This is a genomic window from Achromobacter sp. K91, assembly GCF_003576205.1.
GTDB classification, from domain to species: domain Bacteria; phylum Pseudomonadota; class Gammaproteobacteria; order Burkholderiales; family Burkholderiaceae_B; genus Achromobacter; species Achromobacter aegrifaciens.
Window position 1 is genome coordinate 1 of the sequence record NZ_QWFB01000053.1, and the last position, 55,650, is coordinate 55,650.

At 66.7% G+C, this 55,650-nt stretch carries 52 protein-coding genes; 28 read left to right on the forward strand and 24 right to left on the reverse strand.

All coding sequences use genetic code 11. From position 1 onward, the window contains the following. Window positions 1-785 (forward strand): DUF4139 domain-containing protein (locus DXK93_RS25515; RefSeq protein WP_119451549.1); only part of this gene is annotated, 785 nt, incomplete at its 5' end. A 5-nt stretch (window positions 786-790) separates the two neighbouring features. Here the strand turns inward: DXK93_RS25515 and DXK93_RS25520 are convergent. Continuing rightward, the gene (locus DXK93_RS25520; RefSeq protein ID WP_119451550.1) at window positions 791-2,101 is read right to left on the reverse strand and encodes a ferric reductase-like transmembrane domain-containing protein; all 1,311 of its coding nucleotides are present in this window, start codon (window positions 2,099-2,101) and stop codon (window positions 791-793) included. 189 nt (window positions 2,102-2,290) lie between these two features. Further along, window positions 2,291-3,517, reverse strand: a complete 1,227-nt coding sequence (locus DXK93_RS25525) for an EAL domain-containing protein (protein ID WP_119451551.1) — start codon at window positions 3,515-3,517, stop codon at window positions 2,291-2,293. Window positions 3,518-3,758: 241 nt separating this feature from the next. On the opposite strand from DXK93_RS25525, the gene DXK93_RS25530 reads away from it, so the two are divergent. Further along, window positions 3,759-4,892 carry a 3-deoxy-7-phosphoheptulonate synthase gene (locus tag DXK93_RS25530; RefSeq protein ID WP_054454226.1) on the forward strand — a complete coding sequence of 378 codons (1,134 nt, stop codon included), beginning with the start codon at window positions 3,759-3,761 and terminating at the stop codon, window positions 4,890-4,892. Window positions 4,893-4,928: 36 nt separating this feature from the next. On the opposite strand, the gene DXK93_RS25535 is transcribed toward DXK93_RS25530, so the two are convergent. Then, a complete protein-coding gene (locus DXK93_RS25535) occupies window positions 4,929-6,161 on the reverse strand; it encodes an FAD-binding oxidoreductase (RefSeq protein WP_119451603.1) in 1,233 nt (410 codons plus the stop codon). A 108-nt stretch (window positions 6,162-6,269) separates the two neighbouring features. Between DXK93_RS25535 and DXK93_RS25540 the strand changes: the two genes are divergently transcribed. The 6 genes from DXK93_RS25540 to DXK93_RS25565 all read left to right on the forward strand — a co-directional run bounded on the left by DXK93_RS25540 (window position 6,270) and on the right by DXK93_RS25565 (window position 12,213). Then, window positions 6,270-6,869 carry a GNAT family N-acetyltransferase gene (locus tag DXK93_RS25540; protein WP_119451552.1) on the forward strand — a complete coding sequence of 200 codons (600 nt, stop codon included), beginning with the start codon at window positions 6,270-6,272 and terminating at the stop codon, window positions 6,867-6,869. Window positions 6,870-6,938: 69 nt separating this feature from the next. Continuing rightward, window positions 6,939-7,409: a hypothetical protein gene (locus DXK93_RS25545; protein ID WP_054454221.1), complete on the forward strand. Its 471-nt coding sequence runs from the start codon at window positions 6,939-6,941 to the stop codon at window positions 7,407-7,409. Window positions 7,410-7,729: 320 nt separating this feature from the next. After that, a complete protein-coding gene (locus tag DXK93_RS25550; protein WP_054454219.1) occupies window positions 7,730-8,449 on the forward strand; it encodes a response regulator transcription factor in 720 nt (239 codons plus the stop codon). 10 nt (window positions 8,450-8,459) lie between these two features. Then, window positions 8,460-9,332 carry a CoA ester lyase gene (locus DXK93_RS25555; protein WP_054454218.1) on the forward strand — a complete coding sequence of 291 codons (873 nt, stop codon included), beginning with the start codon at window positions 8,460-8,462 and terminating at the stop codon, window positions 9,330-9,332. 91 nt (window positions 9,333-9,423) lie between these two features. Next, complete coding sequence (locus DXK93_RS25560; protein ID WP_119451553.1) at window positions 9,424-10,419, forward strand: serine hydrolase; 996 nt, start codon at window positions 9,424-9,426, stop codon at window positions 10,417-10,419. A 162-nt stretch (window positions 10,420-10,581) separates the two neighbouring features. Beyond that, window positions 10,582-12,213, forward strand: coding sequence for an ATP-binding cassette domain-containing protein (locus DXK93_RS25565; RefSeq protein ID WP_119451554.1), 1,632 nt, complete (start codon window positions 10,582-10,584; stop codon window positions 12,211-12,213). Between the two features lie 31 nt (window positions 12,214-12,244). Here the strand turns inward: DXK93_RS25565 and DXK93_RS25570 are convergent, their stop codons facing one another. After that, window positions 12,245-13,837 (reverse strand): sulfatase, encoded by a 1,593-nt coding sequence (locus DXK93_RS25570; RefSeq protein ID WP_119451555.1) that lies wholly within the window; start codon window positions 13,835-13,837, stop codon window positions 12,245-12,247. Continuing rightward, on the reverse strand, window positions 13,834-14,796 hold the full coding sequence (locus DXK93_RS25575; protein ID WP_119451556.1) for a tripartite tricarboxylate transporter substrate binding protein: 963 nt from the start codon (window positions 14,794-14,796) through the stop codon (window positions 13,834-13,836). Before DXK93_RS25575 ends, DXK93_RS25570 begins: the two co-directional genes overlap by 4 nt. Window positions 14,797-14,939: 143 nt before the next feature. Between DXK93_RS25575 and DXK93_RS25580 the strand changes: the two genes are divergently transcribed. Beyond that, complete coding sequence (locus DXK93_RS25580) at window positions 14,940-15,890, forward strand: LysR substrate-binding domain-containing protein (RefSeq protein WP_119451557.1); 951 nt, start codon at window positions 14,940-14,942, stop codon at window positions 15,888-15,890. On the opposite strand, the gene DXK93_RS25585 is transcribed toward DXK93_RS25580, so the two are convergent. Continuing rightward, window positions 15,863-16,714: an IclR family transcriptional regulator gene (locus tag DXK93_RS25585; RefSeq protein ID WP_119451558.1), complete on the reverse strand. Its 852-nt coding sequence runs from the start codon at window positions 16,712-16,714 to the stop codon at window positions 15,863-15,865. The genes DXK93_RS25580 and DXK93_RS25585 overlap by 28 nt on opposite strands. A gap of 112 nt (window positions 16,715-16,826) precedes the next feature. Between DXK93_RS25585 and DXK93_RS25590 the strand changes: the two genes are divergently transcribed. From DXK93_RS25590 to DXK93_RS25605, 4 genes are all read left to right on the forward strand, one after another. After that, entirely contained in the window at window positions 16,827-19,181 is a 2,355-nt protein-coding gene (locus DXK93_RS25590; protein ID WP_119451559.1) for a cytochrome P450/oxidoreductase, read from the forward strand. Between the two features lie 233 nt (window positions 19,182-19,414). Next, entirely contained in the window at window positions 19,415-20,278 is an 864-nt protein-coding gene (gene asd / locus DXK93_RS25595; RefSeq protein WP_054454205.1) for an archaetidylserine decarboxylase, read from the forward strand. Window positions 20,279-20,381: 103 nt separating this feature from the next. Next, window positions 20,382-21,608 (forward strand): alpha-hydroxy acid oxidase, encoded by a 1,227-nt coding sequence (locus DXK93_RS25600; protein WP_119451560.1) that lies wholly within the window; start codon window positions 20,382-20,384, stop codon window positions 21,606-21,608. Window positions 21,609-21,668: 60 nt separating this feature from the next. Beyond that, entirely contained in the window at window positions 21,669-22,829 is a 1,161-nt protein-coding gene (locus DXK93_RS25605; protein WP_119451561.1) for a metallophosphoesterase, read from the forward strand. 10 nt (window positions 22,830-22,839) lie between these two features. On the opposite strand, the gene DXK93_RS25610 is transcribed toward DXK93_RS25605, so the two are convergent. Beyond that, complete coding sequence (locus DXK93_RS25610; protein ID WP_054454198.1) at window positions 22,840-23,295, reverse strand: Lrp/AsnC family transcriptional regulator; 456 nt, start codon at window positions 23,293-23,295, stop codon at window positions 22,840-22,842. A 91-nt stretch (window positions 23,296-23,386) separates the two neighbouring features. On the opposite strand from DXK93_RS25610, the gene DXK93_RS25615 reads away from it, so the two are divergent. Continuing rightward, complete coding sequence (locus tag DXK93_RS25615) at window positions 23,387-24,583, forward strand: MFS transporter (protein ID WP_119451562.1); 1,197 nt, start codon at window positions 23,387-23,389, stop codon at window positions 24,581-24,583. A 29-nt stretch (window positions 24,584-24,612) separates the two neighbouring features. Here DXK93_RS25615 and DXK93_RS32405 read toward each other — a convergent pair whose 3' ends face one another. Next, on the reverse strand, window positions 24,613-26,016 hold the full coding sequence (locus DXK93_RS32405; RefSeq protein WP_233564615.1) for a sensor domain-containing diguanylate cyclase: 1,404 nt from the start codon (window positions 26,014-26,016) through the stop codon (window positions 24,613-24,615). Window positions 26,017-26,163: 147 nt separating this feature from the next. Next, window positions 26,164-26,985, reverse strand: a complete 822-nt coding sequence (locus tag DXK93_RS25625; RefSeq protein WP_119451563.1) for a MetQ/NlpA family ABC transporter substrate-binding protein — start codon at window positions 26,983-26,985, stop codon at window positions 26,164-26,166. 158 nt (window positions 26,986-27,143) lie between these two features. Here DXK93_RS25625 and rocD point away from each other — a divergent pair, with 158 nt between their 5' ends. Beyond that, window positions 27,144-28,379 (forward strand): ornithine--oxo-acid transaminase, encoded by a 1,236-nt coding sequence (gene rocD, locus DXK93_RS25630; RefSeq protein WP_119451564.1) that lies wholly within the window; start codon window positions 27,144-27,146, stop codon window positions 28,377-28,379. Beyond that, window positions 28,379-29,341 (forward strand): arginase, encoded by a 963-nt coding sequence (rocF, locus tag DXK93_RS25635; protein ID WP_054454192.1) that lies wholly within the window; start codon window positions 28,379-28,381, stop codon window positions 29,339-29,341. The genes rocD and rocF overlap by 1 nt, the downstream gene beginning before the upstream one ends. A gap of 16 nt (window positions 29,342-29,357) precedes the next feature. On the opposite strand, the gene DXK93_RS25640 is transcribed toward rocF, so the two are convergent. After that, window positions 29,358-30,098, reverse strand: a complete 741-nt coding sequence (locus DXK93_RS25640) for an IclR family transcriptional regulator (RefSeq protein ID WP_054454190.1) — start codon at window positions 30,096-30,098, stop codon at window positions 29,358-29,360. A 231-nt stretch (window positions 30,099-30,329) separates the two neighbouring features. Between DXK93_RS25640 and DXK93_RS25645 the strand changes: the two genes are divergently transcribed. Together DXK93_RS25645 and DXK93_RS25650 are read left to right on the forward strand one after the other, a co-directional pair. Then, window positions 30,330-31,538: an ABC transporter substrate-binding protein gene (locus tag DXK93_RS25645; protein ID WP_119451565.1), complete on the forward strand. Its 1,209-nt coding sequence runs from the start codon at window positions 30,330-30,332 to the stop codon at window positions 31,536-31,538. Between the two features lie 61 nt (window positions 31,539-31,599). After that, a complete protein-coding gene (locus DXK93_RS25650) occupies window positions 31,600-32,658 on the forward strand; it encodes an alcohol dehydrogenase (protein WP_054454185.1) in 1,059 nt (352 codons plus the stop codon). 1 nt (window position 32,659) lies between these two features. Here the strand turns inward: DXK93_RS25650 and DXK93_RS25655 are convergent, their stop codons facing one another. After that, complete coding sequence (locus tag DXK93_RS25655) at window positions 32,660-33,175, reverse strand: RES family NAD+ phosphorylase (protein ID WP_054454184.1); 516 nt, start codon at window positions 33,173-33,175, stop codon at window positions 32,660-32,662. Next, window positions 33,172-33,639, reverse strand: coding sequence for an antitoxin Xre/MbcA/ParS toxin-binding domain-containing protein (locus tag DXK93_RS25660; RefSeq protein ID WP_054454182.1), 468 nt, complete (start codon window positions 33,637-33,639; stop codon window positions 33,172-33,174). The genes DXK93_RS25655 and DXK93_RS25660 overlap by 4 nt, the downstream gene beginning before the upstream one ends. Window positions 33,640-33,833: 194 nt before the next feature. Between DXK93_RS25660 and DXK93_RS25665 the strand changes: the two genes are divergently transcribed. Further along, window positions 33,834-34,211, forward strand: coding sequence for a DUF423 domain-containing protein (locus DXK93_RS25665; RefSeq protein WP_054454180.1), 378 nt, complete (start codon window positions 33,834-33,836; stop codon window positions 34,209-34,211). Between the two features lie 58 nt (window positions 34,212-34,269). Continuing rightward, window positions 34,270-35,184, forward strand: coding sequence for a DMT family transporter (locus DXK93_RS25670; RefSeq protein ID WP_119451566.1), 915 nt, complete (start codon window positions 34,270-34,272; stop codon window positions 35,182-35,184). Window positions 35,185-35,191: 7 nt separating this feature from the next. Here the strand turns inward: DXK93_RS25670 and DXK93_RS25675 are convergent, their stop codons facing one another. After that, on the reverse strand, window positions 35,192-35,830 hold the full coding sequence (locus DXK93_RS25675; protein ID WP_054454840.1) for a glutathione S-transferase family protein: 639 nt from the start codon (window positions 35,828-35,830) through the stop codon (window positions 35,192-35,194). Window positions 35,831-35,835: 5 nt separating this feature from the next. Further along, complete coding sequence (locus DXK93_RS25680) at window positions 35,836-36,990, reverse strand: PQQ-dependent sugar dehydrogenase (protein WP_119451567.1); 1,155 nt, start codon at window positions 36,988-36,990, stop codon at window positions 35,836-35,838. Between the two features lie 80 nt (window positions 36,991-37,070). Between DXK93_RS25680 and DXK93_RS25685 the strand changes: the two genes are divergently transcribed. Continuing rightward, window positions 37,071-37,682 carry a glutathione S-transferase family protein gene (locus tag DXK93_RS25685; protein WP_054454174.1) on the forward strand — a complete coding sequence of 204 codons (612 nt, stop codon included), beginning with the start codon at window positions 37,071-37,073 and terminating at the stop codon, window positions 37,680-37,682. A gap of 34 nt (window positions 37,683-37,716) precedes the next feature. Here the strand turns inward: DXK93_RS25685 and DXK93_RS25690 are convergent, their stop codons facing one another. Next, complete coding sequence (locus tag DXK93_RS25690) at window positions 37,717-38,682, reverse strand: LysR family transcriptional regulator (RefSeq protein ID WP_119451568.1); 966 nt, start codon at window positions 38,680-38,682, stop codon at window positions 37,717-37,719. 133 nt (window positions 38,683-38,815) lie between these two features. On the opposite strand from DXK93_RS25690, the gene DXK93_RS25695 reads away from it, so the two are divergent. Genes DXK93_RS25695 through DXK93_RS25705 form a run of 3 tightly spaced genes read left to right on the forward strand, consistent with a single transcriptional unit; the run spans window position 38,816 to window position 41,995 of the window. Then, window positions 38,816-39,793, forward strand: coding sequence for a tripartite tricarboxylate transporter substrate binding protein (locus tag DXK93_RS25695; RefSeq protein ID WP_119451569.1), 978 nt, complete (start codon window positions 38,816-38,818; stop codon window positions 39,791-39,793). Next, window positions 39,793-41,259 (forward strand): amidohydrolase family protein, encoded by a 1,467-nt coding sequence (locus DXK93_RS25700; RefSeq protein WP_119451570.1) that lies wholly within the window; start codon window positions 39,793-39,795, stop codon window positions 41,257-41,259. The genes DXK93_RS25695 and DXK93_RS25700 overlap by 1 nt, the downstream gene beginning before the upstream one ends. Window position 41,260: 1 nt before the next feature. Next, window positions 41,261-41,995 carry an aspartate/glutamate racemase family protein gene (locus DXK93_RS25705; RefSeq protein ID WP_119451571.1) on the forward strand — a complete coding sequence of 245 codons (735 nt, stop codon included), beginning with the start codon at window positions 41,261-41,263 and terminating at the stop codon, window positions 41,993-41,995. Window positions 41,996-42,082: 87 nt separating this feature from the next. On the opposite strand, the gene DXK93_RS25710 is transcribed toward DXK93_RS25705, so the two are convergent. From DXK93_RS25710 to proC, 7 genes are all read right to left on the reverse strand, one after another. Then, complete coding sequence (locus DXK93_RS25710) at window positions 42,083-42,784, reverse strand: ABC transporter ATP-binding protein (protein ID WP_054454165.1); 702 nt, start codon at window positions 42,782-42,784, stop codon at window positions 42,083-42,085. Continuing rightward, the gene (livG, locus tag DXK93_RS25715; protein WP_119451572.1) at window positions 42,784-43,551 is read right to left on the reverse strand and encodes a high-affinity branched-chain amino acid ABC transporter ATP-binding protein LivG; all 768 of its coding nucleotides are present in this window, start codon (window positions 43,549-43,551) and stop codon (window positions 42,784-42,786) included. Before livG ends, DXK93_RS25710 begins: the two co-directional genes overlap by 1 nt. Beyond that, complete coding sequence (locus tag DXK93_RS25720; RefSeq protein WP_054454162.1) at window positions 43,548-44,783, reverse strand: high-affinity branched-chain amino acid ABC transporter permease LivM; 1,236 nt, start codon at window positions 44,781-44,783, stop codon at window positions 43,548-43,550. The genes livG and DXK93_RS25720 overlap by 4 nt, the downstream gene beginning before the upstream one ends. Beyond that, window positions 44,783-45,709 carry a high-affinity branched-chain amino acid ABC transporter permease LivH gene (livH, locus tag DXK93_RS25725; protein ID WP_054454161.1) on the reverse strand — a complete coding sequence of 309 codons (927 nt, stop codon included), beginning with the start codon at window positions 45,707-45,709 and terminating at the stop codon, window positions 44,783-44,785. Before livH ends, DXK93_RS25720 begins: the two co-directional genes overlap by 1 nt. 189 nt (window positions 45,710-45,898) lie before the next feature. Beyond that, window positions 45,899-47,014 carry a high-affinity branched-chain amino acid ABC transporter substrate-binding protein gene (locus tag DXK93_RS25730; RefSeq protein ID WP_054454159.1) on the reverse strand — a complete coding sequence of 372 codons (1,116 nt, stop codon included), beginning with the start codon at window positions 47,012-47,014 and terminating at the stop codon, window positions 45,899-45,901. Between the two features lie 431 nt (window positions 47,015-47,445). Beyond that, on the reverse strand, window positions 47,446-48,015 hold the full coding sequence (locus DXK93_RS25735; protein ID WP_370127624.1) for a queuosine precursor transporter: 570 nt from the start codon (window positions 48,013-48,015) through the stop codon (window positions 47,446-47,448). After that, window positions 48,012-48,845 carry a pyrroline-5-carboxylate reductase gene (gene proC, locus DXK93_RS25740; protein ID WP_054454155.1) on the reverse strand — a complete coding sequence of 278 codons (834 nt, stop codon included), beginning with the start codon at window positions 48,843-48,845 and terminating at the stop codon, window positions 48,012-48,014. The genes DXK93_RS25735 and proC overlap by 4 nt, the downstream gene beginning before the upstream one ends. A 193-nt stretch (window positions 48,846-49,038) precedes the next feature. On the opposite strand from proC, the gene ugpB reads away from it, so the two are divergent. The 4 genes from ugpB (at window position 49,039) to DXK93_RS25760 (ending at window position 53,444) form a co-directional block, all read left to right on the forward strand. Further along, a complete protein-coding gene (ugpB, locus tag DXK93_RS25745) occupies window positions 49,039-50,352 on the forward strand; it encodes a sn-glycerol-3-phosphate ABC transporter substrate-binding protein UgpB (protein WP_054454152.1) in 1,314 nt (437 codons plus the stop codon). A 198-nt stretch (window positions 50,353-50,550) separates the two neighbouring features. After that, window positions 50,551-51,432: a sn-glycerol-3-phosphate ABC transporter permease UgpA gene (ugpA, locus tag DXK93_RS25750; RefSeq protein WP_054454150.1), complete on the forward strand. Its 882-nt coding sequence runs from the start codon at window positions 50,551-50,553 to the stop codon at window positions 51,430-51,432. A gap of 21 nt (window positions 51,433-51,453) precedes the next feature. Then, the gene (ugpE, locus tag DXK93_RS25755; RefSeq protein ID WP_013393954.1) at window positions 51,454-52,305 is read left to right on the forward strand and encodes a sn-glycerol-3-phosphate ABC transporter permease UgpE; all 852 of its coding nucleotides are present in this window, start codon (window positions 51,454-51,456) and stop codon (window positions 52,303-52,305) included. A 50-nt stretch (window positions 52,306-52,355) separates the two neighbouring features. Then, the gene (locus DXK93_RS25760; RefSeq protein ID WP_054454148.1) at window positions 52,356-53,444 is read left to right on the forward strand and encodes a sn-glycerol-3-phosphate import ATP-binding protein UgpC; all 1,089 of its coding nucleotides are present in this window, start codon (window positions 52,356-52,358) and stop codon (window positions 53,442-53,444) included. Between the two features lie 82 nt (window positions 53,445-53,526). Here the strand turns inward: DXK93_RS25760 and DXK93_RS25765 are convergent, their stop codons facing one another. Beyond that, the gene (locus DXK93_RS25765; RefSeq protein WP_119451574.1) at window positions 53,527-54,414 is read right to left on the reverse strand and encodes a MipA/OmpV family protein; all 888 of its coding nucleotides are present in this window, start codon (window positions 54,412-54,414) and stop codon (window positions 53,527-53,529) included. 61 nt (window positions 54,415-54,475) lie between these two features. Further along, on the reverse strand, window positions 54,476-55,570 hold the full coding sequence (locus DXK93_RS25770) for a serine hydrolase (RefSeq protein ID WP_199728332.1): 1,095 nt from the start codon (window positions 55,568-55,570) through the stop codon (window positions 54,476-54,478). Window positions 55,571-55,650: the final 80 nt, after the last annotated feature.

The window sequence follows — 55,650 nt, forward strand, 5'->3', positions numbered from 1 at the left end:
AGATGTGTATAAGAGACAGCCCCAGCCCCGCGCCGGTCGCGGCAGCCAGGCAAGAAGCCGAAGCCAAGATGTCGCGCCAGCGCGTCCAGTCCTTCGAGGACGCCGGCGCGCCGGTCGCCGAGATGATTCCCGAGCCGCTGGAGCAGGCGACCGCCCAGGTGCAGGCCGAAGCGACCAGCGCATCGTTCCAGATCAAGAGTCCGGCCACCCTGCCGTCCGACAATTCCTCGCAGCGCGTGGCCATCGCCACGGCCAAGCTGCCCGCCACGCTGCAATACCAGTCCACGCCGGCGCTGCGCGAAGCCATGTTCCTGACCGCGCACGCCAGCAACAACACGGAATTCCCCTTCCTGGCCGGTTCGCTGAACACCTTCCTGGACGACGCCTTCGTCGCGGCCAGCTCCATGAAGGCGGTGATGCCCGGCGAGAAGCTCGAATTGGCGCTGGGCGCCGACGAAGGCATCTCGATCAAGCGCCAGCTGGTCAACCGCTATACCGAAAGCACCGGCTTTTCGGGCAGCGGCAAGCGCGTGACCTACGAGTACAAGATCACGGTCAAGAACAACAAGGCCACCAAGGAGCAAGTGTCGTTCAAGGACCGCCTGCCCATCTCGCGCAACGAGAAGATCGTGGTCAAGCTGTTGTCGCCGGCAGACCGCGAGATCAAGCGCGAGGAAGACGGCAAGCTGGTATGGGACTGGGAAATGGAGCCCGGCAAGTCGCGCGAGACGGTGCTGAAGTTCTCGGTCGACTATCCGGGCGACATCGAGGTGTCCGGCATCTGACGCGCTCAGCGCATCTGGAACGCCTCTTGGTGAAACAGCTCGCTCACCGGCATGCCGCGCCGGTGCAGCCCGTCCTTCAAGGCATCGGCGAATCCCGCCGGGCCGCAGAACCACACGCTGGGCCATGCCGCGCCCGGCTTGTGGTCCGCGGCCAGCTCGGCGGCCGTCAGCGGCCGCTGGGTATCGCTGTAGCGCACATGCAGGGTCACGTTCGGCACGCGCGCGCATAGCGCTTTCAGGTGATCCGCGAACGGCGCGTCGTCGGCGTTGTGGGCGCAGTAGTACAGGGTCGCGACCGGTGCGGTATCCGGGTCCGTCTGCAAGGATTCCATCCATGAAATGAACGGCGTGACGCCGATGCCCGCGGCCACCCAGATCTGCGGCCGCCCATCGTCGCGCTGGAAGTCGAAGCAGCCGTAAGGGCCTTCGATGATGACGTCCTGCCCCACTTGCAGGCTGCGCTGCAGACGCCGCGTGTAATCGCCCAGCGCCTTGATCGAGAACTGCACCCGGCCGGTGCCGTCGTCCGCGCCGGACACCGTAAAGGGATGCGCGCCCTCGCGCCGGTCCGCGGTCAGGAAAGCGAACTGCCCGGCGCGATGGTGCCAGTTGCCCTCCACCCTACAGGTCAGCGCCAGGATGTCGTCCGAAAGATGGTCGATGGCCAGCACCTGCCCCCTGTAGCGGCGCCCGCGTCCGATATTGCCGGTCAGCGCCATGACGGCGCAAACCGTCCCCACCGCCGTGCACAGCGCCACCAGCCAGCCGGCGGGCTGCCACCACCAGGCGGCCGGCGTCAGGACCACGCCATGGAAGGCGACCACCAGGAAGATCACCGCGGCGATGCGGTGGACCTGGCGCCAGATGTGATACGGAAAGCGCCGCCACAAGGTGAGCAACACCATCGCGGCCAGGATCCACACGGCCCATTCGCCGATGTCCTTGGCGGATCCGCGGAACACGTCCAGCAAAGCGGCCGCGCGCGGCGTCTTGGGCACGGGGTCGAACAACGCCAGCAGCAGCGGCTTGCCCAGCTTGATCAGGTAATGCGCCGCCGCCAGCGCGGCAGCCAGGATGCCGCTCCATTTGTGCAGCCGGTACATCTTGTCCAGCCCGCCCATCCGCGTTTCCAGCCACATGGGGCGCACCGCCAGCAGCATGATCAGGGCCATGACCGCGTAGGCGCCCAGGCCCGTCAGCAGGATGAGCTGATCGCGCGCGGTCCAGACGTTGAGTTCGGCCGGCGGTTGCGCCCAATAGGCGCCGGCCCAGGCCAGCAGGGAAATCAGCAGAACAGCGGCCAGTATGCGTCGCATCGGTTCATCGCTCCATCTTGGGGACCGCGCCACCGTGCGCAGCCCGCATGAAGCCATGGTAAATCCGCCCGTGGGGGCAATTTTCCATGCGCGGGCGCAGTCTTGATCGGGGTCAAGTCCGCCGACAATCGGGAGGGCCCGCAGGAGCCCGGCCTGCGCCAGGATACCCCATTGCGCCGCGCGGATGACTCAATGGCTGCGGCAGAATTCGAAGAAGGCGTCGGGTTCCAGCGGCACGGAAATGCCGTAGCCTTGCGCCACGTCGCAGCCCAGTTCGCGCAGCAGCTCCACGTCGCGCTCGTGCTCCACCCCTTCGGCGATCACGCGCCGGCCCAGCACGCGGCCCATCTCGATGGCGGCGGCGACCACCGCGCGCGACGCGGGCTCGCGATGCATATGGACGATGAAGTCGCGGTCTATCTTCAGTTCGGTGAAGGGCATGGCCGAGAACAGGCGCATGGACGCGATGCCCGCGCCGAAGTCATCCATCGCCAATTCAAAGCCGCGCACGCGCAGCAGGTTCAGCGCCGAAGACAAGGCCAGCCAATCGGTCACCGGCTCGTCCTCGGTCAGCTCGACCTTGATCAGCCGGGCCGGCAGGCCGGCCTGCGCCACGCGCTGCTCCAGCAGGCCCGGCAGGTCGCGCGAACACAATGTGGAGGCCGAGGCGTTGATCGCGATGGGCACGGCGATGTCCTCGGCATGCATGCGCTGCTGCAGCTCCAGCACCGTGTCGGTCACCCGGCAGAACAAGGTCCGGTCCAGTCCCAGCCGATGCGCCGCAGGCACGAAGTCCGCCGCCGGAATCGCGCCCAGTTCGGGGTGGTCCCAGCGCGACAGCGCCTCGGCGGCCAGCACGCGCCCTGTCGACAAGCTCATCTGCGGCTGCAGCACCACGCTCATGCCCTGCCCCGTGATCAGCGCATGGCCCAGCGCCGCCTCGATGACGTCGCGCCGAAGCGAGCGCGGCCGGGGCGAGGCGGCATCGTCCTCATCGATGCTGCGCAGCGCCGTCTTGATGGCCTGCTGCATGGCCGTGCGGGACACCGGCTTGGACAGCGCCTGCGCGGACGGACAGCCGGCCTGCAAGGCCAGCCGCACATGCGACTGCAACAGTTCATCGCTGAGGCTGCTGATCCAGATGATGGGCGGCATGCTCTTGAGCCGCCCGGCGTCCACCAGGCGCCGCAGTTCGTTCGGCAGCCGCGTGCCGTCGCCCTCGCCCGTGACGATATCGCTGATGACCACGTCGTAGAACTGGCGCGCCAGCGCGCTGACCGCTTCTATGCTGCTGCCCAGGCCGGCGACCCGGCGGAAACCCAGCGCCAGCAATACGTTCTGCAGATAGGCGCGTTCAACCGGATGGTCTTCGACGAGAAGTATCCGTCGGGTCCCGCCGGGTTCCGTTTTAGGCATGGTCTACCGTCCTACTCATATAGGGCGGGCCCCCGCAGGCGGCCGCTGGAAAACTGTGTACACCATGCTAAGGCATCTGCGCGCGCCCTGTCGTTATCGCTAACGGGTTAATGCAGCCCCATCGCCGATAGTCGTAGTATTCGCGGCATCAGCCAGACGGAGGCAGCCTTCCGTCGCCCCACGGCGCGGCCGGTGCCATAATAGATGTCTTTCTTTCCGCATCTACGGCACGGAGCTACCCTTGACCCGCATTGACGACCCCCTGCACGACCGCGAGGTCGGCGCGGCCGACTCCACCCAGGACAACACGCGCACCGACGACACCCGCATCAGCGCGGTGCGCCCCTTGATCTCGCCCGCCCTGCTGCAGGATGAACTGCCGGTGTCGGCCGAGATCCAGACGCTGGTCGAGCAAAGCCGCGTCCAGATCGCCGACGTGCTGCACGGCCGCGACGACCGCCTGGTGCTGGTGGTGGGCCCCTGTTCCATCCACGACCATGGCCAGGCCATGGAATACGCGCGCCTGCTGCGCACCGCCGCCGAACAGCACCAGAAAGACTTGCTCATCGTCATGCGCGTGTACTTCGAGAAGCCGCGCACCACCGTGGGCTGGAAGGGCTATATCAACGACCCGCGCCTGGACGGCAGCTTCCGCATCAATGAAGGCCTGCGCCGCGCGCGCGAACTGCTGCTGGACATCAGCGGCCTGGGCCTGCCGATCGCCACCGAATTCCTGGACCTGCTCAGCCCGCAATACATTGCCGACCTGATCGCCTGGGGCGCCATTGGCGCGCGCACCACCGAAAGCCCCAGCCACCGACAGCTGAGTTCCGGCCTGAGCTGTCCGCTGGGCTTCAAGAACGGCACCGACGGCGGCGTGCAGATCGCCGCCGACGCCATGGTCGCGGCCAGCGCCAAGCACGCTTTCATGGGCATGACCAAGATGGGCATGGCCGCCATCTTCGAGACCCGCGGCAACCAGGACACCCACGTCATCCTGCGCGGCGGCAAGCAAGGCCCGAACTACGACGCGGCCAGCGTCGACGCCTGCTGCGCCGCCCTGCGCGCCGCCGGCCAGCGCGAACAGGTCATGATCGACTGCTCGCACGCCAACTCCAACAAGTCGCATCTGCGCCAGGTCGACGTGGCCAACGATATCGCCGCCCAGATCGCCCAGGGCGACGGCCGCATCACCGGCGTGATGATCGAAAGCCATCTCGAAGAAGGCCGCCAGGACCTGAAGCCCGGCCTGCCGCTGCGCCGCGGCGTGTCCATCACGGACGCCTGCCTGGGCTGGTCGCAGACCGCGCCGGTGCTGGAAACGCTGGCCCTGGCCGTGCGCCAGCGCCGCGAAAAGGCCGCAAAACCGGCCTGAGAACCGCGGCTCTCGGGTCTCTTGCCGCGTACGGCCTCAGCGGCCGACGCGGTAAGGCGCCGGATCCATGTCCGGCGCCTGGCCGGTGATCATGCTTGCCAGCAGCTTGCCCGTCACCGGACCCAGCGTGAAGCCATGATGCGCATGGCCGAACGCCAGCCACAAGCCGGGATGGCGCGGCGCCGGTCCGATGACCGGCCGCATGTCCGGCATGCAAGGCCGGCAACCCATCCACGGTTCGCGCTCCACGGCCTCGCCCAGCGGCAGCAGTTGCCGCGCCAGCGTCCGCGTGCGCTCGATCTGGATCGGTGAAGGCGGCGCATCGCGCGCCGCGAATTCCGCGCCCGTGGTCAGGCGCACGCCCAGGGTCATGGGCGTCACGACGAAACCGCTTTCGATATCCGCCACCGGGTGCGACAAGGTCGCCCCCTCTTCCAACGCGTAATGCTGGTGATAGCCGCGCTTGACCGCCATGGGGATGCGATAGCCCAGCGGGCGCAGGACGTCCGGCGACCACGGGCCCAGCGCCACCACCACGTCGCGGGCCTCGATCGGCCCTTGTTCTCCCTGCACCTGCCAACCCTTGCCTGACGGCTTGAGGCTGCGCGCGTCGCCGCGCGCCAGCACGCCGCCGCGCCGCTCGAACAAGGCCGCGTAGCCGCGCGTCACCGCGCCCGGGTCCGACACATTGACCGGATCCAGCCAGTGCACCGCGCCCGCCATGCGCGACAGCGAAGGTTCCAGCGCCGCCAGCGCCTTGCGGTCCAGCACGCGGTGGTTCAGCCCGTAAGGCGCGAGCGCTTGGGCCTCGGCCACGGCCCGGGCCAGGCCGGCCTCGCTGCGCATGCCATCGATCCAGCCGCTGCGCCGGAACAGGTGGGAGATGCCGGCCTCGTCCTTGAGCGCGTCATGTTCGGCGACGCAGCGCTCGATCAACGGCAGCATGGCCTCGGCCGCGCGCGCCAGCCGCGACGGCGCCGAATGCCACCAGTAACGCAGCAGCCATGGCGCGATGCGCGGCAAAAAGCGCGGGTGATAGCTCACGTCAGGCGTGTTGTTCCTGGCATAGCGCCACAGGCTGCGCCAGTCGCGCGGGAAGGCATAGGGAATCACTCTGGCCCGTTCGATCAGGCCCGCGTTGCCGTAGCTGGTTTCCTCGCCAGGGCCGCGCCGGTCCAGCAGCACCACTGAACGGCCGCGCGCCGCCAGATGCAGGGCGGTGCTCACCCCGACGATGCCCGCACCCAGGACCAAGGCGTCTGTTTTCATGCGGCGCATTCTGCGCTTGCGTGCGGTGTTCGGCAAGGGCGCGCGCGCGTAGAATCCCCGGCTGCACGCCCTGCCCTCCGCGCCCACGCTCCAATCGAGGAATACGTCATGACCAGCCCCCGCCTGCAACCCGTCACGCTCGCCGGCGAGGTCGTACGCCTGGAACCGCTGACCGCCAGCCATGCCGCGCCGCTTGCGCAGGTGGGCCTGCACCCCGAACTGTGGCGTCTGCAACCCGAGCCCGTGCAGACGCTGGACGATATGCAGCGCTATGTCGACCGTGCGCTGGCTGGCCAACGCGACGGCAACTGCCTGCCATTCGTCATCGTGCGGCAGGACAACGATCAGATCATCGGCGCGACCCGCTACATGGACATCGCGCTGGCGCACAAACGCCTGGAGATCGGCGGCACATGGCTCACGCCAGCAAGCCAGCGTTCCGGCGCCAATACCGAGGCCAAGTTCTTGTTGTTGCAGCACGCCTTTGAAACAATTGGTATCATGCGGGTTGTATTCAAGACTGAACTGAGCAATATGCAATCGCGCCAGGCCATCCTGCGGATCGGCGGCGTGGAGGAAGGCGTGTTCCGCAAGCACCTGATCGCGCAATCGGGGCGCGTGCGCGACATGGTCTACTTCGCGATCCTCGACGAGGACTGGCCGGCCGTCAAAGCGCGCTTGCTGATGCGCATGCGCCGCGCCGGTTAGCGCGCGCCTCCCGCTCATTTCGCAGCTTGTCCGGGCCGCGAGGCCTGCCCCGCACTATTGAAGCCAGTTATGCAACAGACCTACGCCGCGCCCGCGCGCCACACGATATACATCTACACCGAGGAACAGCGCGGCAACCAGCTGGTCGAGTCGCTGGTGCTCGGCATGCTCTCCGACATATCGGGGTCCGACAAACTCGTGGTGGTGCAGGATCCGCACAGCAGCCTGAAGTTCGTCTATCGCATCGATCACGACAGCAGCAATCTGGACGCCGCGGCAATCACCGAACAGGACGCGTCCCTTTTCAATGGCAAGACCTCGGTCCAGATCAACTCGATGACCTATCGCCTCGGCACGGCCGAGAACGCGATGAAATTGCTGCGTGGCAAAAACCAGTGGATACAGGACAAGGGCGCGGTGCTGTCCGTGCTGCTGCAGAACGCCGCTGCCCGCAAGACCCGCTTCGCCCCGCCCCGCATCGAGCGCGACCGCATGCGCAAGGTACCGCCGGGCGTTGCCGTCGAACACCTGCCTACATAAAAAGCACAGTATCCACAGGGCCGGCCTTATCCACAATTTCTGTGGATAAAAAAGCCTCGAACCCACGGCTGATGGCCGTTCGACCGATGCGCAACGGGCTGCTCATTTTTTGACCACTAAAAGAATGGGCGGCGCGCGGCTGCCATCCTTGATTCTTGACGCGGCGCCGCAGGGGCGATGATGATATTCTCCGCAAGCGCGCGATACGAAAAATATCGCGCTCGCGGACTCCCCCTATACAAGAAGACCCACATACAAGGAGCGGATAGCGTGTTTGCATTCGAAGGTCCCTGCGCGCAACCGCTGACGCCGGATTCGCCGTGACCATCATCATCGTCGACGACCACGGAGACTGGCGCGACACCATCGCTGAATACATCGAGGATCTGGGCCTGGGCCGCAGCATCCTCACCGCCGGTTCCCTCGCGGAGCTGGACCAACTGCTGCTCACCGTGACGCCAGGCATCCTGGTGCTGGACGCCATGCTGCCCGACGGCGATGCGCTGACCCGCGTCTCGCACCTGCGGACCTCCTTCCCGTCGATGGGCATCATCATGCTCACCGGCCGCCTCTTGAGCGAAGACAAGGTCTCGGGCCTGAGTCTGGGCGCGGACCACTACCTGACCAAGCCCGTCAATCTGGCCGAGCTTGGCGCCACGCTGGTGTCGCTGTCGCGCCGACTGCGGGTGGTGCCGGCGGGCGAAGCCGACGCCGCGGAATCGGATGCCTGGCGTTTCGATCCGTCGCGGCGCATGCTGGTATCGCCCAAGCAGGTCTGCGTGGACATCACCGATACCGAAAGCCGGCTGATCGGCGCGCTGATCCAGGCCGCGCCGCTACCCCTGTCGCGCGCACGCCTGATCGAGGCGCTGGGCGCCAGCGTGGAGGCCTACGACACGCACAGGCTGGACGCCCACATGCACCGCCTGCGCCGCAAGCTGCGCGCGCAGGCCGGCGGCGACATGGGCATACGCACGGTGTACGGCGTGGGCTATGTGTGCACCACGCCTGTGCAGATCGTCGGCAATACCAAGAACTGAAAACCGCCTCATGACGCTACCTATCCGCCCTCGCCGTTCCGTACTCTATATGCCTGGCGCCAACCCGCGCGCACTGGACAAGGCGCGCAGCCTGGACGCCGACGTCCTGATCCTCGACCTGGAGGATGCCGTCGCGCCGGACGCCAAGGCACAAGCCCGCGAGCAAGTCGCCGCGGCCTTGCGCGCCGGCGGCTATGGGCGCCGCGAATGCGTGGTACGCATCAATGCGCTGGACACGGCCTGGGGCCTGGACGACGTCAGGGCCATCGCCCAGGCGGGCGCGGACGCCGTGCTGCTGCCCAAGGTGCAGTCCCCCGCCGAGCTCGACGCGCTCGCGCGGGCGCTGGACGCGGCGGGCGCGCCAGCCAGCCTGCCCTTGTGGGCCATGGCCGAAACGCCTTTGGGATTTCTGCGTCTGGACGCCATCGCTTCCGGCCACGCGCGGCTGGCGGCCATCGTCGTGGGCACCTCGGACCTGGTAAAGGATCTGCACGCGCGCCACACGCCGTCACGCGAAGAAACCTTGCTGGCGCGCTCGATGGCGGTGATGGCGGCGCGGGCCCACGGCCTGGCGGCGCTGGACGGCGTGCATCTGGACCTGCACGACGACACGGGCCTGGAGGCCGCCTGCAAACAGGGACGCGACCAGGGCTTCGATGGCAAGACGCTCATCCATCCCAGGCAGATAGCGGCAGCCAACGCCGCCTTCGCGCCCTCGGCGGAAGAACTTGCCGCCGCGCGCAAGCGCCTGGACGCCTGGCGCGCCGCGCAGGCCGCCGGCCTGGGCGTGGCCGTGGTCGACGGCGCGCTGGTGGAAAACCTGCATGCGCGCGAAGCGGAACGCGTGCTGGCGCTGGCCGAGGCCATCGCACAAGCCTGGTGACAACAGCGGCGACAGCAGTAATATCGGCTTTCAAATGCATATTGTCGGTAACGCCGGGCCAGGCGCGTGATCGGCGTATCGGGGAGCGGTCGTGACGTTGATCTTGCGGCAAATGTCGATCTCATTCTGCGTGGCGGCGTTGTGGGCCGCCACGGCGGCGGGCTTGCCGGCGCCGGCGCGGGCCCAGGCCGCCAATTTCCATCCCTGCAATTCCCAGCCTTCCCTGCCGATGTGCCTGCATGGCTATGGCAAGCGCATAGCAGTGCAGCGCTGGGGCGCGCAGCCCGACCCGCTGGACCCGGACGCGGCCGTCAACGCCTCGCTGGTCACGCGCGACCCGGCCAAGGAAATCGGCAAGCTCAAATCCAGCACGATCCTGGTGCAGGACATGGACACCTCCGAAGTCCTGTTCGCGCGCAACGAGGACGCCGTGCGGCCCATCGCCTCCATCACCAAGCTCATGGCGGCGCTGACGCTGGTCAAGGCCGGCCTGCCCATGGACGAACTCATCACCATCGACGCCAGCGACACCCGCTCCACCAGCGAGCTGCCTTCGCGCCTGACCGCCGGCACCAAGCTGAGCCGCGCCGATCTGCTGCGCCTGGCGCTGGTCCCGTCCGAGAACAGCGCCGCGCAGGCCCTGGGCCGCACCTATACCGGCGGCACCGTCGCCTTCGTCGCGGCAATGAACGCCGAAGCCCGCGCGCTGGGCATGACCGACTCCAGCTTCGCCGAACCCAGCGGCCTGTCCAACGAAAACCAGTCTTCGGCCAAGGATCTGGTCAAGTTGCTGCAGGCGATTTCCGCGCAGCCGCTCTTGCGGCAATACACCGGCGAGACCAGCTACCAGGCCGCCGGCCAGACCTTCCGCAACACCAACATCCTGGTGGGCCGCCCGCAATGGGACATCCTCGTGTCCAAGACCGGCACCACCCGCGAAGCCGGCGATTGCCTGGTGATGGCGGTCAAGGTCGGCAAGCGCAACCTGGCCATGGTGCTGCTCAACGCGCAGGGCATTAACGGCTCGCGCTTCGGCGACGCGGTTCGCCTGCGCCGGGTGCTCGACAGCCGGTACGCCTCACGCTGATTGACGGCATCGCGCGCCAAGCCCGGTACAATACCGGCCTTTGACGCGGAACGAACGCCCGTTCCGTCCGCCCGCCGCGCCGCCTGAGCGCCCTACTTCCCCGATTATTTTTCATTGCGCCTGGCCGGCGGGAATCCTGCCGCGTCCCCTGTTGCACCATCCATGATCCGCTTCCAACAAGTTTCCCTCATGCGCGGCGTCAAGCCCTTGCTCGACAAGGTCGACCTGCTGCTCAACCCCGGCGACAAGATCGGCCTGATCGGCGCCAACGGCGCCGGCAAGTCCAGCCTGTTCGGTCTCTTGCGCGGCACGCTGCACGCGGACCAGGGCGACCTGGACTATCCGGCCAGCTGGCGCATGGCCTATGTGGCGCAGGAAACGCCCGCGCTCGACCGCCCGGCCATCGAGTACGCCATCGACGGCGACGTGACGCTGCGCAAGCTGGAGGCGGAACTGGCGCAGCTGGAAGCCGAACCGGAAAGCACGGAGAACGGCCTGCGCATGGCCGACATCTACGCCGCGCTGGCCGACGCCGACGCGTACACCGTGCATTCGCGCGCCGAACAGCTGCTGACTGGCCTGGGCTTCACGCAGGCGCAGATGCACCTGCCGTTGACGAGCTTTTCCGGCGGCTGGCGCATGCGCCTGAACCTGGCGCAGGCGCTGATGTGCCCGTCCGACCTGCTGCTGCTGGACGAGCCCACCAACCACCTGGATCTGGACGCCATCATCTGGCTGGAAGACTGGCTCAAGCGCTATCCGGGCACGCTCATCGTCATCTCGCATGACCGCGACTTCCTGGACGGCGTGGTCAACGTCATCGTCCATATCGACGAGCGCAAGCTCAAGCGCTATTCGGGCAACTATTCGTCCTTCGAGCGCCAGCGCGCCGCGCAGCTGGAGCTGGCGCAAGGCATGCTGGAAAAGCAGATGCGCCAACGCTCGCACCTGCAATCCTTCATCGACCGCTTCAAGGCCCAGGCCAGCAAGGCGCGCCAGGCGCAGAGCCGTATCAAGGCGCTGGCCCGCATGGAGGAAGTGGCGCCGCTGCGCGCGGCCGCCGAGTTCTCGTTCGAATTCCGCGAGCCCTTGCGCGCGCCCAACCCGCTCCTGACCATGGACGCGGTCAGCGCCGGGTATCGCGTCGCGGACGAGGAAACGGAAGTCGAGTCTGACAAGATCATCGTGTCGGGCATCAATTTTTCGCTGCAGGCGGGACAGCGCATCGGCCTGTTGGGCATCAACGGCGCGGGCAAGTCCACCTTCATCAAGACCATCGCGGGCGAACTTGCAACGCTGGCCGGCGAAGCGCAGTTCAACAAGGGGCTGTCCATCGGCTACTTCGCCCAGCACCAGGTGGAGATGCTGCGCCATGACGAATCGCCGCTATGGCACATGACGAAGATCGCGCCGACCGTGCGCGAGCAGGAGCTGCGCAACTTCCTGGGCAGCTTCAACTTCAACGGCAACATGGCCACCAGCTCCATCGCGCCGTTCTCCGGCGGCGAAAAGGCGCGGCTGGCGCTGGCCCTGATCGTGTGGCAGCGTCCCAATCTGCTGCTGCTGGACGAGCCCACCAACCACCTGGACCTGGAAACCCGCGAAGCGCTGACCACCGCGCTGGCGCAGTTCGAAGGCACGCTGATGCTGGTGTCGCACGACCGCCATCTGCTGCGCGCCACCACCGATGAATTCATCATCGTGGCCGACGGCGAAGTCAGCCCGTTTGACGGCGACCTGGACGACTACAAGGACTGGCTCTACAAGACCAAGCTGGCCGCCAAGGCCGCTTGAAGCCGGGCGCGGGCGGCCTGCCCGCGCCACCTCACGCCAGCGCGCTGGGATAGGGGCTGGTGTCGATGTGTTCCAGCATGCCGTAGGCCAGCCGTTCCAGCAGCCGCGCGCGGTCGGCGGCATGCGCGGGGTCTTCCCACAGGTTGCGCAGCTCGTGCGGGTCCTGATTCAGGTCATAGAGCTCGCCCCAGCGCGCGCCGTCGTAGACCGTGACGCGAAATCCGTCGGCCAGCAGCGTGCGGCAGCGGATGCGGCTGTTGAAGCCCAGTATCACGCGCTGCCCTTCTTCCTCGATCATCAGCGCGTCGCGCACGGCAGCCTCGGTTCCTCCGATGAGGCCTGCCATGTCGCGCCCCTGGATGCCGTTATAGGGCTGCACGCCAGCGCGCGCCAGCACCGTGGGCGCGACGTCGATGGTGCTGAGCAAGGCGTCGCTTGCCGCGCCCGCCGTTCGCGCCGCGGCGGGGTCGCGCCAGATGAACGGCACGCGGGTCAGGCCGCGGTAATGGATGGGTCCCTTCAGCATCAACTGATGGTCGCCCAGGTAATCCCCATGGTCGCTGGTGAAGATCACCACCGTATTGTCGGCCAGCCCCAGCGCGTCGAGTTCGGCCAGCACGCGGCCGATCTGGTTGTCGATGTTGGCGATCGACCCATAGTTCAGCGCCAGCGCTTCGCGCGCCTCGCGCTCGTTGCAGGAAAAGATCGCGGGCGTGTGCTTGACCGCCGTGCCCGCGTCGCGCTGCGCGCGCAGCCAGGCCACGTGCGGCGGCGGCGTATCCTGGCCGTGGAACGACGCAGGCAGCTCCATGTCCTCGGGCTTGTGCAGGTCCCAGAACCGCCCCGGCGGCGTGAAAGGATGGTGCGGATCCGGAAACGAGCATTGCAGGAAGAATGGCTGCCCGGAAGCCGCATAGCCGCGCAACGCCTCGATGCCGCGGTCGGCGATGTAGGCAGTGGGATAGAGTTCTTCCGGCACGCGCGTGCGCCAGGCCTGGCGGATGCGCGTCAGCTCGTATTCCGGCGCGGGGATGGCATGAGCCGGGCCGATCAGCGCCTCGATCTCGGGATGCTCGCGCCGCAGCCAATGCCGGTAGTGACCGTGCACGTCGTCGCTATGGTCGTCGACCAGGTCTACCTGCTCGAAGCCGTAATACGGATAGCTCAGATCGTGGTCGGGGCGTTCGAGCCACAGCTTGCGCTGCTCCTGGTCGTACCGGCCGGCGTCAGGCTCGACCGCCTCGCGCGGCAATCTGTCTTCGGCGCGCACCGGCCACGATGGAGGTATGTCCGTCATGTTCTGCAGGTGCACCTTGCCGACCAGCGACGTGCCGTAGCCGGCTTCGCGCATGGCCTCGACGAAGGTGCGGCTGCGCAGCGACAGCGCGATGCCGTTGTGGCGCGCGCCGTGCGCGGACGGATAGCGGCCGGTCATCAAACTGGCGCGGTTCGGCATGCAGATGGGCGTGGCCACGTGCATGTTGTCGGCGCGCCAACCCGACTCGGCCAGACGGTCCAGGTTGGGCGTGTGGACCACGCGGTTGCCATAGGACCCCAAATGGTCGGCGCGGTGCTGGTCGGTAATGAACAGCAGGAAGTTGACGGGCTTCGCAGCGGACGTCATTGCTTCGCTCCCGACATCTCCACGGCGGAACGCCAGGCCGGCATGTCGCGCTTGACCATGTCGCCGAAGGCATCGGGCGTCATGTAGATCGGCACCATGCCCAGCGGCTGCAAGGCCTGCGCGAATGCGCTGTCGGTCAGTACCGCCTCCAGGTCCGCGTTCAGTTTCTTCACCACTGCGGGCGGCGTGCCGGCGGGCGCGAACAGGCCGATCCACGACCGCACGGCGACTCCGGCGGCCACGTCCGAGAACAACGGCACATCGGGCAGCGCCGCATACTTTTCAGTATTGGCCACGCCCAGCACCTTGACCTTGCCGGATGCGAGGAACGGAATGGCCGGCGCGATGCCGCCTATCATCAGCGGCACGTGGCCCGCGACCAGATCGGCCATCGCTGGCGCGGCGCCCTTATAAGGCGCGTGCACCACGTCCAGGCCGGCGGCGTGCTTCAACTGCTCCATTGCCAGCTGGTGCACCGTGCCCAGGCCGGGCGAGCCATAGGTGTACTTGCCGGGATTGGCCTTGATCAGTTTGACGGCATCCGCCAGCGTCGACGCCGGAAACTCGGCATTGGCCAGCAGCACCACCACGTTGTCCGCCACCAGGCCGACCGGCGCGAAATCGCGCACCGGGTCGTACGGCAGGCTGGAATACAGCGCGCTGTTGATGCCGTGCGTGTTGGTGGTGCCCATCAGCAGCGTATAGCCGTCGGGCGCGGCGCGCGCCACCATGGACGCGGCGATGTTGCCGCCCGCGCCCGGCTTGTTCTCCACTACCAGCGTGTAGCCGCGCGGCTCCAGGCGCTGCGCCAGTTGGCGCGCCAGCACGTCCACCGCACCGCCGGGCGAGAACGGCACCACGATCTGCACCGGCCGCGCCGGGTAGGTATCCGCAGCCGCCGCCGCACCCGCAATGCCACAGGCCCAGCTCGCGGCCAGGGCCATCCAGAACTTCTTCATGAATCGTCTCCATCCCGGCGTCCTTCCCGGCCCAGCCTGGGCAACGCCTGTCTTTCGTAGAGCGGCAAGTATGCCTAGCGCCCGGTGTCGGCGTGAAATGAAATAAACTGAACGATTCATAACCATTTGAATATGTATCGCCCATGCCTGACCGCGCCGGCACCCACCTCAAGCGACGTCATGCTGAGCTGCTGGTCGCACTGGACGACGAACGCCACCTGGGGCGCGCGGCCGAACGCCTGCATATGTCCCAGCCCGCCGCCTCCAAGGCGCTGGCGCAGCTGGAGGAACAGGTGGGCTACGCGCTATTCGAGCGCGGGACCCGGGGCACCCTGCCGACAAATGCCGGAATGGTTATGATCCGCCACGCCCGCCACAGCCTGGGCGCAGCCCAGCGCGTGGCGGCCGAACTGCGGGCCGCCGAAGAACGCGGCGCCAGCCTGCTGCGCCTGGGCACCCTGCCCTCGGCCGCGCCCCATCTGGCGCCGCAACTGATCGCCCATCTGCTGGGCCTGGCGCCGCGGCTGGAAGTGAAACTGGTGGAAGGCGCGCTCGGCGAACTCATGGACAAGCTGGCGCGCGACGAGCTGGACATCGTGCTGGGCCGCCTGGGCAGCCGCCTGCTGCCCGCGGACTGCGAGGTGATCCGCCTGCACGAAGAACCTATCCTGGTGGTGGCGCGCCCCGGCCATCCGCTGGCGGCAAGCGAGGCGCTCGCGGCCGCCGAACTGGCGCGCTGGCCCTGGGTGCTGCCGCTGGAAGCCACCATGATGCGCGAGCGTCTGGACGAGGCTTTCGTGCATGCCGGCGCGCACGCACCAGTTTCCAGTATCCAGTCCAATTCGCTGCTGGCCACCCTGGCCCTGCTGGCCCAGGACGATCGCCTGGCTGCCTTGCCCCAGGCGATTGCGCGCTACTGCGAGCGGCAAGGCAGCGTGACCGTGCTGCCGCTACGGCTGGACGCCAACTTCGGCGCCATCGGCGCCGTGGTCAACCGCAACACGGCCGGCATGCCGGTGGTGCAGGCGGCGATGGCGTGGCTGCGCGGCTTGTCGGCAGGCGCGAATCAGACCGCGCCGGACCCAGGCGCCTGATATCCCAGCAGCACGCTGGCGGCTTCGGCCTCGCGCCGTACCGCCTGCGCGATCGGGCCGTCCGCCGAGGCGTCGAATCCGCCCGTCGCGCCCAGCGCAGTCAGCGCGGCGCAGGGGCGGCCGTTGTGGTCCAGGAGCGGCGCCGACACCGCGCTGATGCCCTTCAGATTGGTGTCGCGCACCGTGGCGCAGCCGTCGGCCAGCACCTGGCGGCGCAGGCGGCCGATGGGGTCGGAGGCGTCCAGCAACGCCCGCATGTCGGCGGGCGCACGAGCCAGTTCGGCCTCGGCCAGTGCCCGCACCCGCGCATCGTCCTGCAAGGCCAGGAACACCCGCCCGGTGGCGGACCACAGCATGGACAGCACCGAGCCCATGCGCACGTTGACCGTCACCGGCAGGCCCGGTTCTTCAAAGCGCACGATGGTCGGCCCCTTGTTGCCCATGACCGCGATGAAGCAGGTCACTTCCAGGCCTTCGCGCAGGCGCACCAGGCTGGGCTCGGCCAGGCGGATGGGATCGGCCTGGCGCAGCGCGGCCAGGCCCAGCAGCATCGCTTCCAGTCCCAGGTAGTACTGTTGAGTGGCGGCATCCTGCGCCACCAGGCCCTCTTCCATCAGGCTGACCAGGTAGCGGTGCACCTTGGCGGGGCTTTCGTCCACCTGCGCGGCCAGCAGCGTGAGGCTGGCACGGCCGCCCAGCCGGCCCAACCCCTTCAGCACCGCCATGCCGGTTTCAGCGGCCTGCACGCGCTGGCGCCGTTCGCGCGGCCGGGGCGCGTCGGTAGTCTGGGTGGGGACGGACGAAGGTTCGGGAGTCTGGGTCATGGACGCGGGTTGGGGGCTGCCAGGCGGCTGCGGATGCAGCCCGGAGATTACCCCAATTGAATAATTACGCAATGCGTATATGATTTACGCAATTGTAATCCGGAGCGACGACATGGGCCACCCAACCACCCCTGCAACCCCCGCGCCCGCCAGTACCGGCGGCTGTCCCATCGACCATGCCGCGCTGGCGCGTGCCCAAGGCTGTCCGGTCAGCCCGCGCGCCGCGGAATTCGATCCGTTCGGCGACGGCTACCAACAGGACCCGCCCGAGTACGTGCGCTGGGCGCGCGAACAGGAACCCGTGTTCTACAGCCCCAAGCTGGGCTATTGGGTGGTCACGCGCTACGACGACATCAAGGCCGTGTTCCGCGACAACCACACCTACAGCCCCTCCATCGCGCTGGAAAAGATCACGCCGACCGGCCCCGAGGCCAACGCAGTGCTGGCCAGCTACGGCTACGCGATGAACCGCACCCTGGTCAACGAGGACGAACCGGCCCACATGCCGCGCCGCCGCGTGCTGATGGATCCGTTCACGCCGGACGAACTCAAGCACCACGAACCCATGGTGCGGCGCCTGACGCGCGAGTATGTGGACCGTTTCATCAACGACGGCCGCGCCGACCTGGTCGACCAGATGCTGTGGGAAGTGCCCTTGACCGTCGCCCTGCACTTCCTGGGCGTGCCCGAGGAGGACATGGATCTGCTGCGCCAGTACTCCATCGCCCACACCGTCAATACCTGGGGCCGGCCCAAGCCGGAAGAACAGGTGGCGGTGGCGCATGCGGTAGGTAATTTCTGGCAACTGGCGGGCAAGATCCTGGACAAGATGCGCCAGGATCCCGATGCCCCGGGCTGGATGCAGTACGGCATCCGCAAGCAGAAGGACCATCCGGAGGTCGTCACCGACTCGTACCTGCATTCGATGATGATGGCCGGCATCGTCGCGGCGCATGAGACCACCGCCAACGCCTCGGCCAACGCCATCAAGCTGCTGCTGCAGCATCCCGACGCCTGGCGCGAACTGTGCGAGGACCCCGGCCTGCTGCCCAACGCGGTCGAGGAATGCCTGCGCCACAACGGCTCGGTCGCGGCCTGGCGCCGCCTGGCCACGCGCGACACCGAGATCGCCGGCGTGGCGATTCCCGCGGGCGCCAAGCTGCTGATCGTGTCCTCGTCGGCCAACCACGACGAACGCCATTTCGCCGACGCCGACTTCTTCGACATCCGCCGCGACAATGCCAGCGACCAGCTGACCTTCGGCTATGGCGCGCACCAGTGCATGGGCAAGAACCTGGCGCGCATGGAGATGCAGATCTTCCTGGAAGAGCTGACCCGCCGCCTGCCGCATATGCGCCTGGCCGAACAGCAGTTCACCTACGTGCCGAACACCTCGTTCCGCGGCCCCGAGCATCTGTGGGTGGAATGGAACCCGGCCGACAACCCCGAGCGCCGCGACGCCGCCCTGCTGGATCAGGTGCAGCCGGTGCGCATCGGCGAGCCCTCGACCCACGCGATCAGCCGCAAGCTGGTGGTGACGCAGGTCACGGCCGCGGCCGACGGCATTGCGCGCATCAGGCTCGAATCGCCTGACGGCAAGCCGCTGCCGCGCTGGACGCCCGGCTCGCACATCGACGTCGAATGCGGCGACACGGGCCTGTCGCGCCAATACTCGCTCTGCGGCGATCCGGCCGCCGCGAATGCATTGGAGATCGCCGTGCTCAAGGAAACGGCAGGCCGCGGCGGTTCCGCCTGGATCCACCAGCACCTGCGCGCGGGCAGCATCGTGCGCGCACGCGGCCCGCGCAACCATTTCCGCATGGACGAAAGCGCCAAACGTCTGATCCTCATCGCCGGCGGCATCGGCATCACGCCCATCAGCGCCATGGCGCGCCGCGCGCGCGAGCTGGGCCTGGATTACGAACTGCACTACAGCGGACGCTCGCGCGCCTGCATGGCCATGCTGGACGAACTGCTGCAGCTGCATGGCGCGCGCCTGCATCTGCATATCAGCGAGGAAGGCAGCCGCAACGACTTCGCCGCCCTGCTGTCCCGTCCCGAGGCCGGCGTCCAGATCTACGCCTGCGGCCCCGAGCGCATGCTGGATGCCCTGCAAGCCGCCTGCGCCGCCTGGCCCGAGGACAGCCTGCGCGTGGAGCACTTCCATTCCACGCTCGCCACCCTGGACCCGTCCAAGGAACACGCCTTCGAGGCCGAGCTGAAGGACTCCGGCATCGTCGTGCAAGTGCCTGCCGACCAGACGCTGCTGAGCGCGCTGCGCAGCGCCAACATCGACGTGCAGAGCGATTGCGAGGAAGGTCTCTGCGGCTCCTGCGAGGTGCGCGTGCTGGGCGGCGCGGTCGATCACCGCGACGTGGTGCTGACCCGCGCCGAACGCGAGGCCGGCACCCGCATGATGGCTTGCTGCTCCCGCGCCCAGGGCAAGCGCATCGTGCTGGAGCTGTAGCGGCTGGCGTGCCTGCAATGTCGCGCCCTTGCGCCCGGCGGCGCATGCGCGCATTCATATGCCTGAAGTGCGCCTGAAAGCGGTAGAATTCACCCCTCTGCTCATCACCACATCGTCCCGCTGCAACGCGGGACGACGTTTTTTGACGCGGCCAGTCCCGGGCCTGAAGGCGGGCCCCTTGCGGGCCGGCCCGTGCCGCGGCCGGCCGCGGGGTAATTTCTCAGCGCTCCTAGATGCCGATCAAAGACCAACTATTCCTCGCCAGCCAGTATCTTGCCCCTCACCACCTGGTGTCGCGGCTCTTCGGGTACGCATCCGACTGCCGGGAACCCGCGGTCAAGAACTGGATGATTTCGCGCTTCGTCCGCCGCTATGGCGTGGACATGCGCGAGGCGCTGCAGGAAGACCCGCTGGCCTATGACTGCTTCAACGACTTCTTCACGCGGGCATTGAAAGAAGACGCGCGGCCCCTGGACGACGAGCCGGGCTCGGTGGTGTGTCCGGCCGACGGCGCCATCAGCCAGATGGGCGCTATCGAACATGGCCGCATCTTCCAGGCCAAGGGCCATAGCTACGGCCTGGCCGACCTGCTGGGCGGCGACGCCGAACGCGCGGCCCCGTTCCAGGGCGGCGAATTCGCCACCGTCTATCTGTCGCCCAAGGATTACCACCGCGTGCACATGCCGGTCGCCGGCACTCTGCGCGAAATGATCCACGTACCCGGCCGCCTGTTCTCGGTCAACCCGCTGACCGCCCGCAACGTGCCGCGCCTGTTCGCGCGCAACGAACGCGTGGTCTGCATCTTCGACACCGAGCACGGACCGATGGCCCTGGTGCTGGTGGGTGCCATGATCGTCGCGTCCATCGAGACGGTGTGGGCCGGCCTGGTCACGCCGCACAAGCGCCGCGTGAAAGCCACCCGCTACGACGACGCGGCGCGCGCCCCGATCCACCTGGCCAAGGGCGCGGAAATGGGCCGCTTCAAGCTGGGCTCCACCGCCATCGTGCTGTTCGGTCCCAACCAGATCCGCTGGGCCGACACGCCTGCCGTGCTGGGTCCGGTGCGCATGGGCGAACTGATGGCGCTGCCTGCGTAGTTTTCTCCGCAAATATTCGATTTATTCGAAATTGGATGTCTGGTTTTATTCGCTTTATGCGATGAATCGGCGTTGCTAGATTACGGGCTTTTGCCGGCCCGCCATGACATCCCTGCTCTCGTCCTCCGCCAGTCCCCGCGCCGCCTCGGCCGACCGCCCCTTGCCCCGCGCGCTGGCGCGCATGCTATCGCTGGACGACTTCGAGGCGGCGGCGAAACGCCGCCTGCCGCGGCCGATCTTCGGCTATGTCGCGGGCGCGGCCGAAGACAACCAGTCCCTGCGCGGCAACCGCAACGCCTTTACGCAGTACGCGTTTTCGCCGCGCGTGCTGGTGGACGTGTCGCGCCGCACGCAGCAAACCGAACTCTTCGGCCGCCGCTATGCCTCGCCCTTCGGCATTGCTCCGATGGGCATCAGCGCGCTGTCGGCCTACCGCGGCGACATCGTGCTGGCCCGCGCCGCGCGTGAGCAAGGCATACCCGCCATCCTAAGCGGCACCTCGCTGATCCCGCTGGAAGACGTCATCCGCGCGGCGCCCGGCACCTGGTTCCAGGCCTATCTGCCTGGCGATCCGCAGCGCATCGACGCGCTGGTCGAACGCGCCCGCCGCGCCGGCTACGAAACCCTGGTGCTGACGGTGGACATTCCCGTGTCGGCCAACCGCGAGAACAACGTGCGCACCGGCTTCTCCACCCCGCTCAAGCCCAGCCTGCGCCTGGCCTGGGATGGCTTGACGCGGCCGCGCTGGCTGGCCGGCACGTTCATGCGCACGCTGTTGGCCCATGGCATGCCGCATTTCGAGAACTCCTTTGCCACGCGCGGCGCGCCGATCGTGTCGTCGTCGGTGCTGCGCGACTTCAGCGCGCGCGATCACCTCAGCTGGGAACATGTGGCGCGCATCCGCCGCCAATGGCCAGGCACGCTGATCATCAAGGGCATCCTGCATCCGCAGGACGCGGCGCTGGCGCGCCAGCACGGCGCAGACGGCATCATCGTGTCCAACCATGGGGGCCGGCAATTGGACGGCGCGGTCTCGCCGCTGCGCGCCCTGCCCGCCATCGCCGAGGCCGCCGGCAACATGACCGTGATGATGGACAGCGGCGTGCGCCGCGGCAGCGACGTGCTCAAAGCCCTGGCGCTGGGCGCGAGCTTCGTCTTCGTCGGCCGGCCCTTCAACTATGCGGCCGCAGTCGGCGGCGAGGCCGGCGTATCGCACGCCATCGGCCTGCTGCGCGCCGAGGTCGACCGCAACATGGCGATGCTGGGCATCAACCATGTACAGGAGATGGGACCGGATTTGCTCGTGCGGGAGTATCCGCACCCGGCATAGAATGGCGGTTCCCTTGCCCCGCGCGCCGCTGCTCCCGGCCTGGCGCGCCCCAGAGCCGCCGTGTCCCTACGCCAATCCTCATTCTTCCTGCGCTTCCTGACCCTGGGCGCCCTGGCTCACGTCTACGTGGGCGCCCGCCTGATCCCCGACGCCCAATTGGGCGGAGCGGGTTCCGCCGCCGCCATTCTTGCCTTGCTGCTGTCCTGCATCCTGATCCCGCTGGGGATGCTGGGGCGTTCGTCCGTGCACCCGCCCTGGGGCGACCGCATTGCCTGGGTCGGGCTGTTCGCGATGGGCCTGTTCTCGTCGCTGTTCGTGCTGACGGTGCTGCGCGACGCTTTGCTGCTGGTGACGTGGCTGGCGAATCTACTGATCGGCGCCGATCTGCCTTGGACCACGCTGCGCCGGGTCAGCGCCTGGGCCGTGCCCATATTGGCCCTCGCCGGAACATTGGTCGGCCTGTACAACGCCCGCAAGCGGGCGCGCGTGGTCGATGTGGACGTGCCCATCGCCGGCCTCGCGCCCGACCTGGACGGCTTCACCATCGTGCAGATCAGCGACATCCACGTTGGCCCGACCATCAAGAAACGCTACGTGCAGGCCATCGTCGACGCCGTCAATGAACAGCTGCCGGACATGATTGCGATCACCGGCGACGTGGTCGACGGCAGCGTCGAGCAGCTTTCCGTACAGGCCAGCCCGCTGGGCCAGCTGCGCGCGCCCCATGGGGTCTATCTGGTGACCGGCAACCATGAATACTATTCGGGCGCCACGCCCTGGATCGCCGAGTTCCGCCGCATGGGGCTGCGCGTGCTGATGAACGAGCACGTGGTCATCCACCCCGCCGGCCTGCCCGTGGTGGTGGCGGGCATCACCGACTACAGCGCCGGCTCGTTCGATCCGCAGCATCGCAGCAATCCCAAGGCGGCGCTGGCGGGCGCGCCCGCCGACGCCATGCCCCGGATACTGCTGGCGCACCAGCCGCGCAGCGCGGCGGCGGCCGAGCCACTCGGCTATACCCTGCAACTGTCCGGCCATACGCATGGCGGACAGTTCTTCCCATGGGGTTTCTTCGTGCGCTTCCAGCAGCCCTATACGGCCGGCCTGCATCGCCTGGGCAAGATGTGGATCTACATCAGCCGCGGCACGGGCTACTGGGGACCGCCCAAGCGCCTGGGCGCACCCTCCGAGATCACGCGCCTGCGGCTGCGCGCGGCCTGAACGGCGCGGCTCAGCCGTTGTCCGGCAAGGGCCCGCGTTCCAGATAGCTGGTCAGGGCGATGTCGCTGGTGGTGTTGGTGATGCCGTCGATCTGATGGATGCGGGCCAGCAGCGCCTCCAGCGCCTGCGTATCACGCACGCGCACTTTCAGCAGCATGGCGCTCTTGCCGGTGATGGTGTGGATCTCTTCCACCTCGGTCAGCTCGGCCAGCCCCAGCACCTGCTGCGTAATGGTCCAGTTGTTGGTGTCCACGTGCACGAAGGCCAGAAGCGGCCGGCCGATGCGCGCGCCGTCCAGTTTGGCGGCAATGCCCTTGATCAGACCATCGCGCTTGAGGCGCTTGACCCGTTCATGCACGGCCGGGGCGGAGAGGTTCAGCATTTTGCCCAATTCGGCGTAGCTGGGGGAGGCATCGTCGGCCAGCAGCGTTAACAGCTTTCGGTCGCGGTCATCAAGATCAGGCATTGGAATCAGGTTCTGCCGAACGGCATTCGAACTTTTACGGAATAAGGAAATATAAGCGTTAACCCTTATTTTATTCCAATAAAATTTCGCGATGCAGAACCGTAGCACCCGCAGCGCCCGCCCCGCCTCTTCCGTCCCCGCCCTGATGTTCGCCGTCAGCGTCGTAGGCTCCAACGGCCTGGCGCTCAGTCCCATCCTGAGCGACGTGGCGCGCTCCTTTTCCACCTCGCCGCTGACCATCAGCACCGCCATTTCCGCCTATGGCGCGGCCACGGCCGCCAGCGCTTTCTTCCTGGCCGCACGCATCGACCGCATCGGCGTACGCCGCTCGCTGCTGGGCGCGATGGCGGTCCTGATTGCCGCGTTGATCCTGTCCGCCTGCGCGCCGCACTGGGTTGTGCTGACGCTGGCGCAAGCCTTGGCGGGCGCCGCTGCGGGGGTCATCCTGCCCGCCGCCTATGGATCTGCCGCGCTGATCGCGCCGCCTGGCCAGGAGGCGCGCACCCTGGGACGCGTCATCGCGGGCTGGTCGGTGTCGCTGGTGGCGGGCGTACCGCTGTCCGCGCTCATCTCCGACGCGGTGGGCTGGCGCGCCACCTACGCCACGCTGGCGCTCTGCGCCGCCATTGCCGTGCTCGGGCTACGCAAGCTGCCGGAACGCCGCGCCGGGAATCCCGCGCCGCTGCGCCTGTCGCGCCTGCTGGCGCCGCTGTCCTACCGCGACGTGCCCGCCCTGCTGTTGGGCTGCCTGGCGTTCTCGTCGGCCTTCTATGGCGTCTACGCCTTCCTGGCGGACCACGTGCGCGGCCTGCTCGCGCTGTCTGCAGGACAGGTGGGCTTCATCGCTTTCGCCTACGGAGCGGGGTTCCTGCTGGCGGGGGTGGCTGGCGCGCCGCTGATCGAGCGGCTGGGGCCGCGCCGCGCCCTGCCGTTGGCGCTGGGCGTGATCGCGCTGGTATATCTGGGGCTGCTGCCGGCCGCGCATGCGTTGAGCGCGGTGCTGGCCATCGCCACGCTATGGGGCGCGGCCTCGCAGCTGAGCCTGAACCTGCTGGTGCTGCTGCTGTCGCGCGCCCGGCCCGAAGAGCGCGGCGCGGTGCTGGGGCTGAACACCTGCACCACCTACCTGGGCGCAAGCGTCGGTACCGCGATCGCCGGCACCATCTACACCCACGCGGGATTCGAAGCGCTGGGCCTGGCCGCGGCCTGCGCCCTGGCTGCCGCGGCGGTGGGCCTGCATTGGCGGCTCAATGGCCGGCGCTCGGCGCGCGGCCAGGCGGCTGCCTGAATGCCATAGGCTGGCGGCAGCAACATCGATCAGTTGCGATACTCCACCGCGCAATCCCTGCCCGACCGCTTGGCTTGATAAAGCGCGAAATCCGCACGGCGCAGCACGTCCGAGGCGGTGGCATCGCCGGGCAGAAAGCCCGCAATGCCGCCGCTGACCGACAGCGTCACCACCGCCCCGTCGATATCCGCCGGATGCTGCCGCAGGCTGGTGCGCAGGCGCTCGCAGATCGCGCGCGCCACCGCCGCATCGGCGTCCGCCAGCAGCACCAGGAACTCCTCGCCGCCCAGCCGACCCACGGAATCGCCCTCGCGCAGACAGGCGCGCAGTTGATCGCAGAAATGCCGCAAAGCGATGTCGCCCCCCAGATGTCCATAGCGGTCGTTGACCTGCTTGAAGTAGTCCAGGTCCAGCATCAGCGCGGTGGTCGGACCGCCCGCGCCACGGCGGACGTCGGCCAGGCGCTCTTCCATCCGCTTGAGGATTTCGGCGCGATTCCAGCAGTCGGTCAGGCTATCCACCCGGGCCATGCGCTCCAGGGCGGCTTCCGCACGCCGGCTTTCGGTGACGTCCATGCCCAGGTTCACAACCTTGCCGTCGGGCAGTTTGACGTTGGACCAGAGCACCGACAATTGCTCGCCGTCGCGCGTGCGCGGCTGCCATTCGCGGAACGAGCGGTCGGGCCGCGCGACGACGCTATCCATCGCACGATCCCGTACGGCCGGATCGGGGTAGAACAGCGCAAAAGGGTTCAGGCTCAGCTTGATCTCGGCTTCGGACCAGCCGAAGCGCCGCACACAGGCGTCGTTCCACAAGGTGCAGCGGCCGTCCTGGTCGAAGGCGTTGATCAGCACCGGCGCCGACCGGAACAGCGCCCCGAACTGCGCGATGACTTCGTTGAGCCGCGCCAGCTCGCGCTCGCGGGCGGCGGCGTCCAGCACAGCGTGCTGCGCGAAACTGGCGAGTATGGCTTGCGCGCTGACGTAGGCTGACGCATCGGCCAGTTCGCGCCTGAAGAGGAAAGCGATGTGACCGCAGGCGACCCCGTTCGCGTCGAAAAGCGTACGCGCCACCCAGGCCCGCACGCGGGCTTCGGCCACCCAGGGATTGTCTTGCGGCGTGTCATGCAGGCAGACATGCGAGGTCTGATCCGCCAGCCGTGCGTGCAAGGCGTCACCCGCGCTCGCGGGACCAGCCGCCAGGCCAGCGCCGCAACTGGCGCTGGCGATCAGTTCCGTCCCGCCGCTGGCGTCCTGCAGCCGCACCCAGGCGTAGTCCACGCCCATGTCCGCGGCCGCGCGGCTGACCAGCGTTTCGAAAAAGCCGGCCTGCGGCCCCGCCGCCAGAATCGCGCTGGCCGCGGCCAGGATGCGGCCGTCATCGACGGGCAGGACCTGGGCACGGACGGCATCGTCGGACGATGGAATACGCATGGCGTGGGGCTCGAGAGTAGAGGGCGCGCCCTGCGGCGCAGCCAAGACGGCGCCTCATCTCCGGGCGGGAGGAAAATTGGGGCCAGTATACGAGCTATCCCTGAGCCGAACTGCCAAGAATCGTCAATGCCTACGCCCCTCGCCCCGCTACCAGGGAAAGTCGATCAGATCGCCATAAAGGCTGCGCAGCTTGGCCTTCACTTCGGCCGAGTTCTGGTAGATCGAGATGAACTTCAACAGGCGCGGGTCCTGCGCGCCGGCCGGCGTGGCCACCCAGCGGATGGCATAGCGCCGCACATTGGCCGGATCGGTGTTGTCAAAGGCCAGGCCGTCCTTCTCGTTCAAGCCGGCCTGCTTGGCGAAGGTGGTGTACGTGACGGACGCGGTCACGTCGTCGAACGTGCGCGCCGACTGCGAGCCTTCGATCTGCACGAACTTCAGTTTCCTGGGATTGGACACCACGTCTTCCAGCGCGGCCTGGTGCGCCACGCCGGGCTTGAGTTTGATCAGGCCGATGGATTCCAGCAGCAACAGCGCCCGGCCCGTGTTGACCGGGTCGTTCGGCACCGCGATGGTCGCGCCGTCAGGCACGGCGTCGCCCTTCTTCAGCTTTTTGGAAAACAGGCCGATGGTGGTGGAATAGCCGTAGGCGATGGGCTTCAAGTCCGCGCCGCGGCGCTGGTTGAAGAGTTCCAGGAAGGGTTCATGCTGGAAGAAGTTCGCGTCCACCGAGCCATCGGCGACCGCGATGTTGGGCAGCACCCAATCGTTGAACTCCACCAGCTTGACCTCCAGGCCCTCTTTCCTGGCCTGGGCGATGGCGATCTCGGTGGCGGCATTGGCCACGCTGGGGATCACGCCGATGCGCAGCGGCTTGTCCTGCGCCATGGCGGCGGAGGCGCAGGCCAGCGCCAACCCGGCCGCGGCCGCGCAGCGGGTGAATTTCAGTAGCAATTTGTGCAACAACATGAGAACCATCCAGGTAGGAAAACAGGGCATCGCCCGCGCAGCCGCTATTGTGCAGCAGCCCGCGGCGTCGCCCGGCAATGGCCTTTGTCACGCAATGGCAATGCCGCGGATCGGATTGCGGCGCTAAGATGGCTGCAATACCTCCTCGGGAGACGCTCATGAGCGCGGTATTGAACAATCAGCCCGGCGCACCGTCCGCCGCCAGCCACCGCGACCGCGTCGAAGATCAGCTCGGCGCGCACAACTACCACCCCCTGGATGTGGTCATCGCGCGCGGCAGCGGCGTCTGGCTTTACGACGTGGACGGCCGCAAGTACCTGGATTGCCTGTCGGCCTATTCCGCCGTCAACCAGGGGCACTGCCATCCCGCCATCCTGGCTGCGATGGCCGAGCAGGCGCAGAAGCTCACGCTGACCTCGCGCGCCTTCCGCCACGACCAGATGGCGCCGTTCTATGAAGACCTGGCGCGCCTGACCGGAGCGCACAAGATCCTGCCCATGAACAGCGGCGCGGAAGCCGTGGAAACCGCCATCAAGGCCGTGCGCAAATGGGGCTACGAAGTGCGCGGTGTGCCGGAAAACCAGGCCGAGATCATCGTCTGCGCCAACAACTTCCATGGCCGCACGCTGGGCATCGTGGGCTTCTCTACCGATCCCGACGCCTACGGCCACTATGGGCCGTTCGCGCCGGGGTTCAAGATCGTTCCCTTCGGCGATTACGACGCCTTCGACGCCGCCATCACGCCCAACACCGTGGCATTCCTGGTGGAACCGATACAGGGCGAAGCCGGCGTGGTCCTGCCGCCTGCGGGCTATTTCGCTCGGGTCCGCCAGCGCTGCACCGAACGCGGCATCACGCTGATCCTGGACGAGATCCAGACCGGCCTGGGCCGCACCGGCAAGCTGCTGGCCGAAGAGCACGAAGGCATCGAAGCCGACGTCACCCTGATCGGCAAGGCGCTGTCGGGCGGCTTCTACCCCGTGTCGGCGGTGCTGTCCAACGCCGACGTGCTGGGCGTGTTCCAGCCCGGCCAGCACGGCAGCACCTTCGGCGGCAACCCGTTGGCCTGCGCCATCGCGCGCGCCGCGCTGCGCGTGCTGACCGAGGAAGGCATGATCGAAAACGCGGCCGCCATGGGCGCCTACTTCCTGGATCGCCTGCGCACCCTGCCCGGCCCCGTGCGCGAAGTGCGCGGTCGCGGCCTGATGCTGGCCGTGGAGCTGGAGCCCGATGCCGGCGGCGCGCGTCTGTGGTGCGAACGCCTGCAGGCACGCGGGATGCTGGTCAAGGACACGCACGGCCACACGCTGCGCCTGTCGCCGCCCCTGATCGTGACGCGCGAGCAGATCGACTGGGCCTGCGATCAATTGAGCGCGGTACTATCCGCCACTTGATGCACCCTACCGGAGTCCGCGACTTGCAGAACACCGCCAACCTGCCCCACCACATCACCCTGATCGGCGCGCCCACCGACATCGGCGCCGGCGCGCGCGGCGCGTCCATGGGGCCAGAAGCCCTGCGCGTGGCGGACCTGGGCCCGGTCATCGAGGCCCAGGGCTTCCAGGTGACCGACCGCGGCAACCTCTACGGCCCCGCCAATCCCTGGCTGCCGCCTACGGACGGCTACCGCCACCTGGACGAAGTCGCGGCATGGAACCGTGCGGTGCACGATGCCGTCTACGAGGAATTGAGCCAGGGCCGCTTGCCCATCCTGCTGGGCGGCGACCACTGCCTGGGCATAGGCTCGATCAGCGCGGTCGCGCGCCACTGCCGCGCAGCGGGCAAGAAGCTGCGCGTGCTGTGGCTGGACGCCCATGCCGACTTCAATACCAACGCGCTCACCCCCACGGGCAACATCCACGGCATGCCGGTGGCCTGCCTGTGCGGTTACGGCCCGGCGCAGATCACGGGCCTGTCCGGCCAGACTCCCGACATCGAGCCGGGCTGGGTGCGGCAGATCGGCATCCGTAGCGTGGACCAGGGCGAAAAACGCCTGGTGCATGAGGCCGGCCTGGAAGTCTTCGACATGCGCTACCTCGACGAAATGGGCATGCGCGCCACCATGGAGGCGGCCTTGGCCGGGCTGGACGCCGACACGCACCTGCACGTGAGCTTCGACGTGGACTTCCTGGACCCGGAGATCGCGCCCGGCGTGGGCACCACCGTCCCCGGCGGCCCCACCTACCGCGAGGCCCAGCTATGCATGGAAATGATCGCCGATACCGGCCTCATGCGCTCGCTGGACGTGGTGGAACTGAACCCGGCCTTCGACGTGCGCAACAAGACCGCGGAGCTGGCGGTGGACCTCATTGAAAGCCTGTTCGGCAAGTCGACCCTGATGCGCCGCGGTTCCTGAGCCGCTTGCGCGGCCCCTAAGCTTCCCGGCCGAGACGGATCGCTTCCGCCGTCTCGCTCAACAAGCGCAGGTTCTCTGCGCGCCTCTCGGCAACGCGCGACGTGGGTCCCGCCATGCACAGCGCGTACCATTCGCCGCCCAGATCCAGCGCCACCGCCAGCCCGGTCAGGTCAGCCACGCTTTCGCCGGCGTTCTCGGCCCAGCCCCTGGCCGCCGTCCGCTCGATTTCATCCAGCAGCGCCTGGCGCGTGAGCAGCGTGCGATCCGTATAGCGTTCGTACCCGACATCCTCCAGGATGCTCTCGCGCTCGGCCGACCCCAGCCGCGCAAGAATCGCCTTGGCCACGGCGCTGGTATGCAAAGGCCGCCGCACCCCGGGTCGGGTCGCGTAGTGCACCGGGTGTGTGGATTCCGCCATGTCCAGGAACAGCACCGCGCCGTCCTGGATCTTGCCCAGCATCACCGTTTCATTGGCCGCATCGCGCAGCGCGGCAAGCTGCGGACGCACCCGTTCCATCCAGGGGTCGCCCGATTGGATCAGCCCGCACAAGGCGTGCAGCTTGGGCGTGGGGTAGTAACCGGCGCGCCGCCGGACCTCGTACAGATAGCCCCGCGCCACCAGCGTACGCACCAGCGCCAGGCAGCTGGACATGGGCGCGCCCAGGCCTTGCGCCAGTTCGGTCAGCGGCATCGGCCGCCGCTCCTGGGCGAACAGTTCGATCAGTTCCAGCGTTCTTGCGACGAGCTTCACTTCCATGCGTCTACCCCTCGCGCGGCATTCCTCCAGCCGGCGCAAGCGCGCTTCGACTTGGGAAATCCACCATGTTGACTTTTCATATGTGCGAACCTAAATTCTTGCACAAGAATTTTCTTTCACCAATGTGAAATAATTTTCGGCCAGATGGAGAACTGGCGCCCCGCAAGCAGATACACAGCATCCCAACGAGACACCAATAATTCGGCCCTCATCGGGCCGGGAGGCAAGCAGATGCGTATCAAACCCCTGTTGGCGGCGCTGGCCGCCTCGCTGGCCGCCTGCGCGGCCCAAGCCCAAACCGACGTGGTACGCCTGGGCGTATCCAACGACCGTTCCGGCATCTATTCCGACCTGGGCGGGCTGGGCTCCGAGATGGCCGTGCGCATGGCGGTCGAGGACTTCGGCGGCAAGGTCGCCGGCAAGACCGTCGAAGTCATGGGCGCGGACAACCAGAACAAGGCGGACGTGGCCTCGGCCCTGGTCCGCCGTTGGTTCGACACGCAAGGCCTGGTGGCCGTGGTGGACGGCGGCGCCAGCTCTGCGGGCCTGGCCGCCCAGGGCGTGGCGCGCGAAAAAGGCGGAACCGCCCTCATCAGCGGCGGCTTCGCCGGCGACTTCAGCGGCAAGCAGTGCAGCAATCTCAGCACGCAATGGGCGCCCGACACCTATGCCCTGGCCAATGCCGTGGTCAAGAGCGTGGTCGAAAGCGGCGGCAAGTCCTGGTACTTCATCACCACCGATTATGTCTTCGGCAAATCGCTGGAAGCCAACGCCTCGCGCTTCGTGGACAAGGCCGGCGGCAAGGTGCTGGGCAGCACGCGCCATCCCCTGGGCGCGCTGGATTTCGCTTCGTTCCTGGTGCAGGCGCAATCGTCCAAGGCCGACGTGGTGGGCCTGGCCAGCGCCGGCGGCGACCTGGTCAACCTGATCAAGCAGGCCCAGGAGTTCGGGCTGACCGGGGGCAAGCAGCGCATGCTGACCTTCCTGACCTTCATCAACGACGTGCAGGCGATGGGCCTGCCCGTGGCCCAAGGGCTGACCTTCCCCACCGGTTTTTATTGGGACGCGGACGAAGACACCCGGGCCTGGACCCAGCGCTGGCAGAAAAAGATGGGCGTGACGCGCGCGCCTTCCATCGTGCAGGCCCTGAGCTACGTCGCCACCACCCATTACCTGCAAGCCGCCCAGGCCGCCGGCACCTTCGACGGCGCGACAGTCAACCAGAAGATGCGCGAGTTGCCCATCACCACCAAACTGATCAAGAATGCCCGGGTGCGCCCCGAAGACGGCCGCGTCATCATGGATCTGTATCTGGTCGAAGTGAAAAAGCCCGCCGAATCCAAGTACCCCGGCGACTTCTACCGCATCCTGTCCACGGTGCCGGGCGAAAAGGTCTTCGTGTCCCTGGCGGACAGTGAATGCCCGACCGTGAAGAAATAGCCTTGCCACGCCGCGCCCGCCTCGCGGGCCGGCCGTAAAACCACCCAGGAGGAGACATCCCATGAAGTGCTATTGCGTCGTGAACTTCCGCGAGCCCTTGCAGGAAATGAACCAGCCCACGCCCACGCCGCAAGGGTCGCAGGTGCTGCTGAAGGTGCGCGCGGCTGGCGTTTGCCACAGCGATATCCACTTGTGGGAAGGCGGCTACGACCTGGGCCAGGGCCGCACGCTGTCGTTGAAGGACCGCGGCGTCTCGCTACCGCTCACCATGGGCCATGAAACCGTGGGCGCCGTCGTCTCCGCCGGTCCCGATGCCCAGGGACTGTCGGCCGACCGCAACTACCTGGTGTACCCCTGGATCGGCTGCGGCAACTGCCCGCCTTGCCTGGCCGGCATGGAAAACCACTGCTCCGCGCCCGCCTGCCTGGGCGTGCACCGCGCCGGCGGTTACGCCGACCACATCCTGGTGCCGCACCCGCGCTACCTGATCGACATCGGCGACCTCGATCCCGCGCAGATCGCGCCCTATGCCTGCTCGGGGCTCACCACCTACTCCGCGCTGAAGAAAATTGGCCCGGACATCTACCGTTCGCACCCCGTTGTCATCTTCGGCGCGGGCGGCCTGGGCCTCATGAGCCTGACGCTGATCAAGGCCCTGGGCGGCGCCGGCGCCATCGTCGTCGACATCGACCCCGCCAAGCGCCAGGCCGCGCTGGAAGCCGGCGCGCTCGCCGCCATCGACGGCGCCGCGCCGGACGCCGCGCAGCAGATCATCAAGGCGGCCGGCGGCAAACCCGCGCAGGCCGCCATCGACCTAGTCGGCGCGCCCGCGACTACCTCGCTCGCCTTTGACTTCCTAACCAAGGGCGGCAAGCTGATCATCGTGGGCCTGTTCGGCGGCGCATCGTCGTGGCCCATCGCGCTGATTCCCATGAAAGCCCTGTCCATCATCGGCAGCTACGTCGGCAACCTGACCGAACTGCAGGAACTGATGGAGCTGGTGCGGGCCGGCAAGGTGCCGCCCATGCCCGTGCACCGCCATGCACTGGCCGAGGCCGACAGCGTGCTGGCATCGCTGCGGGCGGGCAAGGTCGTGGGCCGCGCGGTACTGACGGACTGAACTAGACGGGGCGCAGGCGCGGATCGTAGATGAAGCGTTCGCGCCGCACCACTACGATGTGCTCGGCGTCGGGGTGCGCCGGATTGATCAGGAAATTGCAGTCCGGCACGCCCCGGTAAGGCACGATGGCGCTGGGCAGTTCAAGCAGCGCCGACACGCCGGACTGCACCCAGTTGTCGCCCACCGCCTGCGACGCTTCCGCGAAAGGCACGGCATCCCAGAACGGGTAGTCCTCGTGCAACTGCGTCAGGCTCAGCGCCTGGCGGGCTTCGTGTACGGCGCGCGGCACCGCCAGTTCGATCAGATAGCGGTTGGCCTGTTCGGACGCGCGGGCCGCAAAATGCACCACCGTTTCCAGCGCCGCCAGCGCCACGCTGGCCGAGGCATAGACCACCGCCGTGCCCGGGCTGTTGTAGCGCCCGCCCACGGCCGCGGCGCCCGCCCCGCTCAGGTCGTCGGCGCGGTATTTGCCTGCGGTAGTCCCGATACGCCAGATCGAAACGCTGTCGTCCGTCATGCGTAGACGCCCGCCGCGGCGCGCGCCAGCGTGTCCTCGACAATGCGGCTGCTGGCGTCGGAGGTCAGCAGCGACAGCGGCTTGACGTTGCCCAGGGCGGGCACTGGCGTGTTCAGCCAGGCGACGGCTTCTTCGTCGCTGCCCAGAACCTGGCGCGCCACCCGCGCCACCCGCGCGACGCGGGCCAGGCGGTCGGATTCGCCCAGCGGCAGCATCAGGCCTTCGCGGCTCCAGCGCGACAGCGAGGCCGCCTTGACCTCGGTGATGGCCATGATTTCCGACTTGGGCACTTGCAGGTAGTCGGCCGCGTCGTCGACCATCTGCGCAGGCAGGCCGCGGCGCACGTCGCGCGCCATGTCGACCAGGGGGCTGTCGACCAGGCTGCGGAACAACTGCTTGGCGCGCGCCGCCGCATGGCGGGACGGACGCTTGGCGGGGCTTTTTTCGAGGGCGGCTACGCTCATGGCCTGACTCCTGCAAGTCTGGGCGCCACGACTGCGGACGCACCAGAAATTCCAAATTGAATTCATGATATCCCATTTGGAAAGACTGTCACAAGATCCGTCCCCAACAATGCCATGCCTCCGGATAGGCGCGGGATTTGGGCATATCATAGGCGGCTGTAACACGATTGATCAGACACTTATAAGGACTGGCGATGACGGACCGGCAGCTGACGATACTTGCGGCGTTGAATCTCATGGTGGCGGTGGGCGCGGGGGCCTTTGGCGCGCACGGCCTCAAGCGCATGCTGACGCCGGAACTGCTGTCCGTCTGGCAGACCGGCGTGCTGTACCACCTGATCCATGCGCTGGGCCTGTTCGTCGTCGCGCTGCTGGGCGCCCGCTACGGTTCGTCCCTGCTTTCCGCGGCCGGCGTGGTGATGTTCGTCGGCATCGTGCTGTTCAGCGGCAGCTTGTATGTGCTGTCGCTGACAGGCACGCATTGGCTGGGCGCCGTTACCCCCTTCGGCGGCGTCGCCTTCCTGGCGTCTTGGGGCATGGTCGCCCTGGCGGCCTATCGCGCCCAAGGCTGAATCCTCCCCCCTTCCTTTCCATTCGGGCGGCCCGAACCGCCGCCCTCCCAGGCTGTAGATGTCCACCTCTTCCGTACTTCCCGCCGCCCAGGCCCAATCCGCCGCAGCAGGCATCGCCTGCGTGGTGGGCGGCATTTTCTTCCTGACCTTGAGCGACGCCAACGCCAAATGGCTCGGCGCCAACTACAACCCGCTGCAGATCCTGTTCCTGCGGGCGCTCATCGCCCTGCCTTTCGTCGCCACGCTGGCGCTGTGGCTGGGCGGACGGCGAGTATTGCGCACCGCGCACCCTGGCCTGCACCTGACGCGCGGCGCCATCAACGTCGTGTCGGCCTATTGCTTTTATCTGGGCCTGCGCACGCTGCCGCTGGCCGAAGCCACCGCCATCGCCTTCGCCGCGCCGCTGTTCGTGACGGCGCTATCGGTGCTGGTCCTGAAAGAACGCGTGGACGGCAAGCGCTGGCTGGCCGTGCTGGCCGGGTTCGCCGGCGTGCTGATCGTGGTGCGGCCCGGGGCCGCAACGTTCCAGGCGGCCACCCTGCTTCCGCTGGTCACCGCCTTGCTTTATGGGGTGATGATGATCACGGCGCGCGGCATCAACCGCAACGAAGGCATGCTGACGACCACGCTCTACATCGTGCTGGGCCAGCTGGTCTGTAGCGCGGTCGCCCTGCCCTTGGTCTGGGAGCAGCCCGCGATGGAGGATCTGCCGTACTTCGGCGCCGTCGCCCTGTTCAGCACCCTGGGCCTGGCGTTGATCACCCAGGGATTCCGCATCGGTCCCGCCTCGGTGGTTGCGCCCTTCGACTATACCGGGCTGATCTGGGCCACCATCCTGGGCTGGGTCTTCTGGCATGAGACCCCGGACGCCTATGCCTATCTGGGCGCGCTCTTCATCGCCGGCAGCGGCGTCTACATCGCCCTGCGTGAAGCACGGGCCAAGTCCAGGACCCGCAAGCCAACCAAGGCTTGACGCCCGGCTACTCCGTAGGCGGCGGAAAATGCCGTTGCAGCACGCGCGCCACATTGGGCTCCTGCGCCGCCTCGCGCGCCACAGCGGTCAGCGCCGGGCACTCGGACGCGAACCACGCCGGCCCGGGACGCCAATGCGTCATCACCGTGACGTACAGATCCAGCGCAGAAAAGCGCCGGCCCAGCATGTGCGGGGCGCCAGCCTGGCGTTCCAGCTCCTGCCAGATATCCGTCCGCCGCGTATGCACGCGCTGCCTCAGCAGCTCGGCCGCGGGGCCTGCGGTGGTCCATTGCGGCGGGTCGTCGCCATAGGTGAACGTGGGATAGATCGCCGCCACCAGCCGGATCAGCAGATTCAGAAACCGGGCCCGCTCAGGCTTGTCGGGCGCGGGCGCCAGGCCGGCCTGGGGCGCCACATCGTTCAGATGCAGGATCATGGCCGCGCTCTCGGTCATGATCTCGCCGTCCGGCAGGACCAGGGTAGGCACCTGCCCCAACGGGTTCAGTTGCAGCAGCCTGTCGCGCTCGGCGCCGGGCTTGAGGTACGGCAGGTCCGTCAAGGTGTGCGGCACGTTGGCCAGTACCAGCGCCATCTCGACGATGGCGGACCCGCAGCCGGCGGACCCGATCAGCTCATACGGTTTCATGGCATTCACTCTCCCTGTTCGGCCGGCGCCAGGCGCAGCAACTCGCCTGGCGAGGCGTCCGTCAACACGTACACATAACCGTCCGGCCCTTGCCGCACGTCGCGTATCCGCTGCTTGCGGTCCGTCAGCAGCCACTCCTGGGCCACCACGCGGTCGCCGTCCAAGGTCAGGCGGATGAGATTCTGGTTCGCCAGTGCGCCGATGAACACGGAATTGCGCCAGGCGGGGAACCGGTCCGCGTTGTAGAAAGCCATGCCGCTGATGGCCGGCGACTTCGGCCACCAGTAGAGCGGCGGCTCCATGCCGGGCAGCTCCGCTGCCTTGGCTTCGGGGATGGGCTGGCCCGAGTAGTTGATGCCGTGGGTGGCCAGCGGCCAGCCGTAGTTCTTGCCGCGCTCGACCAGGTTGATTTCGTCGCCGCCGCGCGGTCCGTGCTCGTTTTCCCAGAGCTGGCCGCTCCAGGGGTTGAGCGCCATGCCCTGGGGATTGCGATGCCCGTAGGACCAGATCTCGGGCCGCGCGCCGGCCTGGCCGACGAAGGGATTGTCGGTCGGCACCGACCCGTCGGCCTTCAGCCGCACCACCTTGCCCTGCAGCTTGTCCAGATCCTGCGCGGTGGGCCGCTGGTTGTTCTCGCCCAGCGAGATGTACAGATAGCCCTTGCCGTCGAACACCAGGCGCGATCCGTAGTGCAGGCCCGACGACAGCTTCGGTTGCTGCCGGAACAGCACGCGGAAATCCTCCAGCGCCGAACCATCGGCGGAGAGCTTGCCGCGGCCCACGGCGGTGCCGCTCTTCGAACCATCGGCCTCGGCATAGGACAGATAGACATACCGGTCCTGCGCGAAGTCGGGCGACAGCGCCACGTCCAGCAGGCCGCCCTGGCCCTGCGCCGCGACCTTGGGCACGCCGGCCAGCGGCTTGGACAAGCCGCCCGGGATGCGCAGCAGCCTGAGGTTGCCGGGACGCTCGGTAATGAGCACGCCGCCCTCGGGCAGAAAGGCCATTGCCCAGGGATGATTGAGTCCGCCCACCACGGCCGTGACGCGGGCCGGGACCGATGCGGGTTCGGGCCCCGGCTGCGCGGACGCGGGCAGCGCCAGCCACAAAGAGAACGACAGGAACAGCGCGCGCGTGATCGCGGCGGGACGTGACGGCATGGGCATCTCCGGCAACGGGTGGCGTACCATATCGGCCAGGAACGGAGATCCCCGTCCTTGCTCTCAGGAGACCCCATCTGATGAAACTGTACTACATGCCCGGCGCGTGCTCGCTCGCTTCCCATATCGTTCTGGAATGGATCGGCAAACCCTACGAAACGCACAAGCTGAGCCGCGACGAACTCAAGGGCCCGGAGTTCCTGAAGGTCAACCCGCTGGGCGCCGTGCCCGCCCTGGCGCACGACGGCTGGACCGTCACGCAGAACGCGGCGATCCTCGAGTACCTGGCTGAACACGCGCCTGAACTGCAGTTGCTGGGCGACGGTTCGCCGCGCTCGCGCGCCGAAGTGCGCCGCTGGCTCGGCTTCATCAACTCGGACATCCACAAGACTTTCTCGATGATCTTCGGTGCGTCGCGTTTCGTCGGCGACGAAGGCGCACAGAAGGAGCTGGCCGGCTCGGCTTCCGCGCTGCTGACCAAGCTCTTCGCGCAGCTGAACGCACAGCTCGCCGGCAAGTCCTACCTGACGGGCGACAAGCCCTCCATCGCCGACGCCTACCTGTACGTGGTGCTGCGCTGGGCGCACGCCAAGGAAGTGAACCTGTCGGGCCTGGACAATCTGGCCGCGTTCTTCAAGCGCATGGAAGCCGACAAGGGCGTGCAGGCCGCGCTCAAGGCCGAAGGCCTGTAAGGTCCGGCCGGGCTTGCCCCTCCGGCGCAAGCCCTCAGCTGGAAGCGCCGGGCGCCAGTTCGCACGGCTCCCCCTCTTCCAGCGTTTTCTTCACCGCCGCCAGAAAGCGCCGCGCCAGCAAGGGCGGCGCGCTCAGATTCGAATGCGTGGCCCAGATATCCACGCTGGCCGCCGGCGATATCGGGCGCAAGACCATGTGCGCGGCCTGGTCCGGCGTCACGCACCAGGCATCGACCAGCGCCGGCCCCAATCCCTGCTGCACGAAAGAACAGGCGGTCACGGGCGAATGCACTTCCACCGCCGCCGCGCAAGCCGGCCCTTCGCCGAAGAAGGGCTTGAGCGCGCGCGCCAGCGGCGTATCGCGCGGATAGCCGATCCAGGCCGCGGTGGAGAAATCCTCCGGCCGCATCACCTCGCGCGCCGCCAGCGGATGCCCGGCAGGCAGCGCGCAGACGATGGGCACCCGCGCCAGGCGCACGGACCGCAGATTGGGATGATCGGGGGGCTGCATGGAAACGCCTATGTCCGCCTGGCCCGATAGAAAATACGCAGCCAGCTCATCGAAGGTCACGCTGCGGTAATCGACGCGCGCGTCCGCATTGCGGCCGCGGAAGCGATCCAGCGCCATCGGAATGAGGCGCTGCCCGAAACTGGCGCTGGCGACGATCTTCAGCATGCCCGCGCCCGACTGGCCCAGGCTGGCAGCCAGGTCGTTCACGCGCTGGATGCCGCCATAGACCTGCTCCACTTCCGCGTACAGCCGCCGCGCCTCGGCCGTCGGCGAGAGCCGGCTCTTCACGCGCTCGAACAGCTTGTAGCCCAACCGGCTCTCGGTCAGCGCCAGCACGCGGCTGACCGCGGGTTGCGATACGTGCAGCATGCGGCCCGCGCCGCTGATCGATCCGGCCATCATGATGGCGCGGAACACCTCGATCTGGCGCAGGTTCAAAGGCCGTCCGGCAGTGGGTCCGACCTCGTCCGCATAGGCATGCTCATCCATTTTTTCCCCTGGCAAATCAGCGCCAAACCGATAACGCCCGATTATAGGTTTTCGACATTTTTCGATGAGGGCGCGCAGAGACGCGGGGTGTAACCTGCCCGCCTCAACACCACAAAACCAAGGGGAATCCACCATGCGTAGCAAACTCTTCCGCGGCCTTTCCGCGTTGGCGCTCGGCGCCGCCATGTCGGCCGCCGCCACCGCCGGCGCGTATCCCGACAAGCCCATCACCTTCGTGGTGCCCTCGGCCGCCGGCGGTTCGCCCGACGTGCTGTCGCGCCTGATCACGACCCAGCTGGCGCGCGACACCGGCGCCACGGTGGTGGTCGAGAACCGCCCCGGCGCCGCCGGCAACATCGGCATCGCCCTGGTCAAGCGCGCCGCGCCCGACGGCTACACGGTCGGCTACGGCAACATCAACACGCTGGCCGTGAACCGTTCGCTGTTCAAGCGCCTGCCCTACGACGTGGACGCGGACCTGACGCCCGTAGCCCATCTGTTCGACCTGTACAACGCGCTTATCGTGCCGGCCGACTCCCCCGTCAAGAGCGTGCAGGACCTGATCGACCGCGCCCGCAAGGAACCCGGCCGCCTGTCCTATGGCGCCTCGGGCGTGGGCACGACCGGCCACATGGGCGGCGAACTCTTCAAGAGCATGGCCAAGATCAACGTCATGTTCATTCCCTACAACGGCGGTCCCGCCGCCATCCAGGACCTGCTGGGCGGCCGCCTGGACTACCTGTTCGTCAACACCTCGGAAGCGACCCCGCTGGTCAAGAGCGGCAAGGTCCGCGCCATCGGCGTAAGCAGCCTGAAACGCCTGGCGCTGATGCCCGACGTGCCTACGCTGGACGAAGCCGGCCTGAAGGGCTACGAAACCGTGGCCTGGGGCGGCGTGGTCGCACCCAAGGGCACCCCGCCGGAAGTGGTCGCCACGTTGAACGCCGCCATCCAGAAGGCGCTGCAGGCGCCTGAAGTCCGCACCGGCCTGGCCACGCTGGGCGCCGAACCGGCCAGCGGCTCGCCCGCCGAGTTCAAGCAGCTGATCGACCGCGAAACCGCCAAATGGCAACAGATCATCGACGGCGCCGGCATCGAGAAACTCGACTGATGAGCGCGCGCATGCTGCAAGCAGACTTCATCGTGGCGGGCGCCACGCTCGTCGACGGCACCGGCGGCCCTGCCCGCCAGGGCGACCTGGCCGTGCACGACGGCCGCATCGCCGCGGTGGGCGAATTCGCCCGCCCGGCCGGCGTGCCCGTCATCGACGCCAGCGGCCTGACACTGGCGCCCGGCTTCATCGACTCCCATACCCACGACGACGGCTACCTGCTGGCGCACCCGGACATGCTGCCCAAGGTCTCGCAGGGCATCACCACCGTGGTCACCGGCAATTGCGGCATCAGCCTGGCCCCGTTGGATGGCACTGCCATCCCGCAGCCGCTGGACCTGCTGGGTCCGGCCGAACTGTTCCGTTTCAGCACCTTCCGCGCCTGGATGGACGCACTGCGCGCCACGCCCGCCGCCGTCAACGTGGCGCCGCTGGTCGGCCACACCACGCTGCGCGTGGCGGTCATGGACGACACCTCGCGCGCCGCCGACGCGGACGAACGCGCCGCCATGCGCGCGCTGCTGCAAGAAGCACTGGACGCGGGCGCCTTCGGCGTTTCCACCGGCACCTTCTATCCGCCGGCCAGCGCGGCGCCCACCGACGAGATCATCGAGGTCTGCGCGCCGTTGCGCGGCCGTCCCGGCGTCTACGCCACGCATCTGCGCGACGAGGCCGACCACATCGTTGCGGCCATGGAAGAAGCGCTGCTGATCGGCCGCGAACTCGACTGCCGCGTGGTGTTCTCGCACCACAAGCTGGCCGGCGAGCGCAACCACGGCCGCAGCCGCGAAACCCTGGACCTGATCAACCGCGCCGCCGCCACCCAGGCGGTGTGCCTGGATTGCCATCCCTACCCCGCCACCTCCACCATGTTGCGGCTGGACCGCGCGCGCCTGGCCAGCCGCACCATGATCACCTGGTCCAAGGGCTACCCCGAAGCCACCGGCCGCGACTTCAGCGAAGTCATGGCCGAACTGGGCCTGGACGACGAAGCGGCCATCGCACGGCTCGCGCCCGCCGGCGCCATCTATTTCCTGATGGATCCGGCCGACGTCGGCCGCATCTTCTCGCATCCACTGACCATGGTGGGCTCGGACGGCCTGCCCTTCGATCCGCATCCGCACCCCCGCCAATGGGGCACCTTCACCAACGTGCTGCGCGCCATGGTGCGTGAACAGCGCCTGCTGACGCTGGAAACCGCCATCCACAAAATGACCGGCCTCGCCGCGGACCAATACGGCATCGCCGAGCGCGGCCTGTTGCGGGAGGGGTATCATGCTGATCTGGTGCTGTTCGATCCCGCCACCGTGACAGATGTGGCCACTTTTTCAGCTCCCATTCAGGCAAGCCAGGGCATCCAAGCGGTTTGGGTCAACGGCAGGCAGGTCTGGGACGGGGAACGGACCAGCGCCGAACGCCCGGGCCAGGTCTTGACGCCCGGGACGGCATTAGCTCGGAGTAAATAACGTGAACAGCTATTCCCAGGGTTGTTACCTGGGTGTATTGGGCGGCATGGGCCCCATGGCGGGCGCCGCCTTTGCCCTGCGCCTGGCGGCATTGACGCCCGCCGCGATCGACCAGCAGCACATCCCTACGCTGCTGCGCAACGACCCCCGTATTCCCGACCGGTCCAGCGCCTACATGGCGGGCGGCGAAAATCCTCTGCCCTACATGCAGGAAGGCGTGCGCTTTCTGCAGAACGCCGGCGCGCAGCTCATCGCCATCCCGTGCAACACGGCCCACCTCTGGTACGACCAGATCGCTGCGTCCACCGACCTGCCCGTGCTGCACATCATCCAGGCCGTCATCGACGACCTGCGGCGTCTGGGCTTGCCCACCGGCCGCATCGGCCTGATGGGCACCGCCGCCACGCTGAAGCTGGGCCTGTATCAGCAGCATCTGGAAGCGCAAGGCTATGAGTGCATCGTGCCCGACGACGACGAAGTCGAACGCTATTGCATGGGCTCGATCCGCGCGGTCAAGGCCAATCGCCTGGAAGACGCCTACGCGCCAGCCGCCGAATGCATCGCCCGCCTCAAGGCGCGCGGCGCGGACGCCGTGGTGCTGGGCTGCACCGAACTGCCCCTCGCAGTGCCGCACGCGCTGCGCCCCAGCCTGGGCGTGACGCTGACCGACTCCATCGACGCGCTGGCGCGAGCCGCAATCGCGCATTACCAGGCCGAACAGCTGCTGGCGGCCTGAGCCCGCGGCCCCTTCCCCGCGCCAAACAGGCGAAAAAAAAGGCGCATTTTCCAATGCGCCCCAATTTCCCTTCGCGGGGAACAGCAATCAACCTCCCAGATACGCCTTGCGCACCTGGTCGTTGACCAGCAGGTTGGCGCCAGTGTCCTGCAACACCACGCGTCCGTTTTCCAGCACATAGCCGCGGTCGGCCACGCCCAGCGCCTTGTTGGCGTTCTGTTCGACCAGGAACACCGTCACGCCCTGTTCGCGGATCTCGCGGATGATGTCGAAAATCTGGGCGATCACCAGCGGGGCCAGGCCCAGCGTCGGTTCGTCCAGCAGCAACAGGCGCGGACGCGTCATCAGCGCGCGGCCGATGGCCAGCATCTGCTGCTCGCCGCCCGACATCAGGCCAGCGCGTTGGCTGGCGCGTTCTTTCAAGCGCGGAAACAGCCCGTACACGTGGTCGATGCCCGCCTGGATCTCATCGCGCTTGGCGAAAAAGCCGCCCATCATCAGGTTCTCGGCAACGGTCAGGTCCTTGAAGACCCGCCGCCCTTCCGGCGAAATGGCGATGCCATTGCGCATGATGTGGTGCGTGTCCTTGTGGGTGATGTCCTCGCCCTCGAACGTGATCGTGCCTTCGCGTGCCCGCGGGTTGCCGCAGACGGTCATCAGCAGCGTCGTCTTGCCCGCGCCGTTGGCTCCGATCAGCGTGACGATCTCGCCCTTGTTGACCTCCACCGACACCCCGTTCAACGCCTGGATGGCGCCGTAGTAGGTATGAATGTTATCCAGCTTAAGCATTACTCTTCCCCCAGGTACGCCTTGATGACGCGCTCGTCGTTGCGCACCTGCTCGGGGGTGCCGGTAGTGATGGGCTTGCCGTGCTCCATGACCAGGATGCGGTCGGAAATGCCCATGATCAGGCTCATGTCGTGCTCGATCAGCAGCACCGCGACGCCGAATTCGCGCCGCAACTGGTCGATCAGCGACTGCAGATCGCGCTTTTCCTGAGGGTTCAGGCCCGCCGCCGGTTCGTCCAGCATCAGCAGACGCGGCTTGGTGATCATGCAGCGCGCGATCTCCAGGCGGCGCTGGTGGCCGTAGGCCAGGTTGCCCGCCTCACGGTTGGCGAACTCGCGCAAGCCCATGAAATCCAGCCATTGCGCGGCGCGCGTCAGCGCGTCGGTCTCGGACTGGCGATAGGACTTGAGCTTGAGCAGGCCCGGCAAAAGCCGCGACTCCACCTGGGTGTGCTGCGCCACCAGCAGGTTCTCCAGCACGGTCAGCTGCTTGAACAGGCGCACGTTCTGGAACGTGCGCACCAGCCCATGGCGCGCCACCTTGTGGCTGGGCAGACCGGTGATGGCCTTGCCGTCCATGGTGATGTCGCCCGCCGTCGGCGCATAGAAGCCGCCCACGCAGTTGAACACCGTGGTCTTGCCTGCCCCGTTGGGGCCGATGATGGCGAACACCTCGTCGGATTTGACTTCGAACGCCACGCTGTCCACGGCCAACAGGCCGCCGAACCGCATGGTGAGCCCGGATACTTTCAGCAATGCCTCGCTCATTTAGCCAACTCCACATGGGGACGCTTCATGGGCAACAACCCCTGCGGACGCCACATCATCATCAATACCATCACCAGGCCGAACATCAGCATCCGGTATTCGGCGAATTCGCGCGCCACTTCCGGCAGCACCGTCAGCAGCACGGCCGCCAGGATCACGCCCACCTGCGAGCCCATGCCGCCCAGCACCACGATGGCCAGGATCAGCGCCGATTCGATGAAGGTGAAGGACTCCGGATTCACCATGCCCTGGCGCGCCGCGAAGAACGCGCCGCCAAAACCGGCGAACATGGCGCCCAGCGTGAACGCCGACAGCTTGATCCGCGTGGGATTCAGCCCCAGCGAACGGCAGGCGATCTCGTCCTCGCGCAGCGCTTCCCATGCGCGTCCAACCGGCATGCGGATCAGCCGGGTGGATACGAACAGCGTCACCAGCGCCAGCAGCAGCGCCATGAGGTACAGGTACACCACCATGTCCTGGTTCTGGAAATTCCAGCCCATGAATTCATGGAAAGTGGTGCCGCCTTCGGTGCTGGCGCGACGCGTCATTTCCAGGCCGAACACCGTCGGCTTGGGAATGCCCGAGATGCCGTCCGGACCGCCGGTCAGCGTGTTCAGGTTGATCAGCAAGAGGCGGATCATTTCACCAAAGCCCAGCGTCACGATGGCGAGGTAGTCGCCGCGCAACCGCAATACCGGAAAGCCCAGGATGAAACCGAACAGCGCGGCCATGGCGCCCGAGAACGGCAGCGCTTCCCAGAAGCTCCAGCCGCCCCAGTGGTACAGCAAGGCGTAGGTATAGGCGCCGACGGCGTAAAAGCCCACGAAGCCCAGGTCCAGCAGGCCGGCAAAACCCACCACGATGTTCAGGCCCAGGCCCAGCATCACGTAGATCAGCACCAGCGTGGCGATGTCCACCGAGCTGCGCCCGGCGAAGAACGGCCAGATGACCGCGATGGCCAACAGCAGAATGGCGAGCGGCTTGTGGCTCTTGGCCGGCGCGGCCGGCAAGGTCGGCAGGCCCGTCTTCAGCTTCTGGAACGGCTTGGCGATCCAGGGGCGCAGCAACTGGAACACGAACACGATGGCGGCGGCAATCGCCACCAGCGACCAGTTCGATTCCATCGTGGTGCGGGCGCCCTGCCGGATCAGCTGCAGGCCGAAGACGGGGGTGACGATGACAGCCGTCAGCACGGCCGCCATCGTGGCGTTTTTCAGATTGTTGTTCGACATCAGACTTTTTCCACCTCAGGTTTGCCCAACAGCCCGGTGGGACGGAACAGCAGGATCAGGATCAGCAGCGAGAACGCCACGATGTCCTTGTACTGTGAGGAGATGTAGGCAGCCGCGAAGGTCTCGGCCAGCCCGAGCAGCACGCCGCCCAGCATGGCGCCGGGGATGCTGCCGATGCCGCCCAGCACCGCCGCGGTAAAGGCCTTGATGCCGGCAAGAAAGCCGATGAAGGGGTTGAGCTTGCCGATGGTGATGGCGATCAGCACGCCGCCCACCGCTGCCAGGATCGCGCCCATCACGAAGGTGAACGAGATCACGCGGTTGGTGTCGATGCCCAGCAGGTTCGCCATGTGCATGTCCTGCGAGCAGGCGCGCGAGGCGCGGCCCATGCGGGAATACTTGATGAACAGCGTCAGCCCGATCATCAGCACCACAGTGACCACGATGATCATGATGCGCGAATACGGCACGGTGACGTCGAAGTCGGAGCCCATGTGGAACTGCACGGCGCCGGACACCAGCGATGGCACGGCCATGTCGCGCGCGCCCTGGCCCAGGGCCACCCAGTTCTGCAGGAAGATCGACATGCCGATGGCCGAGATCAGAGCCACCAGACGGGGGCTGCCGCGCACGGGCCGGTAGGCGACGCGCTCGACGCTGAAACCGTAGATGCCCGTGACCACGATGGCCACGACCAGCATGGCCGCGATGATGAACGGTATCGGCAAGCCGCTATTGGTGCCGATGGCCGTCAGGGTGACCAGGCCGACATAGGCGCCGATCATGTAGATTTCGCCGTGAGCGAAGTTGATCATACCGATGATGCCGTAGACCATTGTGTAGCCGATGGCAATCAACGCATAGATCGCGCCCAGAGACAATCCGTTGAAGAATTGCTGGGTAAGTTGGGGTATGAGGTCAGACATTATTTCTCTTGCTCCAAATGGTTCCGGCCCCGGTGGAGAGACCCGGAGCCGGAAACCTGGGCGTATTTTATAAGGGCCTGGCATCTGCGCCCGCCGGCCGCACAGCGCTTTTGGCGCTTCGCTACGCGGATTACGGCAGAACGAGGACGACAGGCCCTACACGCCGGCGACGCCGGCGGGATCGCGAGTTTACAGCTGGGTCTTCTTGCCGTCCTTATCCCATTTGTAGACGGCGAACTCGAAGTTCTTCAGGTCGCCCTTGGCGTCGTACTCGACCGGGCCGATGCCGGTGGAGAACTTGGTCTTGTGCATGTAGTCAGCCACCTTGGCGGGGTCTTCGCCCACCGCGTTGATGCTGTCGGCCAGGATCTGCACGGCGGCGTACGCCGGCATCTGGAAGGCGCCGTCCGGATCGCGCTTGGCGTCCTTGAAGGCCTTCACGATGCTCTCGTTGCCGGGCAGCTTGGTGAAGTCGGCCGGCAGCGTGACCAGCAGGCCGTCGATGGCCGGGCCGGCGATCGCCACCAGATCCTGGTTGGCGGTGCCTTCCGGACCCATGAACTGGACCTTCAGGCCCTGTTCACGCGACTGGCGCAGCAACAGACCCAGTTCGGGGTGGTAGCCGCCGAAATAGACCAGATCCACGCCAGCCGACTTGAGCTTGGTGATGATGGCCGAGTAGTCGCTGTCGCCGACGTTGATGCCTTCGAACATGGCGACGTTCACGCCTTCCTTGCCCAGCGAATCGCGGACCTGGGTGGCCACGCCCGAACCGTAGGTCTGCTTGTCATGCAGCACGGCGACCTTCTTGGGCTTCAGGGTCTTGGCGATGTAGTTGGCGGCGTACGGGCCTTGCTGGTCGTCGCGGCCGATGGTGCGGAAGAAGAAATGCGGCTTGATCGTGTCGGTGACCAGCGGCGAGGTCGCCCCCGGGGTGATGCCGACGATGCCCTCTTCCTCGTAGACCTTCACGGCGGCCACGGTCACGCCCGAGCACGCATGGGCCACGGCGAACTTGGCGCCGGAATTGACCACGCGGTTGGCGGCCGGCACGGCCTGCTTGGGTTCGCAGCCGTCGTCGATGAGGATGGGTTCGAGCTTCTTGCCCTTGACGCCGCCCTTGGCGTTGATGGTCTCGATCGCGGTCAATGCGCCGGCCTGGATCTGGTCGCCGTATTGCGTATTGGGGCCGGTCATGGGCTGGGGAATGCCGATCTTGATCGTGTCGGCGGCGTGCGCGGCGCCAGCCAAGGCAAGTGCCCCAAGCGCCATGGCTACCGGGGTAAGGCGATTCAGAAACTTCATGCGGAGTTCTCCAGCGAGGTTTTGAGCGGCTCTGTCCGACGCGGTTTATCGGTTGGGTAATCCGTTAATCCTCGTCGCCCGTCGCCGGCTTCTTGGGCAAAAACACGGTGTGGCCGGTATTCTGAAAGCAAGCCGTCATACTGTCACTGCGTGTAATCCCCAATATTTAGGCGCGCGCCTTTAATCGTGACGGATAGCCGGGGCAAACCTCTGAAATCGTTGGAGAATCCGCAAGAAAATCGTATTTATCATCTGGCGCGCCACGCGAAATTGTGCTTCGAGATATATATCGCGGGCGATTAATACGCCGTTTAAAGACGCATTTAAATACAGTGCTTACGCAGGACTTACGAATAATAATTAACGTGCGTAGTTATTCACTGAATTCAAGCGCGGGGCGGCCCGAAAACCGCAGGCGCCCCGCCGCCTGGTCAGGCATTGGCCGGCTTGGCCAGATTCCACATCAGCGCGCGGAACGGCGCCAGCATGCTGATATTGACCGCGAGCTTGATCGCCAGGTCGCCCATCATCCATGTCATCCAGGGCGCGCCGGTCGCCGCGAATGCAACGCTGAAGAACACGGCCGTATCCAGGATGGCGCCGAGCACGCCCGACACCAGGGGCGCGCGCCACCAGCGCTGGTCGCGCAATCGGTCGAACACCTGAATGTCCACCAGTTGCGCGCAGATATAGGCCAGACCCGAAGCCAGCGCGATGCGCGGCGAGGCCACCCATACCGACACCACCAGGGCGGCGGCAAAGCCGAACCAGACCACCCTGCGCGCGGCCGCCGGGCCGAACCGGCGGTTCAGCACGTCCGTGACCAGGAAGGCGACCGGATAGGACAACCCGCCCCAGGTCAACCAATCGTTCAGCGGCACCTGCACCAGGATGTTCGAGCCGACCACCACCACCAGCATGCACAGCACGGCAATGGCGAACTGCGGCCGGCTCATGAGCGCAAAGCGCCGGGAGCCTGTGCCCCCGTCCGTGGCTGTCATTTGCCGAACTCCTCCGCCAGCTCGCGCGAGCGTCGGGCGGCGGCCGCCATGGCGTCTTCGACGATGGCGGCAAACCCGGCCGCGCCGAACGCATTGAGCGCCGCCGCCGTGGTGCCGCCCTTGGAGGTGACACGTTCACGCAGGGTGGCCAGCGGTTCAGAGGACTCGGCGGCAAGGCGCGTCGCCCCGGCCAGCGTGCCCAATGCCAGTTGCTTGGCCTGTTCTGCCGTCAGGCCGACCTTCTGGCCGCCCGCCACCAGCGCTTCCAGAAACAGGAATACATAAGCCGGGCCGCTGCCCGACAAGGCCGTCACGCCATCAAGCGCGGCGTCATCGGCGACCCACACCACTTCACCCACGCTGGACAGCAATCGCGCCGCCAGGTCGCGGTCGGCAGCGTCCACCCCGTCCAGCGCCGCCAGGCCGGTAATGCCGGCGCCCACCAGGGCCGGCGTGTTCGGCATGCAGCGCACCAGGCGCTTGAACGGCGCCTCGGGCGTACCGAGCCAGGCCGCCAGCGTATCGGCGCGGATACCGGCCGCCACGCTTACCACCAAAGTGTCTTCGCGCAACCATTGACGCGTGGAAGCCACAACGTCCTTCATGTTCTGTGGCTTGACAGCGAACACCCAGACGCGGCACCGCGCCAGGGCCTCGCCCGGAGCCGTCGCGGTGGTCATGCCGCGGGCCTGCCAGGCGGCATGCGAATCCTGGTTTATGTCAATGACATGTATGTTGCCGGCGGCGCATACTTTGCCGGCCAGGCCCGAGGCCAGGGCAGCGGCCATATTGCCGCCGCCGATGAACGCAATCGAAAGTTCGTTTTTCATAGGAGCCGATTGTAAACGGGAGTTCTCGTTGGGAAAAAAAAGAAAAATGTTCGTTCGCGCCTAAAACGCGCAATTTGACAGGCGTTTGGAGTGATGTGAAAGTCACGGTTTTGTCACAAACAATTCATAAGGTGTCGTGTTTTCTGCGCCCGGACAACCCGGTCGCGTCACGCCCAACTGGAGGAACCTCTCTATGCGATCCCACCGTATTGCCTTAACCTTTGCCGCCATCATGACGGCTTTTGCAGGCGCCTCCGCGCATGCCGCCACCGAGATCCAATTCTGGCACTCGATGGAAGGCGCGCTGGGCGATCGCGTGAACGGCCTGGTCGACGAATTCAACAAAAAGAACCCCGACTACCAAGTCAAGGCAGTCTACAAGGGCAACTACGGTGAATCCATGAACGCCGGCATCGCCGCGTTCCGCGCCGGCAACGCCCCGGACATCCTCCAGGTGTTCGAAGTCGGCACCGCCACCATGATGTACGCCAAGGGCGCCATCAAGCCGGTGCAGCAGATGTCGGAAGAAGTCGGCAACCCGATCGATCCGAAGGAATTCATCGGCGCCGTGGCCGGCTACTACTCGTCGGCCGACGGCAAGCTGGTGTCGATGCCCTTCAACAGCTCGACCGTGGTGTTCTACTACAACAAGGACGCCTTCAAGAAGGCCGGCCTGGACGCCGACAAGCCGCCCAAGACCTGGGAAGAGCTGGCCGCCGCCGGCCAGAAGCTGAAGGCCGCAGGTCAGGAATGCGGCTACACCACCTCCTGGCCGTCGTGGGTCCAGCTGGAAACGTTCTCGGCCTGGCATAACGTGCCGTACGCCACCAAGGACAACGGTTTCGGCGGCCTGGACGCCCGCATCGCCATCAACACCCCGCTGCACGTGCGCCACCTGGAAAACCTGGCCAAGCTGGGCAAGGAAGGCATCTTCATGTACGGCGGCCGCGGCGACGAGCCGAACTCGCTGTTCATCAGCGGCAAGTGCGCCATGATCACCGGTTCGTCCGGCCTGCGCGCCAACATCGCCAAGAACGCCAAGTTCGAATTCGGCACCTCGACCCTGCCCTACTACGCCGACGTGCAAGGCGCGCCGCAGAACACCATCATCGGCGGCGCTTCGCTGTGGGTCTTCGCCAACAAGAAGCCGGAAACCTACAAGGGCGTGACCGCGTTCTTCAAGTTCCTGGCCAGCCCGGAAATCGCCGCCCGCTGGCACCAGCAGACCGGCTACGTGCCCGTCACCAAGGCTGCCTACGAGCTGACCAAGAAGGACGGCTTCTACGACAAGAACCCGGGCACCGAAGTCGGCGTCAAGCAGCTGAACGTCGAAACCACCGCGCAATCGCGCGGCCTGCGCCTGGGCTTCCTGCCGCAGATCCGTGAAATCGAAGACGCCGAAATCGAACGCGTCGTTTCGGGCAAGGTCAGCGCCAAGGACGGCGCCGACAACATCGTCAAGCGCGGCAACGAGCTGCTGGAAAAGTTCGAGAAGAGTGTAAAGTAACGCCCTTCCGCGATACCGGCCCGGTCCTGTCAATCGGTATTTTCCATGCCGTGACAAGGACTTGGGCTGTTTTGCGCCAGGCAGTACAAGGCTTAAGGCCCTGCGGTTTTTAGGGCTTTAAGCCTCTCGTATTTTACGAAGGCGGTTTCAGGCGGCGGTTACTCCAACCGCCGCTTTTCTGTACCTTGGGTTCCCCCTATGGAAAAACGCGTTGTATTCGGGCACAAGACCTTGCCCTATCTGCTGCTCCTGCCGCAGATCATCATTACCGTGGTCTTCTTCTTCCTGCCGGCCGGCCAGGCCATGTGGCAATCGCTGCGGCTGGAAGATGCATTCGGACTGTCCTCCGAGTTCGTCGGACTGGACAACTTCATGGACCTGTTTTCGCAACAGGCCTACCTGGATTCCTTCCGCGTCACCGCCGTATTCTCGATCCTCGTGGCAGTGGTCGGTTTGGGCGTGTCCTTGCTGCTGGCCGTCATGGCAGATCGCGTCATCCGCGGCGCCGGCCTCTACAAGACGCTGCTGATCTGGCCCTACGCCGTGGCGCCCGCCGTGGTCGGCGTGCTGTGGCTGTTCCTGTTTTCGCCTTCCGTCGGCATCCTGGCCGTGGCCCTGCGCCATGCCGGCGTCGACTGGAACCCGCGCCTGGACGGCAACCAGGCCATGACCCTGGTGCTGATCGCCGCCGTGTGGAAGCAGGTGTCGTACAACTTCCTGTTCTTCCTGGCCGGCCTGCAATCGATTCCGCGCTCGCTCATCGAAGCCGCCGCGATCGACGGCGCAAGCCCGTCGCGCCGCTTCTGGAGCATCGTGTTCCCGTTGCTCTCGCCCACCACGTTCTTCCTGCTGGTGGTCAACATCATCTACGCCTTCTTCGACACCTTTGCCGTGGTGGACACGACCACGCAGGGCGGTCCGGGCACGTCGACCTCCATCCTGGTCTACAAGGTGTACAGCGACGGCTTCCGCGGCCTGGACCTCGGTTCGTCCGCGGCGCAGTCGGTGGTGCTGATGTTCATTGTGATTGCCTTGACGGTCGTGCAGTTCCGCTACGTCGACCGCAAAGTGCAGTATTGATTTTGTCCGAGGCTATAAACAATGGTTGAACGCCGTCCCTGGCTGGATATTCTGGCCCACGTCATTCTGCTCTGCGGCGTGGCGATGGTGGCATTTCCGCTCTACGTCACTTTCGTCGCGTCCACCCAGACCGCGCAGGAAGTGGCGTCCGCGCCGATGTCCCTCATCCCCGGCAAGCATTTCGTCGACAACTACATGCAGGCGCTGTTCGGCGGCTCGTCCGGCGGTTCGTCGGGCGCGCCCGTGGGCCGCATGATGTACGTCAGCCTGATCATGGCGCTGGCGATTTCCATCGGCAAGATCGCCATCTCGCTGCTGTCGGCTTTCGCGGTGGTGTATTTCCGCTTCCCCGGCCGCATGTTCTTCTTCTGGATGATCTTCGTCACCCTGATGTTGCCGGTCGAAGTCCGTATCGCGCCCACCTACAAGGTGGTGGCCGACCTCGGCCTGCTCAACAGCTACGCCGGGTTGACCTTGCCGCTGATCGCCTCGGCAACCGCCACCTTCCTGTTCCGCCAGTTCTTCCTGACGGTGCCGGACGAGCTGATCGAGGCCGCGCGCATCGACGGCGCGGGTCCGGTGCGCTTCTTCCGCGACGTGCTGCTGCCCTTGTCCAAGACCAGCATCGCCGCGCTGTTCGTAATCCAGTTCATCTACGGCTGGAACCAATACCTGTGGCCGCTGCTCGTGACCACGCAGGAAGACATGTACCCCGTCGTCATCGGCATCAAGCGGATGATCAGCGGCGGCGACAGCGTGACCGAATGGAACATCACCATGGCCACCGCCATGCTTGCGATGATCCCGCCCGCGCTGGTCGTCATCCTGATGCAGAAATGGTTCGTCAAGGGTCTGGTCGACACTGAAAAGTGACGGTCACCCGCCCTCGCCCACCCGAACACGACTCCGAACACGAATAACTCATGGCTACTCTCAGCTTTCGCAACGTCAAGAAAACCTATGCCGGCAATGTGCCGGTCATCCATGGCATCGACATGGACGTCAAGGACGGTGAATTCATCGTCATCGTCGGCCCCTCGGGCTGCGGCAAATCCACGCTGATGCGCATGGTCGCCGGCCTGGAAACCGTCACCGGCGGCGAAATCGTCATCGACGACAAGGTCGTAAACAACCTGGAACCCGCCGAGCGCGACATCGCGATGGTGTTCCAGAACTACGCGCTCTACCCGCACATGACCGTGTTCGAGAACATGGCCTACGGCTTGAAGATCCGCAAGTTCTCCAAGGACGAGATCAAGAAGCGCGTGGACGCGGCCGCGCAGATCCTGGAACTCGGTCACCTGCTGGACCGCCGCCCGCGCGCCCTGTCCGGCGGCCAGCGCCAGCGCGTGGCCATGGGCCGCGCCATCGTGCGCGAACCCAAGGTGTTCCTGTTCGACGAACCGCTGTCGAACCTGGACGCCAAGCTGCGCGTGGCGATGCGCCTGGAAATCATGAAGCTGCATCGCCGCCTGGGCACCACCAGCCTGTACGTGACCCACGACCAGGTCGAGGCCATGACGCTGGCCCACCGCATGATCGTCATGTACCAGGGCGTGCCCGAGCAGATCGGCACGCCGATGGAAGTGTTCGAAAAGCCCGCCTCGACCTTCGTCGCCGGCTTCATCGGTTCGCCGCCGATGAACCTGATGGAAGTCAACGTCGCGGGCGACGGCACGGTGCAGACGCTGGACGGCATCGCGCTGGACATCTCGCCGCTGCAGGTGCCCTCGCAAGTGCGCGGCCGCAAGATCATCATGGGCATGCGTCCCGAGCACATGCTGCTGAACACCCAGGGCGTGCCGGCCGAAGTCGAAATGGTCGAAACGCTGGGTTCCGAACAGCTGGTCCACAGCCGCTGCGGCAAGAACATGCTGGTCGTGCGTTGCACCACGCGCCAGCTGTCCGAGTCGTCGGCCAAGGTCGGCGACCGCGTCAGCCTGGGCCCGGACGGCCGCCATCCGCTGCACTGGTTCGAGGCCGACAGCGGCCGCCGCGTGCAAGGCCTGTAAAGCCATCGCTGGACGGAAGCGGCGGCTGCGCCCGCCCGCTTCCGTCTCACCCGCTCCCGGCCGGGAACGGGCTTCCCCCCGATCAATACGTGTACGTCATCATGGTGCCGATGGTGTACTGCGCGCGATCCCGCACGATGGGACTGTCCGCCGCGTCGCCGTACAGGCGCCGCGCTTCCGCCGACGTGGTCCACGACCAGGACTTGGAGAGCGGCACGGCCCAGGTCGCGCCCAGGCCCACGCTTTCCAGACCGCCCTTGGGCGTGTACTTGCGATAGCCGGACTTTGCCGACTGGTTGCCGCTGACGCCATACCAGGTGCGCATGTAATTGCCGTCGCCGAAAGTGCCGGACAGCGCCAGCGAAATCGCCCCGGCGCCACCCTCGTACACGGTGGTGCTGGCTCCCAGGTTGAACATGGTGTAAGCGCTGCCTACGTCGCGGTTGTCGCCCTTCTTGAATGCATGCGCCACCGTTGCCGACAGGGTCACTGGGCCTATCGTCGTTTCAGCGTCCATGCCGATCTGCGCGCGGCTTTCGATGTCGCCCATGCCGCGCAGCTTGTCCGATCCCTGGAACCCCTTCTTGTGGTCCTTGCGCGAAGCGCTGGGCGCAAGATAAAAGCGGAACGTGCTGTCCAGCGCCTGGGTTTCCCAGCCCAGGCCGTGGTCGGTGCTGAGGAAGAAGCCACCGGGGCTGCGCAGGCCCAGGCCGATGATCGGCACGGCGGAATACTCGTCGCTGCCGCTGTAGCGCGGCGCGTAGCCCGCGCCCAGCGTGCCGTAGAACAGCCATTCGTCGGCCGGCCCCTCCCCCGTCGCCACCGTCAACCCGCGCGAGCTGGCCCCGCGCTGGCCGTAGACGGAACTGTTCGCAGCGTCATCGGCCAGGGACAGTCCCGGGACTAAAGCCAGCAGGCAAGCAGCGCCGGCGCCGCGCGTAAACAGGGTGGAACGGATTTTTCGCTTCATAACAGCTTCCAAGAAACGAGGTTGAGGGGGGGTAAAACCGTGGAGCCGGGAACGGCCCCATCTATTGGGTGATTGCGCCCTGCTTGGCCTGGCGCATCAGCGCCATCGCCATCGTCGACACCGAGGCCACCAAGGACTCGCTGGTGTCGGAATTGCTCATGACCAGCACCGCCAGCTTGTCGCGCGGCGCCAGCACCAGACGCGAATGGAAGGCTTCAGTGGCGCCGCTATGCAGGCGCAATGGCGTGCCGGCGATATCGTCGCCACAGGGCGCAGCCAGCCAGGACAAGGCCAGGCGGCATTCCAGCGCCAACCCGCCTTCCACCGTTTCCATGTCGAGCACGGCGCGGGCCGAGTCGGCATTCAGCACGCGTCGGCCTTGGTAAAGACCGTCGGCAAAAAGCATGCTGGAGAAGCGCGCCATCTCCGAAGTGCTGAGCCAAAGGCCGTCGGCCGCTTCGTTGGGCTGAGGCGCTTCGGTCCAGGGCGCGCCGCGACGGTGGCCCGAGGCGCGCAGTTCGAGCATGCGCGGATCGGGATGGAACCCGGCGCGCGGCATGTTCAGCGGCTGCAGGATGGTGCGGCGCACGTAGGTGTCGAACGGTTCGCTCGCCACATGCGCAACCATGTCCCCCAGCAGGGCGTAGGCCATGTCAGCGCGCGCGCGTCCCATGGTGTCTTCCAACGATCCTGGGTGCACGGCCAGCAGATTGCGGGCGGTGAAGGGATGCGTGCCCAGCCATTGCATGGCGCCGCGGCGCGGCTGGATGTCCCAATCGGGCAGCGCCTGCGAGGCCGGCTGGTCCAGCGCCAGACGCCCGTCATCGGCGGCGCGCAGCACGCCCGCGGCCGTGACGATCTTGGTGATGGTCCCTACGCGGTACAGCGTGTCGCTGGTGGCGCTGCGGTGGCGCAGCGGGTCCGCGTAGCCGAAGCCCGTGCTCCACACCACGCGCTGGTCGTCGACGATTGCGATCGACAGGCCCGGCACGTCGGAAGCGTCCATGTCATAGGGGATGCGCTGGGCCAGGTAACCCACCACCGCCTTGTAGTCGCCCTGGGCGATCGGCGGCGGCGCGTCGGGAGGAACGCCCTGGCAACCGCCCGCGGCGACCAGCAACATACCTACGGCAACCAGGCGGCTGAGGGAAAACATGGCTTGCGGCAAGGCCTCTGAAGAGAACTGCCGTCATGCTATCCAGGCGCCTGCCCGCGATCTTTCCCGCTTTGTATGGA

Excerpts from the sequence above, each read along its gene's own strand:
- DXK93_RS25520 (WP_119451550.1), bottom strand. The coding sequence starts at position 2,101 with ATGCGACGCATACTGGCCGCTGTTCTGCTGATTTCCCTGCTGGCCTGG.
- DXK93_RS25525 (WP_119451551.1), bottom strand. The coding sequence starts at position 3,517 with ATGCCTAAAACGGAACCCGGCGGGACCCGACGGATACTTCTCGTCGAA.
- DXK93_RS25535 (WP_119451603.1), bottom strand. The coding sequence starts at position 6,161 with ATGAAAACAGACGCCTTGGTCCTGGGTGCGGGCATCGTCGGGGTGAGC.
- DXK93_RS25540 (WP_119451552.1), top strand. The coding sequence starts at position 6,270 with ATGACCAGCCCCCGCCTGCAACCCGTCACGCTCGCCGGCGAGGTCGTA.
- DXK93_RS25545 (WP_054454221.1), top strand. The coding sequence starts at position 6,939 with ATGCAACAGACCTACGCCGCGCCCGCGCGCCACACGATATACATCTAC.
- DXK93_RS25555 (WP_054454218.1), top strand. The coding sequence starts at position 8,460 with ATGACGCTACCTATCCGCCCTCGCCGTTCCGTACTCTATATGCCTGGC.
- DXK93_RS25565 (WP_119451554.1), top strand. The coding sequence starts at position 10,582 with ATGATCCGCTTCCAACAAGTTTCCCTCATGCGCGGCGTCAAGCCCTTG.
- DXK93_RS25570 (WP_119451555.1), bottom strand. The coding sequence starts at position 13,837 with ATGACGTCCGCTGCGAAGCCCGTCAACTTCCTGCTGTTCATTACCGAC.
- DXK93_RS25575 (WP_119451556.1), bottom strand. The coding sequence starts at position 14,796 with ATGAAGAAGTTCTGGATGGCCCTGGCCGCGAGCTGGGCCTGTGGCATT.
- DXK93_RS25580 (WP_119451557.1), top strand. The coding sequence starts at position 14,940 with ATGCCTGACCGCGCCGGCACCCACCTCAAGCGACGTCATGCTGAGCTG.
- DXK93_RS25585 (WP_119451558.1), bottom strand. The coding sequence starts at position 16,714 with ATGACCCAGACTCCCGAACCTTCGTCCGTCCCCACCCAGACTACCGAC.
- DXK93_RS25590 (WP_119451559.1), top strand. The coding sequence starts at position 16,827 with ATGGGCCACCCAACCACCCCTGCAACCCCCGCGCCCGCCAGTACCGGC.
- asd (WP_054454205.1), top strand. The coding sequence starts at position 19,415 with ATGCCGATCAAAGACCAACTATTCCTCGCCAGCCAGTATCTTGCCCCT.
- DXK93_RS25600 (WP_119451560.1), top strand. The coding sequence starts at position 20,382 with ATGACATCCCTGCTCTCGTCCTCCGCCAGTCCCCGCGCCGCCTCGGCC.
- DXK93_RS25610 (WP_054454198.1), bottom strand. The coding sequence starts at position 23,295 with ATGCCTGATCTTGATGACCGCGACCGAAAGCTGTTAACGCTGCTGGCC.
- DXK93_RS25615 (WP_119451562.1), top strand. The coding sequence starts at position 23,387 with ATGCAGAACCGTAGCACCCGCAGCGCCCGCCCCGCCTCTTCCGTCCCC.
- DXK93_RS32405 (WP_233564615.1), bottom strand. The coding sequence starts at position 26,016 with ATGCGTATTCCATCGTCCGACGATGCCGTCCGTGCCCAGGTCCTGCCC.
- DXK93_RS25625 (WP_119451563.1), bottom strand. The coding sequence starts at position 26,985 with ATGTTGTTGCACAAATTGCTACTGAAATTCACCCGCTGCGCGGCCGCG.
- rocD (WP_119451564.1), top strand. The coding sequence starts at position 27,144 with ATGAGCGCGGTATTGAACAATCAGCCCGGCGCACCGTCCGCCGCCAGC.
- rocF (WP_054454192.1), top strand. The coding sequence starts at position 28,379 with ATGCACCCTACCGGAGTCCGCGACTTGCAGAACACCGCCAACCTGCCC.
- DXK93_RS25640 (WP_054454190.1), bottom strand. The coding sequence starts at position 30,098 with ATGGAAGTGAAGCTCGTCGCAAGAACGCTGGAACTGATCGAACTGTTC.
- DXK93_RS25645 (WP_119451565.1), top strand. The coding sequence starts at position 30,330 with ATGCGTATCAAACCCCTGTTGGCGGCGCTGGCCGCCTCGCTGGCCGCC.
- DXK93_RS25650 (WP_054454185.1), top strand. The coding sequence starts at position 31,600 with ATGAAGTGCTATTGCGTCGTGAACTTCCGCGAGCCCTTGCAGGAAATG.
- DXK93_RS25655 (WP_054454184.1), bottom strand. The coding sequence starts at position 33,175 with ATGACGGACGACAGCGTTTCGATCTGGCGTATCGGGACTACCGCAGGC.
- DXK93_RS25660 (WP_054454182.1), bottom strand. The coding sequence starts at position 33,639 with ATGAGCGTAGCCGCCCTCGAAAAAAGCCCCGCCAAGCGTCCGTCCCGC.
- DXK93_RS25665 (WP_054454180.1), top strand. The coding sequence starts at position 33,834 with ATGACGGACCGGCAGCTGACGATACTTGCGGCGTTGAATCTCATGGTG.
- DXK93_RS25670 (WP_119451566.1), top strand. The coding sequence starts at position 34,270 with ATGTCCACCTCTTCCGTACTTCCCGCCGCCCAGGCCCAATCCGCCGCA.
- DXK93_RS25675 (WP_054454840.1), bottom strand. The coding sequence starts at position 35,830 with ATGAAACCGTATGAGCTGATCGGGTCCGCCGGCTGCGGGTCCGCCATC.
- DXK93_RS25680 (WP_119451567.1), bottom strand. The coding sequence starts at position 36,990 with ATGCCGTCACGTCCCGCCGCGATCACGCGCGCGCTGTTCCTGTCGTTC.
- DXK93_RS25685 (WP_054454174.1), top strand. The coding sequence starts at position 37,071 with ATGAAACTGTACTACATGCCCGGCGCGTGCTCGCTCGCTTCCCATATC.
- DXK93_RS25690 (WP_119451568.1), bottom strand. The coding sequence starts at position 38,682 with ATGGATGAGCATGCCTATGCGGACGAGGTCGGACCCACTGCCGGACGG.
- DXK93_RS25695 (WP_119451569.1), top strand. The coding sequence starts at position 38,816 with ATGCGTAGCAAACTCTTCCGCGGCCTTTCCGCGTTGGCGCTCGGCGCC.
- DXK93_RS25700 (WP_119451570.1), top strand. The coding sequence starts at position 39,793 with ATGAGCGCGCGCATGCTGCAAGCAGACTTCATCGTGGCGGGCGCCACG.
- DXK93_RS25710 (WP_054454165.1), bottom strand. The coding sequence starts at position 42,784 with ATGCTTAAGCTGGATAACATTCATACCTACTACGGCGCCATCCAGGCG.
- livG (WP_119451572.1), bottom strand. The coding sequence starts at position 43,551 with ATGAGCGAGGCATTGCTGAAAGTATCCGGGCTCACCATGCGGTTCGGC.
- DXK93_RS25720 (WP_054454162.1), bottom strand. The coding sequence starts at position 44,783 with ATGTCGAACAACAATCTGAAAAACGCCACGATGGCGGCCGTGCTGACG.
- livH (WP_054454161.1), bottom strand. The coding sequence starts at position 45,709 with ATGTCTGACCTCATACCCCAACTTACCCAGCAATTCTTCAACGGATTG.
- DXK93_RS25730 (WP_054454159.1), bottom strand. The coding sequence starts at position 47,014 with ATGAAGTTTCTGAATCGCCTTACCCCGGTAGCCATGGCGCTTGGGGCA.
- DXK93_RS25735 (WP_370127624.1), bottom strand. The coding sequence starts at position 48,015 with ATGACAGCCACGGACGGGGGCACAGGCTCCCGGCGCTTTGCGCTCATG.
- proC (WP_054454155.1), bottom strand. The coding sequence starts at position 48,845 with ATGAAAAACGAACTTTCGATTGCGTTCATCGGCGGCGGCAATATGGCC.
- ugpB (WP_054454152.1), top strand. The coding sequence starts at position 49,039 with ATGCGATCCCACCGTATTGCCTTAACCTTTGCCGCCATCATGACGGCT.
- ugpA (WP_054454150.1), top strand. The coding sequence starts at position 50,551 with ATGGAAAAACGCGTTGTATTCGGGCACAAGACCTTGCCCTATCTGCTG.
- ugpE (WP_013393954.1), top strand. The coding sequence starts at position 51,454 with ATGGTTGAACGCCGTCCCTGGCTGGATATTCTGGCCCACGTCATTCTG.
- DXK93_RS25760 (WP_054454148.1), top strand. The coding sequence starts at position 52,356 with ATGGCTACTCTCAGCTTTCGCAACGTCAAGAAAACCTATGCCGGCAAT.
- DXK93_RS25765 (WP_119451574.1), bottom strand. The coding sequence starts at position 54,414 with ATGAAGCGAAAAATCCGTTCCACCCTGTTTACGCGCGGCGCCGGCGCT.
- DXK93_RS25770 (WP_199728332.1), bottom strand. The coding sequence starts at position 55,570 with ATGTTTTCCCTCAGCCGCCTGGTTGCCGTAGGTATGTTGCTGGTCGCC.